The sequence below is a fragment of the Cupriavidus sp. 05N38 genome, assembly GCF_056397345.1.
On sequence record NZ_JBFTNF010000034.1, the window covers coordinates 1 to 56,447 of the forward strand.

The following is a 56,447-nucleotide window of genomic DNA, read 5'->3' on the forward strand; positions in this document are numbered from 1 at the left end:
GGGCGCGCGCCGGCCAACAGCGCGGTGCCGGGCCTGGCCGGCCGCAGCCGCTCCGAACTGGTCCGGCAGATGCAGGACTTCAAGCAGGGCAAGCGCGAAGCCACCGTCATGCAGCAGATCGCCAAGGGCTACACCGACCAGCAGATCGAGGCGATCGCGGCCTGGTTCGCCGCAGTCCGCTAAGAGGCACTGTCAAACATATCCTGGCGTCGCTGCGCGGCCTTGCCGGACCGCTTGCACTGTCTGCGGCCGCGCGCCTGTCCAGGACCGCTTCGCTTCATCTCGACGGCGCCTCCAGGGCGCGCTGAAATCCGGCCAGGCCAGGAGAACTTCCCATGCAAAGACGCGAATTCCTCGGCACGCTCGCCGGCACGGCGCTGCTCGGCGCGCAGGCGATGCAGGCGACGCGGGCGGCCGCCGCCACCCGCGCGGCAAAAGTGGTGGTGGTGGGCGGCGGCTATGGCGGCGCCACGGCGGCGCGCTACCTGCGCGAATGGAGCGGGCACGGCATCGAGGTCACGCTGGTCGAGCCCGATGACCGCTTCGTCTCGTGCCCGCTTTCCAATCTTGTGCTCGGCGGCAGCAAGGCCATTGGCGACATCACCTTGTCCTACGATGCGCTGGCCGGGCGCCACGGCGTGAAGGTGGTGCGCGACCATGTCAGCGCGATCGACGCGGCGCGCCGCGTGGTGCGGCTCGCCGGCGGCGGCACCCTTTCCTATGACCGGCTGGTGCTGTCGCCCGGCGTGGAGGTGCTGTCCGGCGCGATTCCCGGCCTCGGCAAGCCCGGCGGCGAACAGATCCTGCACGCCTGGAAGGCGGGGCCGCAGACCGTCGCCCTGCGCCGCCAGCTCGAAGCCATGCGCGACGGCGGCACCTTCGCCATCACCATCCCCCTCGCACCCTACCGCTGCCCGCCCGGCCCGTACGAGCGCGCCTGCCTGGCGGCGGACTACTTGCTGCGCGCCAAGCCGCGCAGCAAGGTGCTTATCCTCGACGCCAACCCGGATGTCACCTCCAAGGGCGCGCTGTTCAAACAGGTCTGGGCCACGCGCTACAAGAACATGATCGAGTACCGGCCGCAGTACGACACGGTCGACGTCGATCCCGCCACGGGCACGCTCAAGTTCGACGTGCAGGACGACGAGCGCGCCGACGTGATCAACCTGCTGCCGCCGCAGCGCGCCGGCGCGATCGCCGTGGCCAGCGGGCTGGCCACGGCCAACGGCAAGTGGTGCGAGGTGGATTTCCTTACCTTCGAGGCCAAGGCCGCGGCCAATATCCATGTGCTCGGCGACGCCATCCAGATCGCACCGCTGATGCCGAAGTCGGGCCATATGGCCAACCAGCACGGCAAGGTCGCCGCCGCGGCCATCGTCGCGCTGCTGGCGGGGCGGGCGCCCAATCCGCAGCCGCTCTACAACAACACCTGCTACAGCTTCACCTCGGCGCGCGAGGCCATCCACATCGCCAGCGTGCATCGCTACGACGCGCAGGAGCGCACCATGGTCACGGTGCCCGGCGCGGGCGGGCTGTCGCCCGCGCCCAACGCGCTGGAAGGCATCTACGCGCAGGCGTGGGCCGATGCCATCTGGCGCGACATGCTCGGATAAGGCGAGGGTGCGGGTGCGGGCGACCGGCTTGCATTTCGGGCATCACGCAGCGCACACGCGGAAATGCACCACACCGGTGTAAACACTATATGCGCAATCACGCATATACGAATATATTGAACGCCATGGACGAGATGGATCGCGTATTCGAGAAGGTATCCGGGTATTTCAGCCTGCTTGCCGAACCCACCAGGCTGAAGATCCTGCACGCCCTGTGCGACGGCGAGAAGCCGGTCGGCACCGTGGTGGATACGGTGGGCTCGTCGCAGACCAATGTGTCGCGTCATCTCACCGCCATGTACCGCGCCGGCGTGCTGTCGCGGCGCAAGGAAGCGAACCTGGTGTTCTACGCCATCGCCGACGAAAGCGTGGTGGAGCTGTGCCGCACGGTGTGCGTGCAGGTGGCCAGCCGGCTCGAAGACAGCGCCTTGCCCGCGGGCATGGTCGACCGCTTCATGCCGCAGGCCGCGCCCGCGCCGCGCAGGCGGGCCCGCTAGCGCCGCGGCCACGGCGCCAGGCTTGTACCGGCGCCCCGTGCGAGACGGGCGCCGCACGACAACAGGCATGCCGGCGGCACATCCCGTGCCGCACGAGCGGGCCGGAGGAGACCGCAGTGCCGGACCAGATCCGCCCCGGACGCATCGTGCGCGCGCCGGAGCATTTCGTCAGCGCATCGCTACGTCAGGACGTCGCGCAGCACGGCTGGGGAGAGCCCGGCAGCGCGCGCCGCGACTTCCTGCGCACCAGCTTCCTGGGCGCCGCCGCGGCGCTGGCGGCCGGTGTCGGCGGCAAGGCGCGCGCCGCCGGCAGCGCCGGCGACGACGCCATCCTCACCCCGCAGCCGTGGGCCACCTCGCTGGGCCAGCCGGTCGCCGCGCACCCCTACGGCCAGCCTTCGGCCTATGAGAAAAACCTGGTGCGGCGCGAATCGCCGGGGCTCACGCGGGTCTCCGCCGCCTCGGTGGCGTTCGCGCCGCTGCAGGGCTTCTTCGGCATCATCACGCCCAACGGCCTGCACTTCGAGCGCCACCACCAGGGCTGGCAGGACATCGACCCGGCGCGCCACCGCCTGATGCTCAATGGCCTGGTCAGGACGCCGCGCGTCTACACCATGGACGACCTGATGCGCCTGCCGGCCGTGTCGCGCATGCATTTCATCGAGTGCGGCGCCAACACCGGCATGGAGTGGGGCAACGTGGCGGTGCCGACCGTGCAGTACACGCACGGCATGCTGTCGTGCTGCGAGTTCACCGGGGTGCCGCTCAAGGTCCTGCTCGACGATGCCGGCGCGGACTTCAGGCGCGGGCGCTTCCTGCTGGCCGAGGGCGGCGACGGCTCGGGCATGACGCGCACCATCCCGATGGAGCTGGCCGACGAGATCATCGTCGCCTGGGGCATGAACGGCGAGATGCTGCGCCCSGAGAACGGCTACCCGCTGCGCCTGGTGGTGCCGGGCGTGCAGGGCGTGTCGTGGGTCAAGTGGCTGCGCCGGCTCGAGCTGGGCGACCAGCCGTGGAACACCAAGGACGAGACCGTGCACTACGTCGACATGATGCCGGACGGCAAGCTGCGGCAGTACACCTCGGTCCAGGAATGCAAGTCCGTCATCACCACGCCCTCGGGCGGGCAGCAGATGGTGGGGCGGGGCTTCTACAACATCAGCGGGCTGGCATGGTCGGGCCGCGGGCGCGTGCGCCGCGTCGATGTCTCCGTGGACGGCGGGCGCAACTGGCGCAGCGCGCGGCTGGAGACGCCGGTGCTGTCCAAGTGCCTGACGCGCTTCAACCTGGACTGGGTGTGGGACGGCGCGCCCGCCATCCTGCAAAGCCGCGCCGTCGACGAGACGGGCTACGTGCAGCCGCGCCTGGCGCAATTGCGCGCGGTGCGCGGCGCGCGCTCGATCTATCACAACAATGCCATCCAGAGCTGGCAGGTGTCCGATAGCGGCGAGGTCTCCAATGTCCACGTGGATTGAGTCCGCGCGCTTGCGCGCGCTCGCCCTCGCCCTTGCTGCGACGGCCGCGCTGGCGTCCCTGCATGCGATCGCCGCGCCTGCAGCCAGTGCCGCACGTGCCGCGCTCGGCCGCCCCGCCACCGAAGCCGAGGTCAAGGCCTGGGACATCGACGTGCGGCCGGATTTCCGGGGCCTGCCGCACGGCAGCGGCACGGTGGCGCAGGGCCAGGCCATCTGGGACGGCAAGTGCGCCTCCTGCCACGGCGACTTCGGCGAATCCAACGAGGTGTTCTCGCCCATCGTCGGCGGCACCACGGCCGACGACATCAAGCGCGGGCGGGTCGCGTCCCTGACCGGCAACCAGCCTTACCGCACCACCCTGATGAAGGTCAGCACGGTCAGCACGCTGTGGGACTACATCCACCGCGCCATGCCGTGGAACGCGCCGCGCAGCCTGTCGGCGGACGAGGTCTACGCGGTCACCGCCTACCTGCTCAACCTGGGCGATATCGTGCCGGCGGATTTCACGCTGTCGGAGCGCAACATCGGCGAGGTGCAGCAGAAGATGCCGAACCGCGACGGCATGACGCTGCAGCACGGCATGTGGCCCGGGCGCGGCCGGCCCGATACGCGCAACACGGCTTGCATGCGCCATTGCGCGGACGCGGTGAAGGTGGTGTCGTCCATGCCCGCCTATGCGCGCGACGCGCACGGCGATCTCGCCGCCCAGCAGCGCACCGTGGGGCCCACGCGCGGCGTGGCGGCCGGTGGCGCACCGGCGGCGGCAACGGGCGGGACAGCCCTGGCGGCAGGCGCGAAACTGGCCGGGCAGTACCAGTGCACCGCCTGCCATGCGCCGGACCGCAAGCTGGTGGGTCCGAGCTTTGCCGACATCGCGCGCAAGTACCAGGGCCAGGACGCGCTCGACGCGCTGGCCGGCAAGATCAGGGCCGGCGGGCAGGGCGCCTGGGGCAGCATGCCGATGCCGCCCCAGGCGCAGATTCCCGATTCGGACCTGCGCACCGTGGTGGGGTGGATTCTTGAGGCAAAATAGCGCACTRGCCGCTTCCATGCCCCGGTGGTGCGGCCGGCATGCCGCCGCGCAAGCGTGCGGCTCACCGCCGTCCCCACGGCTCTCACGATTCGGAGCAGAAACATGAAGCAGTTTGTCATTGCAACCCTGATGCTGGCCTGCGCGGCCTCGGCCAACGCAGCTGTCGACGCCGCCAAGGCCCAGGAAATCGCCAACAAGAATGCCTGCATGGGTTGCCACCAGGTCGACAAGAAGCTCGTCGGCCCGGCTTACAAGGATGTGGCTGCAAAGTACAAGGGCGACAAGAACGCCCTGGCCACGCTGACCAAGAAGGTCAAGGCCGGTGGTGCGGGGGTCTGGGGTCCGGTCCCGATGCCTGCCAACGCGGGCCTGAGCGATGCCGACCTGAAGACGGTCGTCGAGTGGGTGCTGGCAGGCGCCCCGGCGAAGTAAGGCATCCAGGGCAAGCCCTGCCCGGACCGGCCACGGCTTCGGGACCCCAGGGGGCGCGCAAACGTCCCCGAAGACAGGCGGCGATGCACCGCCCGCTGCCGCGCCGCACGGCGCGGCGGCCATGAAAACCAAGCCGGAACGAAAAACGCAGGAGTACGGGAAACAATGAATTCGAAACGACGAGACGTGCTGCGGGTCACCTCGGTGCTCGCCCTGATGGCCGCCACCGGCCTGATCAGCGAAGCCCAGGCTGCCGAGTGGAACAAGACCGCCTTCGACGGCAAGAGCGTGGCCGACGTGATCAAGGCGCTTGGCGGCAGCAGTACCGAGAAGAGCACCGCCATCGTCTTCACCGCGCCCGATATCGCCGAGAACGGCGCCGTGGTGCCGGTCGCCGTGACCAGCAACATCCCCGGCACCGAGCAGATCGCCATTCTGGTGGAAAAGAACCCCAATACGCTGGCCGCGGATTTCACCATCCCGGCGGGCACCGAGCCCTTCGTCTCCACCCGCGTGAAGATGGGGCAGACCTCGGTGATATACGCCGCCGTCAAGGCTGGCGGCAAATGGTATGTGGCGTCCAAGGAAATCAAGGTGACGCTCGGCGGCTGCGGCGGCTGAAGCCCGCGCCGCCCACCGAACCTACCGCACCCGAACCATCACCGAGAGAGCAGAGAACATGGCAGACCCGATGCGCGTACGCGCCGCCGAGAATGGCGGCGTGGTCGACGTGAAGATCCTGATGAAGCACGACATGGAAACCGGCCAGCGCAAGGACGCGAACGGCAAGACCATCCCGGCCTGGCATATCCAGAGCGTGACGGTCCAGTGCAAGGGCAAGGACGTGTTCCAGGCCCAGTTCGGCCCGGCCGTCTCCAAGGATCCGTTCCTGAACTTCAAGTTCAAGGGCGGCGCCAAGGGCGACAAGGTCACGGTGACGTGGATCGACAACCGCGGCGACAAGCGGACCGACGAAGCCACCATTTCCTGACCCCACCCGGGCAAGCGGCCGGCGGCATCCTCTGCTATGGTTCAGGTCGAATGTCGGGCCCGGGCCGGCGCATGTTGCGCGCGGGGGCGCGACCGGAAGGATAGCGATCATGCGGCGAGCATTCATTCGGGCCACGGCGGCGCTGGCGGCCATCGGCCTGTCGGCCAAGGCGGCGGCCCAGGCGGCCCCGGCGGCGGCACCGGCTGCGGGCAAGGGCAAACGCGTCAAGGTGGTCTATCAGTTGTCAGAAGGCACGGACCAGGCAGTGCGCGCGATGGGCAACCTGCGCAATCACCTGAACGGCGCCCCCGACACCAAGATCGTGGTGGTGGCGCTGGGCTACGGCGTGGATTTCATCATCGACGGCGCGCGCGATGCGCGCGGCAATACCTTCGAGGCGGCGATCGCCTCGCTGGCCAGCTCGGGCGTGGAGTTCCGCGTCTGCCGCAACACGCTGACGGCGCGCAAGATCCCGGAGTCCAGCCTGTCGATGGAAGCCAAGGTCGTGCCGGCCGGCGTGGTCGAAGTGGCGCGCCTGCAGTTCGAGGAAGGCTACGCGTATATCAAGCCCTGAGCGCCGTCTCGCACCTGACGGGCACGGCGCCGGGAAGACGGCAGCGCAAAGACGAGCAATAAGACGGCCCGCGCAGCTGGCGCCACATGGCGGCAGCCTCGCAAGGCCACGAGGAGAGAGCCCCATGAAAACCATCAGACGCCGCCACGCGGGCGCCGCGCTGGCGCTGGCCGGCACCGTGGCGCTGGCCATCACGGCCGCCGCCACCGCACCGGCGGTGCACGCCCAGGGCAGCACCGCGGAGGAAATCGCCAAGTACCGGCAGATGCTGGCCGAAGGCAATCCCGCCGAGCTGTGGGAAGCCGCCGGCGAGGAGCTGTGGAAAAAGCCCGCCGGGCCGAAGAACGCTTCGCTCGAGCAATGCGACCTCGGCAAGGGCCCGGGCGTGACCAAGGGCGCCTACGCCGAGCTGCCGCGCTTCTTCAAGGACACCGGCCGCGTGATGGACCTGGAGCAGCGCCTGGCCTACTGCCGCGTGACGCTGCAGGGCCTGACGCAGGAAGAGGCGCTGAAGAACCCGTTTGGCTCCACCGGCAAGCCGTCCGACATCGAGCGCCTGGCCTCCTTCCTGGCCGGCGAATCGCGCGGCGTGAAGATGAACGTGCAGCTCAGCCACCCCGAGGAAAAGCGCGTCTACGCACTCGGCCAGAAGATGTTCTTCTATCGTGGCGGCGCCTACGACTTCGCCTGCGCCACCTGCCACGCCGTGGACGGCCAGCGCATCCGTCTGCAGGAACTGCCCAACCTGCTGACCCCGCAGGGCGCGCAGGCGGCCTACACCACCTGGCCGGCCTACCGCGTCTCCCAGGGCGAGGTACGCACGATGCAGCACCGCCTCTACGATTGCCTGCGCCAGCAGCGCTTTCCCGAGCCCGCCTATGGTTCCGACGTGATCACCGCGCTGAGCCTGTTCCTGGCGAAGAACGCCAACGGCGGCACCTACGATGGCCCGGCCTTGAAGCGCTGAGCCAGGGAGAGCACAAATGAACCAAGCCAAACAAGCGAAGCGAGCCGCGCTCGCCGCCACCGCCGCCCTCGCCATGCTGGCCTGCGCGGGCACCGCCCATGCCCAGGACAGCGTGAAGCCCGTCAAGGCCAGGGCCACCGCGAAAGCGGCCGCGGCCACCACGACCGCCGCGGTGAGCGATGCCGACATGAAGAAGCTCATCGATGGCTCCTTCTCGTCCAAGGGACCCGCCACGGTGGAAGGCGTGCTCGACCGCGATGCCATGCAGAAGGCGTGCAGCGACTACCCAGACCGCACCAAGGTGCCGGCCGCGGTGGCCAGGAAGATCGAGGCCATCGAGCTCAAGCAGGTCAAGTACCCGGCCGACGGCCAGTACCTCGGCGACTGGAAGGAAGGCGAGAAGACCGCGCAGAACGGGCGCGGCATGCAGTTCTCGGATCCCGTCGGCGGCGTCAACGGCGCCAACTGCTACGCCTGCCACCAGATGACCAAGGCCGAGATCTCCTTCGGCAATATCGGCCCCTCGCTGTACCAGTACGGCAAGCTGCGTGGCAATTCGCAGGAAGTGGTCAGGTACACCTGGGGCAAGATCTGGGATTCCAGCGCGTACACGGCCTGCTCCAACATGCCGCGCTTCGGGCACAAGGRCATCCTCACCGAGCAGCAGATCCGCGACGTGATGGCGCTGCTGCTCGACCCGGCCTCGCCGGTGAACCAGTAAGGACGCCGCCATGAAGCCCACCCGCCTCGCGCGCGGCATCGGCGGCACGCTGCTGCTCGCCGCGCTGGCGTGGAGCGGTGCTGCCGCTGCGCTCGAGGTAGGCGACATCGTGCACCTGCCGGCGGTGCGGCTGCTCGACGGCAGCACCGTGGCGCCGGCGCAGTGGGCCGGCAAGCCGCTGGTGCTGGAGGTGTGGGCGTCGTGGTGCCCGTTCTGCGCCCTGCAGAACCCGCGCCTGCAAAAGCTCTACGACAGCACGGGCGGCGCCAGGGGCGGGCTGCAGGTGCTGGCCGTCAGCATCGACAAGGAGCCGAAGGAGGCCAGTGCCTACATGGCCCGGCACGGCTACACCTTCCCCGCCGCCATGGACACGCCCGCGCTGCGCGCCGTGCTCGGCAAGCGGCGCGGGCTGCCGGAGCTGTACGTGATCGACGCCGGCGGCAAGGTAGTGCAGAAGGAAGTCGGCGAGATGCTGGAAGAAGAAGTCGCGGCGCTGGGCAGGCATGCGCAGCCGGCGATGAAGCCGCAACCGGCACGGTAGCGGCGAGGCGGCAGACCACGACAGACGCCGGGCCGCGCGCTGCTGCACGCTGGCACCGGCGCGCAATCCACAGGAAGAGACAATGAACCGACGCGAGTTCCTGCAGGTGCTGGCCATCGCCGGTGCCGGCGGCATGGCCTTTCCCGCCACCGACGCGCAGGCCGCACAGGCCGCGGGCAAGCTCTATGACGTGCCGCGCTTCGGCAATGTGCACCTGCTGCATTTCACCGACTGCCACGCCCAGCTGCGCCCGCTGTATTTCCGCGAGCCCAACGTCAACCTCGGCGTGGGCGATTACGCCAGCAAGCCGCCGCACCTGGTCGGCCAGGCGCTGCTGCGCCAGTACGGCATCGCCCCCGGCAGCGCCCAGGCGCACGCCTTCACCTATCTCGATTTCACCGAGGCCGCGCGCCGCTACGGCAAGGTAGGCGGCTTTGCCCATCTGGCCACGCTCGTGAAGCAGCTCAAGGCCGGCCGCCCCGGCGCGCTGCTGCTCGACGGCGGCGATACCTGGCAAGGCTCCGCCACCGCGCTGTGGACGCGSGGSCAGGACATGGTCGACGCCGCGCTCGCGCTCGGCGTGGACGTGATGACGCCACACTGGGAAATGACGCTCGGCGCCGAGCGCGTCACCGAGATCGTCGAGCGCGACTTCAAGGGCAAGGTCGCCTTCCTCGCGCAGAACATCAAGACCAACGACTTCGGCGACCCGGTCTTCGATCCCTTCGTGATCCGCGAGATGAACGGCGTGCCGGTCGCCATCATTGGCCAGGCCTTTCCCTACACGCCCATCGCCAACCCGCGCTACTTCGTGCCCGACTGGACCTTCGGCATCCAGGAGGAAAACCTGCAGCAGGTCATCGGGCAGGCGCGCGCCAAGGGCGCGCAGGTGGTCGTGCTGCTCTCGCACAACGGCATGGACGTGGACCTCAAGCTCGCCTCGCGCGTGCGCGGGCTCGACGCCATCCTCGGCGGCCACACCCACGATGGCATGCCCGCGCCGGTGGCGGTCAGGAACGCCGGCGGCACCACGCTGGTCACCAACGCCGGCTCCAACGGCAAGTTCCTCGGCGTGCTCGACTTCGACGTCAGGGGCGGCAAGATCCGCGATTTCCGCTACCGCCTGCTGCCGGTGTTCGCCAACTACCTCGCCGCCGACCCGGCCATGGACGCGCTCATCGCCCGCGTGCGCGCACCGTACGAAAAGCAGCTCGGCGAAGTGCTGGCGCGCAACAGCGGCCTGCTGTACCGGCGCGGCAATTTCAACGGCACCTTCGACCAGCTCATCCTCGACGGCCTGATGGAAGTGCAGGGTGCCGAGATCGCCTTCTCGCCCGGCTTTCGCTGGGGCACCACGCTGCTGCCCGGGCAGGCCATCACGATGGAACACCTGATGGACCAGACCGCCATCACTTATCCGCACACCACCGTCACCAGCATGACGGGCGAGACCATCAAGACCATCCTGGAAGACGTGGCGGACAACCTGTTCAACCCCGATCCGTACTACCAGCAGGGCGGCGACATGGTGCGCGTGGGCGGCCTGCAGTACACCATCGAACCCAACGCAGGCATGGGCCGGCGCATCACCGACATGCGCCTCAAGGGCCAGCCCGTCGATGCCGCGAAGACCTACAAGGTTGCCGGCTGGGCCCCGGTTTCCGAAGAGGCCCGCCAGTCCGGCAGCCCACCGGTCTGGGACCTGATGGCCCAGTGGCTGCGCGCCTCCGGAGAGGTCACGGCCAGGCCGCTGAACCTGCCGATCGTGCGTGGCATGGACGGCAACACCGGCACCGCGGCATGATTGATACGACGAGGAAAACTGCGCTACAATCGTTCGTCATGGGCCGATAGCTCAGCTGGGAGAGCGCTGCGTTCGCAATGCAGAGGTCGGGAGTTCGATCCTCCTTCGGTCCACCAAATTCAAGGGCTTAGCACTGTGCTAGGCCCTTTTTCTTACCCGAAGCCGATTTGTTGTCCAAAATCCGCCCAACTGGCTCCCAGGGCCTGTTCACCCGGAAGTGTCCGGGAAACCGCGCCCGTTGGTGAGTTCGCGTGCGGTAGCGCTCACTGCACAAGTTCCGGCCAGCCTGGTCACGGGGGAGATGGCGACGGCCGCGCCCCTGGCGCTTTCCCCCGCTCCGCTGCGGGCACTCGATATTTTTCCTTGACAAGGCCAGACGCATGTTCCATTATGCATTCCATCGCATGCGATCAAATCGAATACGATACAAACAAACCAGACAAGCAACGGAGATTCAATCCATGAGCAAGATCGAGAAAGTCCTCTTCACCGGCAAGACCCACACCACCCACAGCAACGCCGGCGTTACCTCGCGCGGCCACAATGGCGCGCTGGACATTGCGCTGTCGCCTGGCAACAGCGCCACCCCGGAGCACGTGTTCCCTGCCGTCCAGTCGCATCCGACCGCGGAACAGCTGTTCGCGGGCGCCTGGTCGGCGTGCTACATCGCCGCGGTCGGCCTGGTGGCCAAGGAAATGAAGCTGGAGCTGCCGTCCGACCTGTCCGTGGATATCGAAGTCGACCTGGGCATGACCGGCGCGGAGTACTTCCTGCAGGCACGGCTCAACCTGCGCGTGCCGGGCCTGCCGCAGGATGTCGCGACGGAACTGGCCCACGTCGCCGATGCAATCTGCCCCTACTCGAAGGCGACGCGCGGCAATATCGACGTGGCGCTGAACGTCTTTACGTCGTGATTCCCTGACCGTCTTACCATCACATATACATCGTATGCGATGCAATCGCATACGGTAATAACTCACCCGAAACGAGAATGCATACCATGAGCACGATCACCACCATCGCCCGCTGCGCCACTGTCGCCGTCGCCCTGCTGAACGCTGCCGCCGTGCAAGCCGCGGGTTGGTCCAATGCAGGCGCGCGCGATCCTTTCACGAGTGGCGCCCGCTCGGTCACCGGCGTAGCCGATCCGTACTCCGATGGCGCGCGCAGCCCATACACGGACGGTGCCAGGGTCGGCAGGTTCGACCCTTACACCGATGGCGCCCGTACCTGAGACCGGTGAAATCCACTGACAAGGTGGCCGCCGCGAGCACAGCGCTGTCGTGAAAGATAGCGGACGAACAAGCACACAGGATCCATTGCCATGACCAGCACAGCCGCCCCGTACCGCCCCATCAGCTGCGAGTTCCACGACCGCCTGGAAGACCTCGCCACCGTGCGCAAGCCCGTGCAGATCCACTATCGTGACGCCGATGGCACACCACAGCAGCGCACCGCCACCATCACCGACGTGTACGGCCGCGGTGGCGTTGAATACCTGACGCTCAAGACTGGGGAGACCCTGCGCCTGGATCAGCTCGTAAAAGTCGACGGCGAGACACTGGCGGACTACTGAGCAAAGACAGTGCACAGGAGAAAGACCTGATGCAGTCCCGGTTCCCTATCCGCACAGGTCCGCCGCCGTCGGTGGCGTCATCCGGCCCGGATCGAAGTCGGCTTCGCGCAGCCCCTCCGGCGTCAGCGACACCCAGTGCAGTACCGTCGGTGAGCGGGAGCGCACCAGGCCAAGGCTGCCCTGGATGGTCCACGGAATCGGCGATGCCTGGCTGCCGCGCAGCTCGACGGCATCGGCCGACAGTTTCAGCTGGAGCAGGCGGCCGTCCTGCGCGGGCGTGAACGCCGTATCGCCGACCACCGTGATGCCGGCCTCGCGCACGCTGGCAGGCATGCAGGCGAGCGAGGCGGTCACCTTGCCGCCGGCGTCGAGCAGATGGGCGAAGCCCTTGCCCGCACCGGTCGTGCCCACCACCAGGAAGCGCTTGAGGTCCGGGACGTAGGTCACGCCATAGGTGTAGTACTTCAGGTTGTCGTTCAGCACCTGTGTGCCGGTCAGCGCGCCATCGCTTGGCCGATAGGCCGCCGTCTTCAGCCTGGCGTGCGTCTCGCCGGGGACGAACTCCTGCCAGGCCAGCAAGGCGTGGTCTTCCGAACCGGCGATCAATGGCCACCATTCACGCTTGTCCCGAGCCACGTCGGTGCTGCGCAGCAACTGCCCGTTGGCGTCGTAGGCCTTGAGGTAGACGCCGTTGCCGGTGCCCAGGTTGTCCACGCCGCCGCCGTCGATCCAGTCGTCCGAGTAGAACACCACGAAGCTCTCGCCTACCCGCGCGACGTGCCCGGAGTGCCCGCCGGACCAGACGTCGACCGACTTCGCCTGTTGCGGCTGCAGGTCCGCGGCGTACACGCGGTAACGCTGGCTGACACCGTTGGCGGTATTCGAGCCGTCCTCGAAGGTCAGCATGATGCGGCCCGCGCCATTCTGCGCTACCGAGACCGGCTCCTGGGCTTCCTTCTCCGCCACCAGCAGCCTTGGCTTGCCCAGGTTCGCCTGCGAAGGCCTCCATTCGGCCACATAGATGTCGTGGCTCCAGTTGCGATTACGATCCGGCCCGCGCGGCGGCAGGCCGGAACTGCTGAAGAAGACGTAGGTGACATCCCCGGGGCCGGCCGCCGCGCCGATGCCGTGCATATAGGCGCGCTGATCGACATCGGGGCGGACCTTGGCCGGCGCGCGGGCGTCGTTGCGGCCGGCGCCGCGGCTGTCGTTGCGCGCGCCCGCCGGCGCGCACAACAGCGCGCCGGCGAGCACTAGCGTCGCGCTTCGCATCATGGCGAACGAGCTCATCGCTACTCCACCGTGACGGACTTGGCCAGATTGCGAGGCTTGTCCACATCGGTCCCGCGTGCGCAGGCGGTGTGGTAGGCCAGCATCTGCAGCGGCACCACATGCAGGATCGGCGAGAGCAGCCCGTAGTGCTCCGGCATGCGGATGACGTGCAGCCCGGGCGCACTGACGATCATGCTGTCGGCGTCGGAGAAGACGTAGAGCTCACCGCCGCGTGCGCGCACTTCGTGCAGGTTGGACTTGAGCTTCTCCAGCAGGGCATCGTTGGGCGCGACCGCCACCACCGGCATCTCCTCCGTCACCAGCGCCAGCGGCCCGTGCTTGAGCTCGCCGGCGGCATAGGCCTCGGCATGGATGTAGGAAATCTCCTTGAGCTTCAGCGCGCCCTCCAGCGCGATGGGGTAGTGGATGCCGCGCCCGAGGAACAGCGCATTCTCCTTGCGCGCCAGCGAGCCTGCCCAGGCGATGATCTGCGGCTCCAGCGCCAGCACGCCGTTCAGTGCCGCCGGCAGGTGATGCAGCTGCTGCAGCATGACGGCCTCCTGCCAGGCGCCGAGCAGGCCGCGCTGCTTGGCCAGCGTGGCCGCCAGCACGAACAGCCCGACCAGCTGGGTGGTGAACGCCTTGGTCGAGGCAACCCCGATCTCGGCGCCGGCGCGGGTCAGGAAATGCAGGTTCGCCTGGCGCATGATGGCGCTGCCGGCGACATTGCAGACCGCCAGCGCATGGCGGTGGCCAAGCGCCTGCGCGTGCTTGAGCGCTGCCAGCGTGTCCGCCGTCTCGCCGGACTGCGAGATCACCAGCACCAGCGTGCGCGGGTTCGGCACACTGTCGCGATAACGGTACTCGCTGGCGATTTCCACGCTGGTGGGCATCCGCGCGATCGACTCCAGCCAGTATTTGGCGGTCAGGCCGGAGTGGTAGCTGGTGCCGCATGCGAGGATCAGCACTGAATCGATGTCGGCGAACGCGCCCTCGGCCTGCTCCCCGAACAGGGCAGGCGCGAACCCTTCCAGGTGTTCGGTGGAGTCGGCGATGACGGCCGGCTGCTCGAAGATCTCCTTCTGCATGTAGTGCTGGTACGGACCGAGCTCCACGGCGGAGGCGGTCGCTTCGATCTTGCGGATCTCGCGGCTGACCGCCTCGCCTTCGGCGTCCAGGATATGCACGCCGTCCCGCGACAGCGAGACCAGGTCCCCTTCCTCGAGGTAGATGAAATGCTCGGCGCTGCCGGTCAGCGCCATGGTGTCGGAGGCAAGGTAGTTGCCGTCGTCGCCCAGGCCCACCACCAGTGGCGATCCCGAGCGCGCGCCGATCACCAGGTCCGGCTGGTTGCGCGAGAACACGGCGATGGCGTAGGCGCCATGCAGCTGGGCGAGGGCGAGCCGCACGGCCTTGCACAGGTCGCCGCCGCCTTCGTGGTGAAAGCAGTGGTGCACCAGGTGCGCGATGACCTCGGTGTCGGTCTGCGAATCGAACTCGTAGCCGCGTGCGCGCAGCGATTCACGCAGCGCATCGTGATTCTCGATGATGCCGTTGTGAACCAGGGCGATCTCGCCGCTGGAGAAGATCGGGTGGGCATTGCGGGTAAGCGGCGCGCCATGGGTCGCCCAGCGCGTGTGGGCAATCCCGATGGTGCCTTCGAGCCGGGTCTGCCCGACCTGCTCCGCCAGCTTGGCCACGCGCGACATGCTGCGCGCGCGCCTGGGTTCTCCGTCCTGCAGCACGGCGATGCCGCAGGAGTCGTAGCCGCGATATTCCAGGCGCCGCAATCCTTCCAATAGGACCGGTGCCACATTACGTTGCGCGATAGCGCCGACAATGCCACACATGATGATTCCCCGTGAGAATACAGAAGTTGGTTCGCGCTGGCCTCGCGCGGCAACCTGCTGGCTGCCTGCGCGAGGCCGAACCGCCGATGCTGGTCAGGCCGCCTCCCTCTGCAGTTGTGCCACGTGCGAAACGAGGCCGTCCTCGTCGTGATAGGCCACCAGCCGGCGGCCGGTGCCCACCGACAGCACCACATCCTTGGCCAGGTCGAGCGTGGAGCCGGGCACGGTGCGGGCCTTGCGCATCGGGTCCACCTCGCTCTTCTCCAGGCGTCGCACCAGGGTCCACACCGTGAACACCAGGCCCATGCCAAGGATGGTCAGGGCATCGGGAACGATCTCCTTGAGCGAGAACTCGGTGCTCCCCGCCGAGACCACGCACCAGTAGATGTAGAACGCAGCCGCCACCCAGATCGATGCCAGCACCACGGGCCGTACCAGGCGGTACCAGACATATCGTCGGATTGCCTTGCCTCGCGCATGCTGTTGCAGATACTGCTGCAACGTCGTGCCGGATGCGTCAATGATCGGTTCTTTCATTTCTCACTCCTCCTCAAGAATGCTCTTCAAGCCGGCTGGCATACGCCGGCGCCGGTGACGTAGGCGGCGTGGACGCGGGCGCGCCTTCGCGGATGCCGCGGTCCGGGCTGACCCACCTGGCCCGGGTGCGGCGCTGGTGCAGCAGCACGCTGGGCAAGGCGATCACCGATGCGACCATGCTGATGGTCCAGAACGCGACCGGGTACCAGATCGTGTCCAGGAAGTAGTGCAGCAGCTTGGTGTCGTAGCGGCGATCGATGACGCAGCCCACCAGGATCTGCACGCAGCAGGTCAGAAAGAGGAAGACACCGGCCCCGCGCGGCAGCCCCGCGAAGCGCCACGCCTCGGGCAGGTCGAACAGCGCGGTAGCCGCCGTCATGACCAGGGTGAAGAGCATGCAGTAGGCCCAGATCACGCTGATCGAGTACTCGAGGAAGATCGGCCACATCATCGGCTTGTTCTTGATGACGATGGGCGCCGCGTACTTCTGCAACACCTGGATGCCGCCCCGCGCCCAGCGCAGGCGCTGCTTGAAGAGGCCCTTGAAGGTCTCCGGCATCAGGATCCAGCTGAGCGCGCGCGGCTCGAAGTGCAGGCGCCAGCCGTTGACCTGCAGTTTCCAGCTGATGTCGATGTCCTCGGTCAGCATGTCGGGGCTCCAGTAGCCCACGTTGCGCAGCGCGCTCTTGCGGAACATGCAGACTACGCCGGACACGGTGAGCAGGCGGCCGTACATCTCCTGGGTCCGCTTGATCAGGCCCACGATGGACGAGAACTCGCCGACCTGCATGCGGCCCAGCAGCGAGGTCCGGGTGCGGATGCGCGGATTTCCGGTCACCGCGCCAACCCCGGCGTCGCGCAGGAAATGGCGCAGCATCCARCCAATYGCCTCGCGGTCGAGCAAGGAATCCCCGTCGATGCACAGCAGGTACTCGGCATCGGTCAGCATGGCCGCGGTGGTCAGTCCGATGGCCTTGCCCTCATTGTTGTTCTGGTGGATCACCAGCAATTGCGGGTACTGGTCGATCAGCTCGTCGAGGATCGCCCCGGTGGCATCGCGGCTGCCGTCGTTGACGGCGATGATGTTGAAGTTGGGATAGCGCAGTTGCGCCAGGTTCGCGATCACCTCGCGTACGTTGTCCTCCTCGTTGAAGCACGGCACGATCACCGAGACCTTGGGGCAGTCGAGCGTCGCGTCTGCGCGCTTCTTCATGCGCTCTTTCCTCTCGACCAGGAAGTAGTGGAGCAGTCCGCCGGTCATCCATAGATAGGACATGAACAGCGGATAGTAGAAAACGAAATTCGATATCAGGCTCGCGGTGCTCTTCATCATTTCCCCCACTTGTTCTTCTGTGCTCGTTGGCTAGACCTTCATGCCACTGCGCGGCCGTACCAGGTTCTGCATGGACATGACGTCCCGCAGCACCGCCAGGTCCGGCTGGTTCACCATGAACTGGTCCGGGCAATAGCCGAGGTGCTTCACGCCCGCCATGCGCAACTGCCGCATCTGCTGGAGCAAGTCGGTACTGGCGATGGGGGCCTGCGTGCGGCCGTCGAGCGTCTGCAGCGCGAAGATGGTTTTCGGCAGCGCCCCGGGATGCGCCGCCACCGCGCGCGCCAGGCTTTCCAGCCACGGCGTCGAAGGCGGTCCGCCCGTGTCCGCGAAGGCCATCAGGTTGACGAAGTCGTAGTGCGCGGCGAAGGCATCGATGTCCTGCGCCAGGCGCATGCCCGCGTCGGGACGCAGGACCGCGTTGGCAGGCAGGCTGCGCACGGTCAGCACATTGCCGCCGCCCTGGTAGTCCTTGACGATTTCCCCCAGCTGGCTGGTGAAGTCGATCAGGTACTGGAGCTTGGCGCCCGACCACCTCTGCAGCAGGTCGGGGTTGGCGCGGATCGCCGCGAGTTCGCGCGGCAGGCCCCAGTCGGCGTAGACGGCAAGGGCCGCATCGCTGGCATCCTCGACATCGCTCAGGCTTGCATCCTCGCCGAACACGACGCCGTTCAGCGCGGTGTACCTGCCCAGGTCGTAGTAGATATCGCGAATCACGCCGCGGGCGAGCGGATCGAAGGGGCTGAGCCGCTGCCGCTGGCGCGGATCGAACTGCGTGGGCGGCGAGCCCGGCAACACGCCCACCAGCCGCGACTCGGCCGGGTGGCCCGCCGGCAGCTTGTAGGAAAGCACCGGCAGTGCCGCGTAGACCTGCACCCCCGCGCGGGTGATCAGCTGCCAGGCCGTGCGCGAGAACAGGTCGGCGCGAACCRGCATGTGGCGGTTGGGGAAGTAGAGCGCCTGGGCGGTGCCGCTGCCGTCGGGGTCGTGATAGGCCTGCAGGTAGACCGACTTCGGCTCGAGATCCTTGATCCGGTCGATCAGCCGCGAGAGCCTGGCTTCCTGCCGGTCCGGGTTGGGATCGTACACATCGTCGAGCGAGACGTTGACCACCCGTTCGACCGGCTGGTTGTCGCCGCGGTAGGCCGATTGCTGGCGGAACTGGCCCATCATGACGCCGGCATCCCAGTCGTAGGAAACCAGCAGGCGACGGACCTTGGTCAAGGGCACGTCGGGCGTATTGGGCCCGTCGTCCAGGGTGAAGTGCACGCTCATGCCGAGCTTGTGCGATGCCCCGATCAGCGCGGCGTTGTACATGCCATACGGCCATACCATCGAGCGCACCCGGATGCCGGTGTTGGCCTGGATCAGGTCGGAACACTTCTTCAGGTCGCCTCCGACCCGGCTCTCGTATTCCTGGTCGGTCTCGTAGCGCTTCAGGTCGGCAAAGTAGAGGTGCGCGCTGGCCGCGGGCAATTCATTGCCCTGGGGGTTGGCCACGGCGCCGTGGTGCATGTCGTGGGTGTGCGAGGCGATTTCCACCAGCCCGGATTCCGCCATTTCGCGCAGGTTTTCCCAGCTCATGAAATAGCCCGGCGCCATCACCGACTTGTGGCTGATGCGCACCGGGTCCTCCTGCGGCGTGCCGGTCCAGCGCGACACCACGGCCACCAGGGCAGGATAGTTGTACTGACGCAGCAGCGGGAAGGCCTTGGTGTACTGGCTCTTGTAGGCATCGTCAAAGGTCAGCAGCACCGCGCGCGGCGGCAGCCGCGGGCCACCGTTGCGCGAGGCGACGATCTGCTCGACGCTGACCGGATGGAAGTCGTTGCCCTTGAGCCAGGCGAAGATATTGTTGAGCGTGGCGGTGCTGATGGCACAGGTGTCGGCCACGGTTCCCACATCGGCGCGCAGGTCGTCGCGAATATCGTGGAAGGCCAGCACGCGGAAGGTCAGCCCGTCGTCCCGGTCCGCCGGCGGCAGCAGGGACAGCCCATAGGCGGCATGGACGCTATGGGTGACCGACAGCGCGCCGGCAAGCCCGATGAATTTTCGGCGGTTCAGCTTATTCATGATGGCCTATAGGGGAACGTTGAGGTTGAGGTAGATCAGCTTGGTCGTCTCGCGATTGGAGTCGAAGCGGCGGCTGCCGACGCCGATGCCGTAGGTCAGCGAAGCCTTGCGGCCCAGCCGCCAGTACTGCTCGAGGCGGGCTTCCCACAGCATGCTGTCGCCGAAGCCGTCCTGCCGGTAGCCGCCCGCGGTGACGTACACGCGCTGGCTGAACAACTTCTCGGCGTAGCGCCACGGCGTCCACTGGTACATGGTGCGCAGTTGCGCGACGTAGTCGCGCCGCGGATTGAAGTACGCGGTGCCGTCCAGCGTGTTGCTGCTCGTGCCGACATCCAGCCAGATCGACACCTGGTGGCGCGGCTGGTTCAGCAACCGCTCGTACCAGGTGCCCAGCCATTGCTGGTGCAGGTTGGTGTCGCTGTAGCGGGACGCGCCATACAGCACGTTGAAATAGCGCTGATCGTCCTGCGAAAAGCGCGCGCTTGCGTTGGCCGAGCGGCCGGTGACGCCAGCCTGGTACGCCTTCAGCGGCAGCGTGTTGTCGTCGGAGTCGACCCCGGCGCCGAAGCGCCAGCGGTCCGTGGGCTGGAAGGCCAGCGTGCCCGTGCCGCCGGTCTTGGCCTGGCCGCCGGTGGAGCGATGCACCTCCGCCGAGGCTTCCCAGCCGTCGCGCCGGAATTCGCCGCCCATGCCGTTGCGTATGCGGCTGACACTGAGGCCATCGCCGGTATCGCCGCGCGCGGAGTACTGGTGGGCGAAGACGCGCCAGTAGTCGGCCAGCGGCGACGAGTACAGCCGCGTGTCGACGCCCCAGGCGTGATCCGCCAGCGCCGCGTTGCCGCGTTCGCCAATGGCGTCGATGATCAGTTGCGGGCGCTCGTAGACGTGGTACTCGCGCTGGAAGTTCTTGACGCTGTTGTTGTCGGGGAAATTGCCATCGAACACCTTGGCGACCGCGTTGGCCTGGTCATACTGATGCAGCTCCAGCGCGGTCTTGCCGATGCCCACSAGGCTYTCGATRTCGCCGGGGTGGTCGGCCTGGGCCTGGCGGTAGATGCTCTGCGAGGCGTACGGGCGCTCCAGGACCAGCGAGCCGTCGGCGCGCGCGGTCAGCAAGGAGGGGTCGAACGGCGCGTCCTTGCGCAGCGCATCGAGCGCCTGCACGCCCTCATGCACGTGATTGGTATAGAGCAGGTATTGCGCCTGCAGCTTCTTGACCCGCCCGTATTGCGGATTGGTCTTGTCTGCGTCTTCCGACAATTCGTCGTGCGCCGGCGTGTTGCGCGCCATGTTCGCGACCAGGTCACGCGCCGCTTCGTAGTGCCCCTGGTCAAGGTAGGCGAAGAACAGGCTCTCCTGCACCGTCGGCAGCGATAGCGCGTAGGGCTCGGTGGTTTCCTTGAGCGGCTCGACCGTCGTCTGCAGGGACAGTTCGTAGGCACGCGCGGCGAGGTCGGGCTTGTCGAGATAGGCGTAGGCATCGCCCGCGGCGACGTAGGCCGGGGCCGGCAACGGTTCGTTCGTCTGCGAGAGCTGCTCGTACAGCGCGGCGGCTTCCTTCATGCGCCCGCGCACCGACAAGGCAGTCAGCCGGTCGGCCTGGACGGTGCGCCGCACGCCGTTGAAATCGTCCCCCTTTTGCRCCTCCACCCGGGCCAGCAGCGAATCGGCCGCGGCGAGCGCACCATCGGCCGGAACCAGGCGGTCCTGGTCATTGGAAGCACTGGCCTGCTGTCGTGCCCAACGGATCTGCTGGGCTACGACAAGATGCTCCAGCAGCAGCAGGTCGCGGAGCGCGAATACGTCCGGACGCGCCGTTGCCTGTTCCAGCGCCAGCTTCGGCGAGCCACCCTCGGCCAGGCCGAAGATGCGCTCCCGGGTCTGATCCTTCTCCCCGGCCCCCGCCGGCTGTTCCACCCGGGCTGCCGGCTGCGGACGCGGCGCTGCCTGCCGCACGGCTTCTGCGGCGCAATGTTCGCGGGCGAATAGGGCCAATAGCACGGCTGTGGTCTTGAGCGTGGTTCGCAATCGCTTGCGACTCTGCTGGGATGCGTTCACGGTTACTCCCCCGGATTGCACTGCTAACGACAAGCAAAACGTCTCCCTTGGCGTGCGACATATCCTTGCCGGCGCCATTGCGATGCAACCTGAGAGACGGGCATCACCCAGCCGGCCGGAAGGCACCGTCGCAACGCAACGGGCCAGGCCGGCCGACCGAAACATGTCCTTGCTGAAACTCAACCAGATACCAGGGCGCCACCGGCTCGTCGCGCGCTACGCCCTGTCATTCCCATCCAATACCGTCTCGCCTTGCAATGCCGTGCACTGCGGCGGACTTGTTTCCTGATGCTTATTTGTTCTATCCCGCGGCTGCCGCCAGGGCGGTCTGCCGGGTCATTCGGGTGCTCGCCATGACTTTTCTCGCTCGCTCTTTCCTGCTGTTTTTTCCTATTTGTGCGGAGCATTATTTGGCGAATACGTCCCATAGCGACAGTGACCAGAAGCATTAGACGGCCTAGCCGAAAGTGGGACGAGGTCTAAGCCGCATGGCCATGGCTTTGTCACGTGGATGAAACTAATGCGCGCAGCCGGCAGGCGCGGCAGCGTTGCCGCGCTCGGGATGCGGCGGCGCGCGGCCCTGCGAGGACCTGCCGGGAAGCAGCGCTGGCCGCCCGCTCAGGGCGGGCCGGAAGATGTGTCGGGAAGGTATGAGGACGATGGCCGATACATCCCGTGGCGCGGGGTTGATGTACCGCCGAAGTGTGTTGTTGCGACAGCCGCAGCCGCAGCCGCAGCTGCTGTGTCCTGGCTAGCGGAGTGCCGGTGGCGCGGTCGGCAGCCGGCTGGCCGGGTTGTCGTGGATACGGGGGGGGCGCGCGCCGAGTCCGGTGGCCACGCAGGAAGCGTGTCGGAAATCATCGGCGCCGGGATGATTTATGCGTACGGCTTTTGGCTGAGGGGCAGCGACTCCCTCAACCATCAGATACCGAGGCCAGCCGCGGGCGGCTGGCCTTCTTCAACGGGGGTGCGACCACGCGGCCAGCGGCCGCGTCGCTAGCCGCCTTCGCGGGCCGTCGTGCATCGCGCCCGGTAGTCGGACTCCAGCGCATGGATCGCAGACTCGCGGGCGGCGCTGGGGCTGGTCAGTCCGGGCGTTGCCTCGATGCTGCGCCGGGTGCCGACCAGGGGCTGCTGCGCTTGCGCCGTGCGGATTTTCTGCAACAGCCCGGCGCATGCGACGCGCAGGGACTCGCCATCTTCGCTGGCGACCGTGGGTGGCATGCGGTAAGGCGTCTCGCCTCGCTGCACTGCAGTGGAAATGGCGTCGCTCACCGCTGCACTGGCGGCAGAGGGCATCGTCGGCTGGGCATGGGCCGCGCCGGCCAGCCCCAACAGGGGCAAGGCAAGCAAGGCGGAAACGTAAGGCGCAAGCGTCACATTGTCCTCCACCGGGCAGCTAGGGGCTCTTTCAGTGTAGGCGTTCGCGCACTTCTGAACAGGAGAATCGCGCCGGGCGCGGCCGCGCGTTCGTGCGAGTGCGTACCGACTGCCGGGCATGCGGCGCGGTCCGCGGCGCCATCGTCACTGCGCACGCCTCGGCTTGCCCGGGACGGGCATCACCGGGGTGGCGGCGGGTGCCGGTGCCGGCGGGGACGGCACCGAGGGCGAGCGCGCGTCGGGGGCAACCGCGCGCGGCAAGCGCAAGGCAGCGATGCCCTCGGGCGCGCTGAACGCCCGGCCGTTGCCGTAGCCGGTGGAAACGGCTTCGAGGTAGCCCGGCGGCTGGGCCTGGTCGGGCGTGAGCGCAGGGCCCGCCTGCGCCGCGGGCGGGGCGAAGGCGATGCTTTGCATGCACATTCCGAGCACCCGAACCAGGAGCACCGCGCGCCGCAGTTTACGCAATGCCACGCGCAGCCGCGGGACGGCATGGCTCTCTGGGCGCTCGGGGCATTGGATCTTCATTTGCGGTTCTCCGAAGGGGCCTGGGGCCCCGGGGACGGGAGGGCGGGCATCGGCCCCGCGCCTGATGCTCTGACCGCATGGACCGTGCCATCCCCGCCGCAACGGATCGGAGGCGCGAATGGGGATGCGCCGCCACTTGGCGGCGGCCACATGTTGGAAGTTCGCAGACAGGTGCGCTGCGCAAAGGTTGGCCGGCGGGCAACACAGGCAGGGGCGGGGGCTCAGCCGGCGGCGCCGGTCACGATGCGCCGTCGGTCCCGGTGGGCTGCCAGTGGATTCAGCGTTTTCGGCGGCGGATGTTAGGACTTCAGAAGGCTGCGACTGTGGATAACCACGCCTCGTCCTGGGGATAAGTGGGCCGGAAAGCTGTGGCCTGGCTGGGGGTGGGCTGTGGGACGTATACGTACAACTTCGTGGCGCCAAGAGCACTTCACGTATACGCACAAAGATATCCCGAGTCATAGGGGTATTCCCCTATGACTTATCTTTCCTGCAAGTCACTGAATCGAAAGGGGAAAACCAGCTTATCCACGGGAAATGGGTGCGTTTACCTACTACTACTATTTATGTATACGTAAACAATACTGAAAGACTTAAGGCAACCATTGCGGAGGCGGGCGGGGTGAACGTATACGCGTCAGCCTGCCTCGCGAAACGACGTATACGTCTGTCGCCAGGGCCTCCCCGCGTTTACGTCTGCCTCAGGTCCGCCCGGTGCCCGTTCAGCGCGGTACCTTGAACGTCTTGCGTGCGCGCAGCACCTGCTCGCGCGTGGTGCAGCCGTCCTGGTGGTCGTTGACCAGCCCCATCGCCTGCATCAGCGCATACATCGTGGTGGGGCCGACGAAGCGCCAGCCGCGCTTCTTCAGGTCCTTGGACAGCGCCGTGGATTCCGGCGAGATCGCCATGGTGCGCAGCACTTCGGGTGTCAGCACCTTGGGCCGGCTTGCCGGTTCCGGCTCGAAGCGCCAGAAATAGGCTGCCAGCGAAGACTCGGTCTCGAGCAGCTCGCGGGCGCGCTGCGCGTTGTTGATGGCTGCCTCGATCTTGCCGCGGTGCCGCACGATGCCGGCATCCCCCAGCAGGCGCTGGATATCCTTCTCGCCGAAGCGCGCCACCTTCTCGATATCGAAATTGGCAAAGCCGCGGCGGAACGCCTCGCGCTTGCGCAGGATGGTCAGCCAGCTCAGGCCGGCCTGGAAGCCTTCGAGGCAAAGTTTCTCGAACAGGCGGCGGTCGTCGTCGACGGGGAAACCCCATTCGGTGTCGTGATAGTGGCAGTAGTCTTCCAGCGTCCCGCACCAGCCGCAGCGCTGGCGTTCTGGCGTGGTGGCTTCCTTCTTGGCAGGCATCTTGGCTTTTCTCCTTGGAGGCGTCATCTTAAGGCCGCCGGCGTGGCCTGTCGTGTCCGCGACGCATGCCAGTGATGCACGATGAGGGCATTTGATACGATGTGCCATCGAGGGTGCGAACCCCTAAACCCATCAATGCACGACACCGACATGGAACAACGACTAGCCACTCTGGAAGAAGACGGCTGGCAGCTCGACGATGGCGACGCCATCGCCGCGGCCTATCCCGAAACCTTCTGGCTCCCGCCGCTGGAGCAGCGCCAGGCGCTGCAGCCCGGCCAGATCGTCAAGCTGATCTTCCGCATCCTCACCACCGACGAGCAGGACCGCGAGGAGCAGCACGTAGAGCGCATGTGGGTGGTGGTCACCGGGCGAGAGGGCGGCCTCTACAGCGGCGATCTCGACAACCAGCCCTATTGCACCGAGGAAATGGCACCCGGCATGCCGCTGTGGTTCGAGGCGCGCCACGTCATCAATATCCATAGCGACGACGAGGACTGAACGGCCCTGCCGGCCGCGCCGGGCACCCCAATGGCTCGCTTCGCTTCATCTTGCATCAACCCCTGGTCAACCTGTAAGGCGACACATAACTGATGCGCTGGATCTTCGCGGTGATTGGCATGGTGCTGGGCGCGGTGGCGGCCGGCTTCGGGGGCGCCCTGACGGGCGCCGTGCTGGGCTTCGGCTTTGGCTGGCTGGTGAGCGAGCGGCCGGCGCGGCCGCGCGCGCCGGGCGATGCGTGGGAGATTCCCGCAGGCACTGCGCAGGGCGCCACGCAGGACGCTGCCGGCCAGGCGCCGCTGCCGCTGGCGGCGCGCGTGGCCAACCTCGAGCGCGAACTGGCCGCGCTCAGGGGTGAGCTGGCGCAGCTGCGCGGCGCGGCGGGCGCGCAAGCGCTCCAGGACCCGGCGGTTGCGCAGCCTTCCTCGTCCGCGACCGAGGCAGGCGAGATGCCGGTCCGGGTCCCTGTCCTGGTCCCTGTCCCGGCCGCGGCGGCAGCGCCACCATCCATTGCCATGCCCGCGGCGATCCCGGTGCCGCCGGTGGTCGCACAGCCGCCGGTATCGCCGGCGGTGGTTCCGCCCGCGCCGCCGCTCTCCACGCCGCTCGGCCCGCAGGAGCCGGACTTTGTCCAGCGCGCGCTGTCTGCCGCGCGCGACTGGCTGCTCGGCGGCAACAGCGTGGTGCGGGTCGGCGTGCTGATCCTGTTCTTCGGCGTAGCCTTCCTGCTCAAGTACGCGTCCGACAACGCGATGCTGCCGGTGGAGTTCCGCCTTGCCGGCGTGGCCGCCGGCGCGGTGGCGCTGCTGGCGATGGGCTGGCTCCTGCGCGAGCGCCGCGCCACCTACGCGCTGGTGCTGCAGGGCGGCGGCGTGGGCGTGCTGTACCTCACGGTGTTCGCCGCCACCAAGCTGTATGGCCTGCTGCCGGCGGCGGCGGCCTTCCCGCTGCTGGTGGCGATCTGCGTGCTGGCCGGCGGCCTGGCGGTGCTGCAGAACGCGGCAGTGCTGGCATTCACGGGCAGCGCCGGCGGCTTTCTCGCCCCGGTACTGATCTCCACCGGCGGCGGCAGCCACGTGATGCTGTTCAGCTACTACGCGCTGCTCAACGCCGGCATCTTCGCCATTGCCTGGTTCCGCGCCTGGCGCCAGCTCAACCTGCTCGGCTTTGCCTTCACCTTCGGCATCGGCACGGCATGGGGCGCGTTCAACTACCGCCCCGCGCTGCTGGCCAGCACCGAGCCCTTCCTGATCCTGTTCTTCCTGATGTACACCGGCATCGCGCTGCTCTATGCGCTGCGCCGGCAGGTCAGCCTGAAGGACTACGTGGACGGCACGCTGGTGTTCGGCACGCCGCTGCTGGCGATGGGCCTGCAGGCCGCGCTGGTGCGCAATATCCCGTTTGCCATGGCATGGAGCGCGGTCGCGCTGGCGGCCTTCTACCTCGGCCTGGCCGCATGGCTGTCGGCGCGGCGCGAGCGCCTGGGGCTGCTGTTCGAGGCCATGCTGGCGCTTGGCGTCATCTTTGCCACGCTGGCCGTGCCGCTGGCTTTCGACGGGCGCACCACCAGCGCGGTGTGGGCGGTGGAGGGCGCCGCCGTGGTGTGGCTGGGCGTGCGCCAGCAGCGCCGCCTGGCGCTGGCCAGCGGCTTGCTGCTGCAACTGGCTGGCGGCATGGCCTTCGCCGCGGGCAGCCTGTCCGAGACCGCCCGGCTGGAGTGGCCTGTGCTGAACAGCCGCTATATCGGCACCTTGCTGCTGGCCGGGTCAGGCATCTTCAGCGGCTGGCGCCTGCACGGACGGCCCGAGGCACGCGCCTGGTACGCGCCGTGCGCGCCGCTGGGCCTGGCGGCGGCCGGCTGGGGCTTGCTGTGGTGGCTGGGCGGCGGCGTGGCCGAAATCCTGCACTGGCACATGCAGCGAGGCTGGCAGCCGCGGGCCCTGCTGGAGCTGCTGGCGCTGTTCGTGGCGCTCGGCGGATGGCTGGCGCACCTGGCGCGGCGCGGCCTGGCATGGCCGCTGGCGGGCATGCCGGCGCTGGCCGTGGCACCGCTGCTGGCCGTGCTGGCAGCGCTGAGCTGCGCGGCCCGATTGGCCTCGCCCTTGGCCGGCACGGGCGCGCTGGCCTGGCTGGCGGTCTTCGCTGCGACCTACGTGCTGCTGCGACGCCTGCAGGACGATGTGCCCGATGCGCTGCTGGCGCCACACCATGCGCTGCTGTTCGGGACGCTGTGCATGCTGCTGACCACGGAGGGCTACTGGCGCTTGCGCGCCTACGTGCCGGAAGGCGCGTGGAGCTGGAGCGCGTGGGCCTACGGCTACGGCGCGCTGCTGGCGCTGCTGTCGGCCTGGGGCTGGCGCCTGCGCTGGCCGGTGGCCCGCTTCGCGCGCGCCTACCTGCTGTGGGGCGCCGCGCCACTGGCGGCGCTGTTGTGGCTGTGGAGCGTGGCCAGCGTGGCCAGCGACGGCGATGCCGCCCCGCTGTTCTACCTGCCGCTGCTCAACCCGCTCGACGTGGCGCAGCTGCTCGCCGCGCTGGCGCTGGTGCTGTGGTTGCGCCGCCTTGCCGCGCTGGGGCTGGCCGGCTGCCCGCGCGTGCTGGAGTACGCCGCGTTGGCCACCGCCTTCCTGTGGTTCAACGCGGTCCTGCTGCGCACCCTGCATCATCACTTCGGCATCGGCTATGGCGTGGCGGACGTACTGCGCTCGCTGAACCTGCAACTGGTCTTCCTGGCGGGCTGGAGCGCGTTCGCGCTGGCCGGGATGGTCTGGGCGCGGCGCGACAGCCTGCTGCGCCTGTTTGCCGTGGCCTCGGCGCCCCTGGTGGTGCTGATGTGGCTGTGGACGCTGTACGCCAACCTGACCCAGGCCGGCGCCACCCTCGGCCGCGTGCCGCTGCTCAATCCGCTGGATCTCGTGCAGGTGCTGGTCTACGGCGTGGCAATGTTGTGGCTCGCGCGGGCGCGGCGCATCGGCATGCCGGTGGAGCCGTACGCTGACGGGCTCAGGGGCATCGCCGCGGCCACGCTCTTCGTCTGGCTCAACGCGATGCTGCTGCGCACGCTTCATCACTGGTCCGGCGTGCCCTACACGCTGCAGGAGCTGGGCGCATCCACGCTGGTGCAGGCCTCGCTGTCGGTGTTCTGGACCGTGCTGGCGCTGATCGTGATGGTGGCGGCCACCCGGCGCGGCACGCGCGTGCTGTGGTTCGTGGGCGGGGCGCTGCTCGGCGTGACGGTGATCAAGCTGTTCCTGCTCGACCTGTCCTTCGTCAAGGGCATCGAGCGGATCATCTCGTTTATCGGCGTGGGCGTCCTGCTGTTGCTGATCGGCTATTTCTCGCCCTTGCCGCCGAAGGCGAAGGAGGCCGCATGACACGGTTTTCCCCCGGCCCCGGCAGGCCGGCCAAGGCGCTGCTCCTGGGCGCCGTCGTGGCGCTGCTGGCCCCGGGCCTGGCGTGGGCCGAGCGCTTCGCGCTGGTCACCGAAGGCGCCGCGGCGTACTACGCGGTGACGCTGGATGCCAGCGTCTACGCCCACGCGCGGCAAGGCGGACTCGGCGACCTGCGCGTGCGCAACGGCGCCGGCGAGTTGTTGCCCTATGCGCTGGCGCTGCCGGCCGAGGCGCCCGCCGAAGTGCGCACGCTGCACGAAGTGCCGTGGTTCGCGCTGCCGGCGGCGCGCGCACCGGTCCAGGGCGCGCCCATGGGCGTGGTGATCGGCAGCGACGGCGCGCTGCGCGCGGCCAGCCCGCCGCCGCCCGCCGGCAAGCCGGCGGCCTGGCTGCTGGATCTGAGCCAGCTGCGCGCGGCGGCCAGCGCGGTGGTGATCGGCTTGCCCGAAGGCGACTTCCAGGGCGGCGTGCAAGTGACCACGAGCGACGACTTGCAGCAATGGCAGGGCGCGGGCACGGCGCAACTGCTGCGCCTGACGCGCGACGGCAGCACGCTCACACAGGACCGCGTGACGCTTGCGCGCGTGCGCGCGCGTTACCTGCGGCTGCAGTGGCTGGGCACGCCGCCGGTCCCGCTGCGCGTACAGGTCGAAACCGTGGCGGCAAGCGCGCCGCCGCCGCTGTCGCTGCAATGGCGCGACGGTATCGTCGCCACACAGGCGGGAACCGGCGACGAGTACCTGTTCGACAGCGGCGGCCGCTTTCCCGCCGAGCGCGTGCGCATCCGCCTGCCGCAGGCCAATACCGTGGCGCAGGCCACGCTGTGGTCGCGCCCCGATGCGCAATCGGCCTGGCGCCTGGCCAGCAGCATGCAACTCTTTCGCCTGGCGGGCGCCGGCGGTACCGAGCAGGAAAATGCGCCGCTGGCGATCAGCCGCAATGCCGACCGTTTCTGGCGCCTGAGCGTAGCGGGGCGCAGTGGCGGCCTGGGCAGCGGCATGCCGGAGCTGGCGCTGGGCTGGCGGCCAGCCGTGCTGACCTTTGTTGCGCGCGGCGCGGCGCCGTTTTCGCTGGCGGTGGGCGAGGCGCAGGGGACGGCGCCGGAGCCCGGGCGCGTTGCGCGCGACGAACTGCTCGCCGGTCCCGCGCCGGTAATCGGCAACGCGCATATCGCGGGCATGACGGCCTCGCCGCAGTCCGCGGCGGTGTCCGCCGATACGCGGCGCCTGGTGTTGTGGGGCGCCTTGCTGGTGGCGGTGGGCGTGCTCGGCTTCATGGCCTGGCGGTTGCTGCGCTCGCTCGGGGCGGCGCCGCCCGCCCGCGATCCGCCGCCCTGAAAAAAAAGCCAACCTCGCGGTTGGCTTCTTTTTATCCGTTCATGGCTCGCCGGCGCAATCCGGCGCCGGCGCGGCYGTCATTGCAGCGGCTTGCCGGTGCGGTCGTGCATGAACAGCAGCGCGATGAAGCTCACCACGGCGGCGGCGATCACGTAGTAGGCGGGTGCCAGCTTGCTGCCGCTCGAGGTGATCAGCCAGGTCACGATCAGCGGGGCGAAGCCGCCGAAGATGGTCACCGCGAAGTTATAGGCGAGCGACAGGCCGGTGGAGCGCACTTCGGTCGGGAACTGCTCGGCCAGGACCGCCGGCGCGGGGCCGGTGAAGGCAGCCAGCAGGATGCCCAGGATGACCTGCACCATCAGCAGCGTCTGCGTGGTCGGCGAGACGTTGAGCCAGTGGAACAGCGGGTAGGCCAGCACGCCGATGATGAGCGCCACGGTGCCCAGCATGCGCTTGCGGCCCACGCGGTCGGACAGCATGCCCATCAGCGGGCACAGCACCAGGATGATGGCGCCGCAGATGGCCGTGGACTGGAACGTGGCGCCCAGCGGCAGGCCGAGCTGCTGCTTGGCGTAGGACGGCATGTAGAACACCAGCACATAGGTGCAGACCGTCCACAGGATGGTCACGCCGAGGCCTGCCAGCACTTCGCGCGGGTGGTCGCGCAGCACCTGCGTCAGCGGCGAGAACTTGACCTTGCTGGCCTTGCGCTCGGCGCGGCGCACCTCGAAGGCGGGCGGCTCCTCCAGGTGGGAGCGGATGTACATGCCGACCGGGCCGATCAGCAGGCCGAACAGGAACGGGATGCGCCAGCCCCAGGCGTCGATCTGCTCCGGCTCCAGGCCGTTGATCACCAGTGCGCCCATGGCCGCGCCCAGCATGAAGGAGATGCCCTGGCTGGCCTGCTGCCAGCTGGCGTAGGCGCCGCGCTCTTCGTCGGGCGCGTGCTCGATCAGGAAGGCGGTGGCGCCGCCGACCTCGCCGCCGGCCGAGAACCCCTGGATCAGGCGGGCCAGCACGATCAGCGCCGGTGCCCACAGGCCGATCGACGAATAGGTGGGCGCCAGGCCGATGATGGCGGTGCCGAGCGCCATCATCAGGATGGTCAGCGTCAGCGCCGCCTTGCGGCCAACGCGGTCGGCGTAGACGCCGAGCACGATGGCGCCGACCGGGCGCATGAAGAAGCCCACGCCGAAGGTGGCGACGGTCAGCAGGAAGGAGGTGAGGTCATTGCCGGTGGGGAAGAACAGCTTGGCGATGATGAGCGCGAAGAAGCTGTAGACCGTGAAGTCGAACCATTCGAGGCCGTTGCCGATGGTGGCGGCCAGGATGGCTTTTCGTCGCTGGGCTTTGGAGATATCCGGGATCGGGGATGTTGCTGTGTTGGCTTGCATGATGCGTCTGATGCTTCTGGTGCGATAAGGAACAGGCTTGCGGTCCGCGTGCGCGCAACAGCATGCGGCGGGGACTGAAAGGCAACATGTTAAGGGATCGGGCGGCCGGCCAGGAAAAACGGGCCGGCGCGCGACCGGCCCTTGCGTGTGGCCCCAAGGTTACACCCGTACGGCGCGTGGCGTTCCCGGCGGGCGCGGCAAGGACGGATCGGCGCTGCCCGCCGCGGCGTCAGCCGGCGCGGTGCGGCCTGTGATCGCCGGGCTTGGTGGCATTGTCCTGCGCGACGTGGCGCGGCGCGCTCTCGGCGGGATCGCGCTTGCGCGTCAGCCACAGCCACAGCGCACTGGCCAGCCAGCCGGTCACGAAGAGGGTATCGCCGCAGTGATTGAGCAGCGCGGTGGCAGCGGGGAAGTTGAGGAAGCCGGCCAGCCAGGGAGCCGGGATGCGGGCTGCGATCCACAGGAGCACGGCCGGTCCGCTTGCATACACACCCGGTTGCCACCAGTTCGCATGGGGCAGTCTCGGGCTGCGGGCGGGGCGCTTGACCACGATGTTCTCCAACCGGACGCGCCGGGGCGCGCGTCGTCACCATAGGTTGCGGGTTGCGGGGCTTGCCGGAGCCGTGCCGGACCCCACGCTTGCCATCATAAGCCGATTGCCGGGGAAGTGCCGGGATCTTTAAAGCGTTGTGTGGGGCACCCAACGTTAGCCGGCGCGGTCCATGCACGCTGGCTTCAAGTTTTTTGATGGAGGAGTCCGCAAATGGCCGCTGCCAGCGCCGCCGCGTTTTGTCACACTCGGATGTATCAATGGATCAGAAGGCAGACATCATGCTTCCCGCCATCTACGTTTCCCACGGCTCTCCCATGCTCGCGCTCGAGCCGGGCCCCAGCGGCGCCGCGCTCGACGCGCTCGGCGAGCAGTTGCGCGCGCGCCAGCCGCGCGCGGTGCTGGTGATCTCGGCGCACTGGATCTACAGCACGCTGGTGGTCGGCACGCGCGAGCGGCAGGAGGCCTGGCACGACTTCGGCGGATTCCCGCGCGCGCTCTACGAACTGCGCTACAACGCGCCCGGCTCGCCGGCGCTGGCCGGCCGCGTCAAGGCCCTGGTCGAGGCGGCGCACGTGCCTGGCGCCGCGGTGGTGCTGCAGGACGAGGATCGCCCGCTGGACCACGGCGCATGGATGCCGCTGCGGCATTTCTTCCCCGCGGCCGACGTACCGGTGGTGCAACTGGCGCTCAACCCCTACCTGCCGCCCGCGGCCCAGATCGAGATTGGCCGCGCGCTCGCGCCGTTGCGCGACGAGGGTGTGCTGGTGATGGCCTCGGGCAGCTTTACCCACAACCTGCAGGAAGTGTTCGGCCCCGGCGGGCGGCGCGAGCAGCACGGCGAGGTGGCCGAGTCATATGTGGAGGCGTTCCGCGACTGGATGGGCGAGGCGCTTGCCGAGGCGCTCGCCAGCGGCGACACCACCCGCATTGCCGACTACCGCGCGCAGGCGCCATATGCCCGCCGTGCCCACCCGACCGACGAACACCTGCTGCCGTTCTTCGTGGCGCTGGGCGCGGCGCTGGGGCCGCGTGACGGCGCGCGGCCCGGGCAGCCCGCCGCGGGGGTGGCGCGCGTGGCCGACGATGTCACCTACGGCGTGCTGGCGATGGACACCTTCGTGTTCGAGGGGCAGGGCGCATCCGCCCCGGCCGCGCTCGGGGCGGCGGCCTGACGGGCGGCCGGCTACCTGGCCGGCTGCTTCCTTGCGCCCAGGTAGGGCCGCGCCAGCCGCGCGCCCACCAGCGCGATCCAGCCCATGGTGATGGCGACCACGCCCAGCCCGTAGCGAAGGCTGCTGACGTGGGCCACGCCACCGATGATGACCGGCCCCAGCAACAGGCCCACGTAGGCGAAGCGCGCGACCCGCGCGATCGCCTCGGCCGGTGCCACGCCCGGCAGGCGCGAGGCCGCCACGAAGAACACCGGCACCATGTTCGCCGCCCCCAGCCCCATCAGCGCAAAGCCGGCCAGCGCCGCCCGCGGCGACGGCCACAGCAGCGCCAGCGCGATCCCGGCGAAGGCGACCCAGGCACTGATCTTCAGCGTGCGCGCGTCCGACCAGCGCGCGCGCAGGCGGTCGCCGCCGAAGCGGCCGCACGCCATGCCGCCCGAGAAGGCGGCGTAGCCGGCGCTGATCCATGCTTGCGGTGCCTGCGCCACTTCGCGCATATAGACGCTGGTCCAGTCGTACATCGCACCTTCGCCAACCAGCCCGAGGAAGGCCATCAGGCCCAGCAGCCAGAGCGCGCGCACCGCATGGTCGCGGTGGTGGGCGGACGGCGGCGGCATCGGGTGATCCTCCAGCAACCGGGGCGCCACGCCGGCCGTGACCGCTGCCGTCAGCAGCGCCATGCCGGCGGCATGCGCCAGCGGCGGCACGCCCAGGCCCATCAGCAGGCCGCCGGCCGCGGCGCCGGCCATGCCCCCCAGGCTGAACATGCCGTGCAGTGCCGACATGATGGGCCGCGCGCGGCTGTTCTCCACCGTGGCGGCCTGCGCGTTCATGCCGACATCGAAGGCCGCGTTGGCCATGCCGAAGGCGATCAGCGCGGGGATCAGCAGGGCGAATGCCGGCATGGCCAGGATGGCCACCGTGGCCGCCGCGTAGACCAGCCCGCTCGCGCGGCTGGCGCGGGCGCTGCCGGCGCGCGCTACCCAGCGGCCCACCGGGCCCATCGCCGCGATGGCGCCGCCGGCTACCGCCAGCATGGCCAGCGAGAGCACCGCGTCGGACAGGCCGAAGCGGGCCTTGATGGTCGGGATATGCACGCCCCAGGTGGCGAAGGTGGCGCCGTTGACGAAGAACAGCGCCATGGTGGCGCGCGCGGCGTGCTCCACGCGGCGCGCGCCGGGCACGGCAGGAGACGGGTCGGGAGCGGACGGCCGGGTCAGTTCGGCAGGGGAGGAATCGGGCATATTGGCGAAGGGCACGCACCGCCGCGCCGGCATGGCGCGCCGTGCCCCGGCGGGCGCAGCGAAGTGTTCGAGCCCCGCATCGTCGCACATCGGTGCGTCGGCCGCATGACGTGCGCGCCATGCGGCGCTCGCCGGCGCTATGCCAGCGCGGTCGTGGCCGGGCGCAGCAGGCCGCGCTGGTGCAGCGCGAAGGCGAAGGCCCCCAGCGCCGACAGCGCCAGCGCCACCATCACCCACAGCATCAGCCAGTAGCCGCCGGCCGCGCGCCACAGCAGCGCGCCCAGCCAGGGCGCGGCGGCCTGCATCAGCAGCACCGGCGTCATCATCAGGCCGTTGAGCGTGGCGTAGTGATGGCGCGAGATCAGCTCCGGCATGGCCATGGCGCGCAGCATGGTGTTGATGCCGTTGGCGCAGCCGTAGAGCACGGCCGCCGCCATCAGCCACTTGCCGTAGCCGAGCGCGAAGCACACCAGGCCCACGCTCATCACCGCGTAGACCGGCAGCGACAGGCGCAGCGGATGGCGCGCCGGGAAGCGCATCATGACCAGCCGGCCCACCACCTGGGCCGGGCCGATCAGCGCCGCCACGATCAACTGCTCGCCCAGCGGCAGTCCCTTCTCGGTCAGCATCGGGATCAGGTGGGCGCCCAGCAGCGAGGCAATCACCGCCAGCGCCGTGAAGGCCAGCACCACCGCCCAGAACACCGGCTGGCGCAGCGCGAGGCGCGCGATGCCGGGCTGTGCCGGGTCGGCCAGCGGCATGGCCGGTGCCGGGGCGGCGGCGTAGCTGGCGTGCGCCAGGTAGCGCAGGCGCGCGTGCAGCGGCGCGCAGACCAGCAGGTTGAGCGCGGCGAAGCACAGCAGCGTCTCGCGCCAGCCCAGATGCAGCACCAGCCATTGCGCCAGCGGCACGAAGATCGTGCTGGCGAAGCCGGCCATCAGCGTCACCGTCATGATGGACTTCTGGTAGCCGTCGCCGAAGGCCTGGCGCAGCACCACGAAGGCCGGCTCGTACAGCGTGGTGGACATGGCCAGGCCCAGCGGTATCCACATCAGCAGGAAAGCCGCCTGGCTCGGACTCCAGGCCCATAGCATTAGCCCGCAGCCGGCCAGCGCGGAGCCGGTGGTCATGACGATGCGCGCCGGCACGCGGTCCAGCAGCCGGCCCACGGCGAACGAGCACATTGCCCACACCAGCAGGCCCAGCGAATAGCCGCCGGCGAGGAAGGGCTTGGAATAGCCCAGCGCGGCGCTCATCGGCCCGATAAAGACGGTGAAAGCGAAATAGAGGGTGCCCCAGGAAATGGTCTCGGTGATGCCGAGGGTCCAGACCAGCTGGCGCGGGGAAATGGGAGGCCGGCCGGCAGGTGGTGCGGAAGCAGCGTCTTGTGCGGTCATGGCGCGCCCGGAGCGGCGGCGGAGGGAAGCGGGAATTGTAGGGCTATCCGGCCCGCATGCCTAGTTCGCCGCACAGGCTACGCAACCGTATCCGTTGGCGGCCCCTTCAGCTCGACGACATTGCCATCGGGATCGCGCACGTAGATCGACGGCCCCTTGCCCTCGGCGCCGAAGCGCATCTCCACCGGACCCGGCTCCACCCCATGCGCGCGCAGGTGGGTGCCCAGGGCATCGGCGTCGAAGGGATCGACGCGCAGGCAGAAATGGTCCAGGTTGTGCCCCTGCGCACCGGGCCCGGCGCCACCCGCGCGGCCGAGCGGGCCGTCCAGCGTGACCAGGTCGATCAGGCCGCTGCCGGCGCGCAGCTGGGTCAGGCCGAAGGCCGGCTGCTCGCGCTCCACGCTGCAGCCCAGCACCTCCACGTAGAAACGCAGCAGCGCGGGCACATCGGCGCTGCGCAGGACCAGGTGATCGATGGCGAGGATGCGGAACATGGCTGCCTGCCGGTGGCGTGGTGTGGCTACAGGTCCGGGATCAGCCGCTTGCCCAGGCTGACCGCCTCGTCCTGGGCGTACCCGAGGCTGCGGTAGAAATCGATCACCTGGTGGTTGCCGGTGCGCACCAGCAGGTTGATCTTGGGGCAGCCGCGCTCGATCAGCAGCTGCTCGGCGTGCGCCATCAGGCGGCGGCCGTGGTCGCGGCGCCGGTGGTCCGGATGCACGGCCAGGTAGTACACCCAGCCGCGGTGGCCGTCGAAGCCGACCATGGCGGAGGCCACGGCGCGGCCATCCACTTCCCCGACCAGGAACAGCTCGGGCTGCTCGGTGAGCTTGCGGGCGATGTCCTTCTTCGGGTCGTTCCAGGGCCGGGTCAGGCCGCAGGCCTGCCACAGGGCGATGATGTCGTGCTCGTCGGAGGCCAGGTAAGGGCGGATCTGCATGCTGGGTCGAGGCGCCGCGCGGCGGCGGTAATGTCGAGTCCTTGACAGTGTAGCCGCGAAAGCTGTGCCAGAATCGGCTTCGCCAATATCAAGACAAGCGGGGACAACCCGCCACAGGAGACCACCCCCATGAGCGAAACCACAAAGCACGCCCGCGCCACCTTCAGCCATATGGAAAACGGCACACGCGAGGACTGGGCCGCCATTTCCGCCGAGTTCATGCCCTTCGCGCAAAACCTGGCCGACCGCGTGCTGGCCCACCTCAAGCTGCTCGACGGCGACTGCGGCGGCTTTCCCATCGACCGCCTGGCCCACAGCCTGCAGACCGCCACGCTGGCGCACCGTGACGGCCGCGACGAGGAATACGTGGTGTGCGCGCTGTTGCACGACATCGGCGACACGCTCGGCAGCTTCAACCATCCCGACATCGCCGCGGCCATCCTCAAGCCCTTCGTCAGCCCCGAGAACCTGTGGATGGTGGAGAAGCACGGCGTGTTCCAGGGCTACTACTTCTTTCACCACCTGGGCCTTGACCGCAACCTGCGCGAGCAATTCCGCGGCCAGCCCGAGCTGTTCGCGCGCACCGCCGAGTTCTGCGCCAAGTACGACGGCGCCGCCTTCATGCAGGACTACGACAACCTGCCGCTGTCGTTCTTCGAACCGATGGTGCGGCGCGTGTTCGCGCGGCCGCGCAACTCGATGTACGTGAAGGAAAACGAGACGACGCTGGCGCAGCCGGCGTGAGGGCGTGCGCGCTGGCGGGCGGGCCGACCGGAACGGATCGGAACATGGCGCCGCCAAAAAAAACCCCGCGCTACGAATAACGCGGGGTTTGACGACAACCGGGGCGCCGCCGCAAGGCTGCGCCCGAGCTTCACCTCATGCCACCTGCTGCGCCGTCTCCGGATGGCGGAACTGTTCCAGCAGCGCCGACCAGCGCGAGCGCACCTTGACCAGGTTGTCATCCTTGATGTGGCCGAAGCCGCGGATGTCGTCGGGCAGGTTTGCCAGCGCGACAGCGGTCGCGTGGTTGGCCGGGCTCAGGTCCCGTGTCAGCTCGTCGAGCAGCGCGCGGTACTCGCCGATCAGCGCGCGTTCGGTGCGGCGCTCGGCGGTCCTGCCGAACACGTCGAGCGGGCCGCCGCGCAGGCCCTTGAGTTTCGCCAGCAGGCGGAACAGGGTCATGGTGGACGGGCCGAAAGCGCGCTTGACCAGGTGGCCCTTTTCGTCGCGCTTGGCCAGCAGCGGCGGTGCCAGCCAGAACTTCAGCTGGTAGTCGCGCCCGGGCTCGCCCTCGAACTGGCTGCGCAGCTTGTCGAGGAAGACCGGATCGGTGTAGAGGCGGGCGACCTCGTACTCGTCCTTGTAGGCCATCAGCTTGGACAGGTTGCGTGCCACTGCCTCGGTCAGCGGCAGCGGCTTGGCGCTGCCGACCAGTTCGATTTCCTTCGCGCGCACGTTGTTCACGGCAGCGCGGAAGGTCTGCGCGTAGGCGGCGTCCTGGTAGGCGGCGAGATGCTCGGCGCGGCGCGTGATGAGCTTCTCCAGCAGCGCACCGGAGGAGGTGGGCAGCTTGACCACGTCGGCGCCCTCGGCGGTGCTCTTGAGCTTGCCGGTGAGCGACAGCACGTGTTCCGGGTCGTGCGCCATGTGGCGGCCCCAGTCGAAGGCGGCCTTGTTCTTCTCCACCGCGACGCCGTTGAGTTCGATCGCGCGCACCATGGCGTCGAGCGACAGCGGCAGCCAGCCTTTTTGCCAGGCATAGCCCAGCACCAGCGGGTTGGTGTAGATGGTGTCGCCCAGCAGTGCCACGGCCAGGGCGCCGGCATTGATGAAGTCGCAGGACTCGCCGACCGCGTTGCGCACATCCTGCTCGGCCGACACGCCGGGGAACTGCCACTTCGGGTTCTTGATGAACTCGGCCGTGGGTGTCTGCGCGGTGTTGATGATGGCGCGCGTGCGGCCGACCTGGGTCTTGGAGATGACATCGTCGGTGGCGCTGACGATGGCGTCGCAGCCGATCACCAGGTCCGCCTCGCCCATGGCGATGCGGGTGGCGTGCAGTTGCTCGGGCCGCGCGGCGATCTGCACGTGCGAGAGCACGGCGCCGCCTTTCTGCGCGAGGCCCGCCATATCGAGCACGGTGACGCCCTTGTCCTCCAGGTGCGCAGCCATGCCGAGCAGGCCGCCGATGGTGACCACGCCGGTGCCGCCGACACCGGTGACCAGCACGCCGTACGGATGATCGAGGCCGGGTAGTTCAGGCAACGGCAGCGCAGGCAGGCTCTCCATCGATATGCCGTGGCGCTCGGGTTTCTTCACCTGCGCGCCTTCGGCCGTGACGAAGCTCGGGCAGAAGCCGTTGACGCAGGAGAAGTCCTTGTTGCACGACGACTGGTTGATCTGCCGCTTGGTGCCGAACTCGGTCTCCAGCGGTTCCACCGACAGGCAGTTGGACTTGACCGAGCAGTCGCCGCAGCCTTCGCAGACCGCATCGTTGATGAAGGCGCGCCTGGCCGGGTCCGGATAGGTGCCGCGCTTGCGGCGGCGGCGCTTCTCGGTGGCGCAGGTCTGGTCGTAGATCAGGATCGTGCAGCCCGGCACTTCGCGCAGCTCGCGCTGGATCTTGTCCAGCTCGTCGCGGTGATGCACTTCCACGCCTTGCGGCAGCTTGATGGCGGCGCTGTACTTGTCCGGCTCGTCGGTGACGATGACGATCTGCTTCGCGCCTTCGGCCGCGACCTGGTTGGCCACGTCCTGCACCGACAGCTTGCCGTCGATGGGCTGGCCGCCGGTCATGGCGACCGCGTCGTTGTAGAGGATCTTGTAGGTGATGTTGACGTTGGCCGCGATCGAGGCGCGGATCGCCAGCAGGCCGGAGTGGAAGTAGGTGCCGTCGCCCAGGTTGGCGAACACGTGCTTGGCGCCGGCGAACGGCATCTGCCCGATCCACGCCACGCCTTCGCCGCCCATCTGGCTGAAGGTGCTGGTGTTGCGGTCCATCCACACCGTCATGTAGTGGCAGCCGATGCCGGCCATCGCGCGCGAGCCCTCGGGCACGTTGGTCGACGTGTTGTGCGGGCAGCCCGAGCAGAACCAGGGCTTGCGCTCGGCCGTCACGCGCGGCACCGCCAGGCTCTTCTCCTTGGCGTCGATCACCGCGATGCGCGCGGCGATGCGTGCGCGCACGTCGGACGGCAGTTCGAACTTCTCCAGGCGCGTGGCGATGGCGCGCGCGATGATGGCCGGCGACAGCTCATAGTGCGCCGGCAGCAGCCAGTTGCTTTGCGGGATCGACCACTCGCCGCCGGCGTTGTCCTTCTCGTCGAACTTGCCGTAGACCTTGGGGCGCACGTCGTCGCGCCAGTTGTACAGCTCTTCCTTGAGCGCGTACTCCATGATCTGGCGCTTTTCCTCGACCACCAGGATTTCCTGCAGGCCTTCGGCGAACGCGCGCGCGCCGTGCGCCTCCAGCGGCCACACGCAGCCCACCTTGTACAGGCGGATGCCGATGCGCGCGCAGGTCTCTTCGTCCAGGCCCAGGTCGCACAGGGCCTGGCGGGTGTCGAGATACGCCTTGCCGGCGGTCATGATGCCGAAGCGCGCCTGTGGCGAATCGATCTCGATGCGGTCGATCTTGTTGGCGCGCACATAGGCCAGGCCGGCGTACCACTTGAAGTCCAGCAGGCGGGCTTCCTGTTCGAGCGGCGGGTCCGGCCAGCGGATATTGAGGCCACCCGGCGGCACCGCGAAATCCTCGGGTAGCACGATCTCCACGCGATGCGGATCGAGTTCGACCGAGGCCGACGATTCCACCACGTCGGTTACGCACTTCATCGCCGCCCACAGTCCGGAATAGCGGCTCATGGCCCAGCCGTGCAGGCCGAAGTCGAGGTACTCCTGCACATTGGACGGAAACAGTACCGGCAGCCCGCAGGCCTTGAAGATGTGCTCGGACTGGTGCGCCAGCGTGGAGGACTTGGCGGCGTGATCGTCGCCCGCCAGCACCAGCACGCCGCCATGCTTCGAGGAGCCGGACGAATTGGCGTGCTTGAAGACATCGGCGGTGCGGTCCACGCCGGGGCCCTTGCCGTACCACATGCCGAACACGCCGTCGAACTTCGCGTCCGGGTACATATTGACCTGCTGCGATCCCCATACCGACGTGGCGGCGAGGTCTTCGTTCAGGCCCGGCTGGAACACGATGTCGTGGGCGGCCAGGTGCTTCTTGGCCTTCCACAGCGACTGGTCCAGCCCGCCCAGCGGCGAGCCGCGGTAGCCGGAAATGAAGCCCGCGGTGTTGAGCCCGGCGGCGCGGTCGCGTTCGCGCTGGAGCATCGGCAGGCGCACCAGGGCCTGCATGCCGCTGATATAGATGCGGCCGCGTTCGAGCGTGTATTTGTCGTCCAGGGAAACGTTTTCGAGCGCGCGGCGGATGGCGTCGCTGACCGGCGGAGTCAAGGGGGCATTCATAGGTGCTCCTCTATGGGGAATGCAGTCGGGATCGCCGACTCACTTCAGTTGTGGGCGGCCGTGCGCAGCCTCTCGTGAAGGCATAGGACGACCGTGTCTCTTTGCAGCATGGTAGCACCGGCCCCGGAGAGGCGGCACCTTGCGATGCAGCAATAAATGCGCCAGCCGCGGGCGCGCTTTCCCATGTTGTCACGGCTTCGCGTGTACACTGCGCTGCAAACAGTTTGCACAACGAACGGGCAGATGCGGACCGTGCGCCATATCCCGAGGGAGCGCGCCACGGTGCAACCCGCCCTACCCGAGGCCGACCGGCCTCCAGGATCCTAAATGACCATTTCCTCCCGCCAGGGCACCGCCACCCTGGCCGTGCTGATCGACGCCGACAATGCGGCGCCCGCCATCGTCGAAGGCTTGCTGGCCGAAGTCGCCAAGTACGGCGTGGCCGCCGTCAAGCGCATCTACGGCGACTGGACCAAGCCCAATCTCGCCAGCTGGAAGGAGCGCCTGCTCTCGCACTCGATCCAGCCGATCCAGCAGTTCCGCTACACGGTGGGCAAGAACGCCACCGACAGCGCGATGATCATCGACGCGATGGACCTGCTGTACACGGGCCGCTTCGACGGCTTCTGCATCGTCTCCAGCGACAGCGATTTCACGCGCCTGGCCTCGCGCATCCGCGAGCAGGGCCTGACCGTGTATGGCTTCGGCGAGCGCAAGACGCCCAAGCCGTTCGTCACCGCCTGCGACAAATTCATCTACGCCGACGTGCTGCGCGCCGCCGACAGCGATGCCGATACCGACACGGAGGCGGATGGCACCGCCGCGCCCGCGCGCAAGCGCAACAGCGGCGAGCTGCGCCAGGATTCGCGCCTGGTGCGCTTGCTGCAGAACGCTTCGCAGGCCGTGTCCGACGAAGAGGGCTGGTCCACGCTGGGCGGCATGGGTACCCATATCGCCAAGCAGGCGCCGGAATTCGACTCGCGCAACTACGGTTACGGCAAGCTCTCCGAGCTGGTGGCCGCCACTGGCCTGTTCGAAGTCGAGACGCGTAACGGCGGCAACAACAAGACGCTGTGGGTGCGCCTCAAGCGCCGTTCGAAGCAAGGCGAAGGCGAGAGCCGCCCGGCCGAAGGCCGCCAGGGCGACAGCCGCGACAATCGCCCGGCCGAGAGCCGCCCGGCAGAAAGCCGGCCGACCGAAAGCCGCCAGGTGGAGAGCCGCGACAATCGTGACGCCCGCCAGGGCGAGAACCGCGACAACCGCGACAACCGCGACAACCGCCAAGGCGAAGGCCGTCAGCCCGACAATCGCCAGACCGACAACCGCGAAGGCCGTCAGCCSGACAATCGCCAGRCCGACACCCGCGAAGGCCGTCAGCCCGACAATCGCCAGGCCGACACCCGCGAAGGCCGTCAGCCCGACAATCGCCAGACCGACAACCGCGAAGGCCGCCAGCCGGACAATCGCCAGGGCGACAACCGCGAAAGCCGCCAGCCCGACAACCGCGAAAACCGCGACAACCGTGAAAACCGCGACAGCCGTCGCGGCGACAACCGCCGCGGCGACGGCCGCCAGGGCGGCGATCGCCATGCTTCCCAGCAGGCGCACGGTGCGCGTCCCGCGCCGGCGCAGCAGCCTGCGCTGCCGATCCAGCCCGCGCCGCTGCCCGAGCACGCTGCGCAGGCGGACGAGAGCGATGACGTGCCTTCGTTCGTGGTCGATCCGCTGGACGCCCTCGCGCTGGCGCAGGACGGCTTCGATGATGCCGAGTCGATGGAAGGCGAACTGACGGAAGGCGATGCCGGTGCGACGAACGCCGCGCGCCGCCGCAAGCCGCCCAAGCCCGAAGTCACGCTGAGCGAGACCCCGTGGCCGATGGACCGGTCGCTCTTCGTAGCGCCTTCCGCGACCGTGATCGCGCCGGTGGTAGAGCGGGTCGAGGTGACCAGGCCGGTCAAGCCGGCCAGGCCGGTCGAAGCGGTCGAGCCGGCCGAAGCGCGCAAGGCGGACGAAGTGGTCGAGACGGTCGAGACGGTCGAGACGGTTGAGGCGACCCCGGTGGCCGAAGCTGCTGAAGTAGCCGAAGCCGCCGAAGCCGCCGAAGCCGCGCAAGGCGCCGAGCCCCTGGTCGAGGCAAAACCGAAGGCCAAGGCGAAAGCCAAGCCGAAGGCTCCGGCCAAGAAGGCCGCGGCACCTGCCAAGAAGGCCGCGGCGGTGAAAAAGGCCGCGCCCGCCAAAAAGGCCGCACCCGCCAAAAAGGCTGCGCCCGCGAAGAAGGCTGCCGAGCCGGCCGCCAAGAAGGCACCGGCCAAGCGCGCCCCGAAGAAGACGGCCAAGGCTGCCGAATAGGCCAGGGACCGCGGGTAACAGGCGTGCCATGTGTGGCGCGCCGCGGCCCGCACGCCGTCAAGGGCAGAAGAGAAGCAAGGAGAAACGGCGCCGGTCATTCCGGCGCCGTTTTCATTTCTGCCTGCCTCAGCCGGCCTCGGGCGCTACCGCACCAGCTGGTTGATCTCGATGATCGGCATCAGCACCGCCAGCACGATCAGCAATACCACCACACCCATGCTCAGGATCAGCAGCGGCTCCAGCAGGCTGGTGAGGAACAGCGTGCGCCGCTCCAGTTCCTGGCCTTCGCCCTGGGCGGCGCGCTCCAGCATCACCGGCAGGTTGCCGGTGGCCTCGCCCGAGCGGATCAGGTGCACCAGCACCGGCGGGAACTGGTTCTGCGCGGCCAGCGCGCGCGCCAGCGAGGCGCCTTCGCGCACACGCGTGGTGGCGTCGTCCACGTTGTCCTTGAGCGCTTCGTTGGTCAGGGTCTCGCCGGCTGCCTGCAGGCTGCGCAGGATGGGCACGCCGGCCGACACCAGGATGGCCAGCGTGCTGGCGAAGCGCGCGGTGTTGTAGCCGCGGATCAGCTTGCCCAGCAGCGGCGCGGTCAGCAGCCAGCGGTGCCACGACAGCCGCACCCCGGGCTGGCGCAGCAGGCTGCGGATGCCGAACGCCACCGCGACGATGAAGGCCAGCGCGGCCCACCACCAGTTGCGCACGAAATCCGACAGCGCCAGCATGATGATGGTCAGCGTGGGCAGCTTCTGCTTGGTGTTGGCGAACACGCTCACCACCTGCGGCACCACGTAGGAAAGCAGGAAGATCACGATGGCGAAGGCCACCACGGTGACGATGGCCGGGTAGGTGAAGGCCAGCCTGATCTTGGCGGTGAGCGTGTTGCGCGTCTCGATGTAGTCGGCCAGCTTTTCCAGCACCAGGCCGAGGTGGCCGGAGTGCTCGCCGGCCGAGACCAGCGCGCGGTAGATGTCGGGGAAATCGCGCGGATGCTGCTGCAGCGCCAGCGACAGCGAGCTGCCGCCCATCACCTCGGCGCGGATGCCCGCCAGCAGCTCGTGCACGTAGCGGCGCTCGGCCTGGTCGGCCAGCGCGGCCAGCGCTTCGTCCAGCGGCAGGCCGGCCACGATCAGGCTGGCGAGCTGGCGCGTGAACAGCGCCTGCTCCTGGGTGGACAGGCGCCGCACGAAGGACGCCGTGCTGCTCTTCTGCACGCCGCCGACGCCGGCCAGCGGGTCTACGTTGAGCGGGGTCAGGCCGCGTGCGCGCAACTGGCCGCGGGCCTGCTTGGGGCTGTCGGCCTCGATCACCCCGCGGTCGGTCTTGCCGGCGGCGTCAACGGCCTCGTAACGATAGGCGGGCATGGTTTTGCTCGGGTGTCCTGCTAGTCGCGCGTCACGCGCAGCACTTCTTCCAGCGCGGTGGCGCCGCTGTCGATCCAGCGCTGCGCATCGCCGCGCATGGTGTGCGTGCCATGCGCGAGTGCCACCTTCTTGATCTCGGACTCGGGCGACTGCCGGTGGATCATGGTGCGGATCTCATCGTCGACGCTCAGCAGCTCGTACACGCCCATGCGGCCCTGGTAGCCGGAATGTCCGCACTTGTCGCAGCCCACCGCGTGCCACACGCGCTGCAACGGCTTGCCCTGGGCGAGCAGGGCATCGGCTTCCTCGGGCGTGACTTCGATCACTTCCTCGCGCTTGCAGTGCGGGCAGAGCCGGCGTACCAGCCGCTGCGCCAGCACGCCGAGCAGCGACGACGACAGCAGGAAGGGCTCGATGCCCATGTCGACCAGCCGCGTCACCGCCGAGGCGGAATCGTTGGTGTGCAGCGTGGCCAGCACCAGGTGGCCGGTGAGCGAGGCCTGCACCGCGATCTGCGCGGTTTCGAGGTCGCGGATTTCGCCGATCATCACCACGTCCGGGTCCTGGCGCAGGATGGCCCGCAGCGCCTTGCCGAAGGTCATGTCGATGCGCGGGTTGACCTGGGTCTGGCCGATGCCGTCGAGGTCGTACTCGATCGGGTCTTCCACCGTCATGATGTTGGTGGTGCGCGAATCGAGGCGCGACAGCGCGGCGTACAGCGTGGTGGTCTTGCCCGAGCCGGTCGGCCCGGTCACCAGCACGATGCCGTGCGGCTGGCGGATCAGGTGATCGAAGCCGCCCAGCGTGCCGGGCGCCATGCCGAGCTTGGCCAGGTCGAGGCGGCCGGCTTCCTTGTCGAGCAGGCGCAGCACCGCGCGTTCGCCGTGGCCGGTGGGCAGGGTCGAGACGCGTACGTCCACCGGACGCCCGCCCACGCGCAGCGTGATGCGGCCGTCCTGCGGCAGGCGCTTCTCGGCGATGTCGAGCTGCGCCATGATCTTGATGCGCGAGATCAGCGCGCCGTGCAGCGCCTTCTTCGGGCGCACCACGTCGCGCAGCGTGCCGTCCACGCGAAAGCGCACCACCGAGGACGACTCGAACGGCTCGATATGGATATCCGAGGCGCCTTCGCGCGCGGCCTGCGTGAGCAGCGCATTGATCATGCGGATGATGGGCGCGTCGTCCTCGGATTCGAGCAGGTCTTCCACGGCGGGAATGTCCTGCATCAGGCGCGACAGGTCGACTTCGCCCTCCACCTCGCCCACCACCTGCGCGGCGCTGCCGCTGTCCTGGCGGTTGTAGGCCTCGGACATGGCCAGTTCGAGCGCATCCGGTTCCAGCACGCGCAGGTGCAGCGGCCCGTGCACGCGCGTCAGCTCGGCCAGCGCCGCGGGCGAGGTGGCGCGGCTGACCCAGACCTCCAGCCCGTCCGCGTGCTGGTGCGCGATCAGCAGGCGCGCCTCGCGCGCGAAGCCGTAGGGGACCAGGCGCGCGGCCATGGTCGAAGGCGGCTCCAGCGCCGCCTCGGGCGTTGCGGCCGGCGCGCCGGCAGGGGCGATGCTAGTTGCCATGGCGTGTCTCAGTTCCCGCCGCGGGCGGCGTCCACGGTGCCGCTGCCGGCGCCCGGCGCGCCCGGCGCCGGCTGCTGGCGCGACTGCGGCAGCGTCTGCTCCAGCGGCAGCGGGCCCGGCACCGGCCCGCGCGAACGCGGGTCGACGAAGGGCGTCATCGGCGCATCGGCCGGCGGCAGCACCGGCGTGTTGGTGTCGCGCGTCATGATGTTGGGCGAGACGTAGCTTTGCTGCAGGCCGCGCATGTAGTCGTAGCGGTCCTGCGTGAGGCGGTCGGTGGCACCGGCGGTGCGCATCACGTAGGGTCGCAGGAACACCAGCAGGTTGGTCTTGCCGCGGTTCTTGTTCTCGTAGCGGAACAGGCCGCCAATCAGCGGCAGGTCGCCCAGGCCCGGCACCTTCTGCACGCCGTCGCCGTAGGTGTCTTCGATCAGGCCGCCGAGCACGATGATCTGGCCGTCGTCCACCAGCACGTTGGTCTCGATCGAGCGAACATTGGTGGTGGGGCCCTGCGTGAGCGAGGCGGTGCCTGCGACCACGGAGGACGACTCCTGGTAGATCTGCATCTTCACCAGGCCGCCGTCGGTGATCTGCGGCTTGACCCGCAGCGTGATGCCGACGTCCTTGCGGTCGAAGGTCTGGAACGGCGTGACGGTGGCGGCGCTGCCGGTCTGCGCATAGGAGCCGGTGGTGATCGGGATGTTCTGGCCGATCAGGATCTTGGCTTCTTCGTTCTCCAGCGTGATCAGGTTCGGCGTGGACAGCAGGTTGACACTGCCGTCGGCGCCCAGCGCGTGCAGCAGCGCCCCCAGGCCCATGGCCTTGTTGACGAGGCCGAGGTTCAGGCCGGCCAGGTCCGGGATCAGGCCCGACACCGCAGGAATGGCCGCGACGCCACCGGCATTGATCGCGGCGGCGGCGCCCGTCAGGTTGATGATGTTCTGGCCGCCGGTGCCGAAGTTGGTGCCGGCAAAGACGTTGGTATTGCTGCCGCGCGAGTTGATCAGGCCTTGCCACTGGATGCCGAGCTGGCCGGTCTGGGTGGAGGAGACCTCCACGATCATCGACTCGATGTAGACCTGCGCGCGGCGCGCGTCGAGGTCGTCGATCACGGCGCGCAGGTTGCGGTAGACCGGTTCGCTGGCGGTGATGATCAGCGAGTTGGTGGCGGGGTCGGCCTGGATGATGCCGCCCGTGGTGGGCAGGTTGGTGGTGGCGAACGAGGCCGAGAAGGCCGAGCCGCCGCCGGCGCCGAAGCCCGAGCCCGAACCGCTGCGCATGCTGCCCGTGGTGCCGCCGGTGTACTGGCCGCTGGCGGGCGTGGAGGTGTTGAGCAGGCCGCCGGTACCGGTGGAGCCCACGCCGGCGGCGCCGGACGTGCCAGGCTGGCCGGTGCTGAACGAGCTGTCGGCGGCCACGATGGCGCGCAAGGTCTGCGCCAGCTTGGTGGCCTCTGCGTTCTTCAGCGGCACCACCCAGATGTTGCCCGCCCGCGCGTAGGGCTGGTCGAGCTTCTCGATCAGCTGGCGCGCCTGCTGCAGGCGCGCGCGGCTGGACGCGCGGATCATCAGCGCATTGCTGCGCGGCTCGGCCACCACGGTGGTGCGCAGGGAGACGTCGCCGCCGGGCACCGCGCCGCCGGCACCGCCCGCCGCGCCCGGGTCCAGCAGTTTCTGCAGGACCAGCGCGGCGTCGCTGGCGATGGCGTTCCTGAGCGGCACCAGTTCGACCTCGCCGGAGGCCGGCGCGTCGATGGCGGCGATGATGCGGGCCAGGCGCTGCAGGTTCTCGGCGTAGTCGGTGATGACCAGCGTGTTGTTGCCCGGGTAGGCGGTGATGGTGTTGTTGGGGGCGATCATGGGCCGCAGCACCGGCACCAGGTTGTTGGCCGACTCATAGTTGAGGCGGAACACCTGGGTCACGACCTGGTCGCCGCGCGAGCGGCCGCCGCCGACCACGATCGGCGAACCCTGCAGCTTGGCGTCGGCTTCCGGCACCACCTTGGTGAAGCCATTGCTCTCGACCATCGCATAGCCCTGCATGCGCAGCACCGAACCCAGCGTTTCCAGCGCCTGCGAGCGCGATACCGGCTGTTCGGTCACCAGGTTCACCGAGCCCTTGACGCGCGGGTCGATGACGAAATTCTTGCCGGTGGCCTGCCCCACCGCCTTCACCACCGATTCCAGGTCGGCGTTGACGAAGTTGAGCACGACCTGGTCGCGGTTGCGCGGGGTCAGGTCGGGTGGCTGGCCGGGCTGGGCCGGCGGCTGCGCCGGTTGCGGGGCCGGTTGCTGGGCCCACAGCGGCGCCGGCGCCAGCAGGGAGAGGCCGCACACCAGCGCGGTGGCGCGGGCGCAGCGGGTCTTGAACGAGAGTCGTAGAGCTTGGGTTTTCATAATCGGTTCCGGGCTGCGGGCGGCAGGAGCGCGCGGGGCGCGCCTGCCGCCGGGTCAGAAGCGCAGCCGTGTCACATTGTCCTCACGTCGTCCCAGCAGGCTCAACAGGCCCACCAATTGCGCGGCGGCGTCGGGGTCGGCGCTGGCCGTGCCCTCGAAGCGTGCCTGGCGGCCCAGGATGCCGCTGCCTTGCAGGCGCAGCGGCCCGGCAAGGGTTGTCAGCTCTATCTTGCCGTCGGCGCCGCCCCAGTCGATCTCCGCGCGGTAGCTGCCCAGCGGGCGCACCCGGCTGACAGCCGATGATACTTGCTCGAGGCGCAGCGTCAGGTGGCCGGTCATGCCACCGCCGCCGCTGTCGCCCGCGCGGCGGAAGAAGCGGCCCTGCAGCATGGACCAGTCGATGCGCATCAGGCCGTCCGGGCGCAGGGTGTTGAACGGCGCGCCAACGCCTTCGAGCAGCGCAGCCGGCAGCCGGATGGCGCCCGCCTGCGCGGTCCAGCCCAGCGGCGTGACTGCCACGCCCACCGGGCCGCTCATCGCTTCCGAATGCGTGACCACCAGGCGCAGGGTGCCGGTGAGCAGCGGCCAGAACGCCACCGACCAGTGCAGCCGCCCGGGCAGCACGGTGGCGGTCTCGCTGCCGGCGCCGGCGGACAGCGCCAGCGTCGCGCTGCCGTTCCACAGCGAGCCCTCGGCGTCGGCCAGCAGCACGCGGCGCTGGCTCCGGGTGGCGATGCCGTCGGCGATCCAGGCCGCGGGAAAGGCCGCCAGCACCGTCAGCGCGACCGTCGCCAGGCCCAGCGCAAGCCAGCCCAGGCGGCGCCAGCCGCGCGGGCTGCGCATGCCGCGGCGGGCCAGCCGGAGCGCCTCCAGGCGCGCCATCAGCCTCGCCCGCCCGGATTGGCGGCCGGGCCTTGCAGGGTAGCGGTGACGTTCACCATGGCGGTGGCGCCCACGTAGACGATGCGCGTGTCGGTTACCTTGAGCCGCTGTTGCTGGCGCACGTCCTGCAGCCAGCTGGCCACGGCGCCGAACGGGACCTTGTCGAGCTGGAGCTGCACGCCGTTGTCGCCGGTGCTGGCCAGGCGCGTGGCCTTCAGGCCGTGCTGGGCCAGGCTGTCCTGCAGCGCCTGCGTCAGCGCCTCGCCGCGCAGCGATGGCGCCGGGCTGGCGGCCAGGCCGCGCGCTTCCTGCGCGAGCGTTTCCATCTCGGCCAGGTCGCCGCGCAGCTGCGGCAGGCTGCGCGCCAGCCTGGCGCGGCCGTCGGCGGCGGGCTCCCACAGCACGCTGTAGCCGATCACGAGCGCCAGCACGGTGCCGCCGCCGGCCAGGATGGCCTGCTCGCGCGGGTTGCGTGCCGACCAGAAGGCCTGGAAACGCTCCTGCCAGCGCTGCGGCACGCGCGGGCGCAGGCGCGCCAGCCGCTCGGCGGCGCGCGGGCGGGCGGCGGAGCCGGGCTTGGATGCGGTGTCTTTCATCGGGTTCACTTGGCGCTCCGCGCTCACAGGCTGGGCTTGATCGACCAGCGCGTGCCGGCCGGCGTATTGCCGCGCGTGGCGTCCGGCGGGCTGTTGTCCGGCTCCATGGCCAGGCCGGACTGGCGCGCCGCGCTGCGCAGGGCCTCGGCATTGGCGCCGGGCTTGAGCGTGGCGTAGAGCGTGTGCCCGCGGTACTCGAGCGCCAGCAGCGCGTCGGGCGCGAGCTGGCGGGCGGCCTGGCCGAAGCGGTCGGCCAGCGGCAGGAAATCGTCGGGCGTGCTGCGCCCGGAGGCCAGGCGCAACTGGTCGACCTGGCGGCGCATCTGCAGCGGCGCGTCGATCACTACCGGGATCTGCGGGAAGGCACTGCGCAAGACCTGCTCCTGGCCGGCCTGCAGGCGCTTTTCTTCCTGGCTCATCATCAGCCACTGCACATTCATGCCGATCAGCTGCACCAGCAGCAGGCCAGCGGCCAGCGCCAGCGGCAGGCGCCAGGCCTTCAGGTTCCAGCGGTCGGCACGGCCCTGGGCGAATTCGAACTGGGCCAGGTCGAGCGCGGGATCGAGCAGGCTGGCCCGCGCGCCCTCGATCCACACGCGCCAGCCGAGCGCGCGCGCGCCTTGCGGGGCGCCCTGCGCCAGCGCCTGCGGCGCGGCATACCAGTCGCCGGGCGGGGCCAGGCCTTGCCAGGCGCCGAGGGCGTCGTTGCCCAGCAGCAGGCCGTAGCCGGCGTACTCGCCGCTGCGCACGGTCAGCTGCCAGAAGCGGGGGGGCTGCTCGGCCGCGGGCACGCCCGCTGTGTCGAACAGGGGCGAGGCGCTGGTCAGCGTGGCGGCCTCGAGCGCCAGGGCCGCCATCGGCGTGCTGTCTTCGGCGGCTGCGCCGTCGTCCTGCGGGGCCTGCGCGGCACCCTGCGCCGGCAAGGGCAGGCACAGCTGCGCCGGCAGCACGTGCCGGCGGCGATGGCGGTGCTCGGCGAAAGCGTCCAGCACGGCGCGCAGCCAGGCGCGGTCGGTCACCATCAGCAGGCGCTTGCGGGCGCCGGCCACAGGCTTGCCGGCCGGCGCATCCAGCGCGGGGCCGACGGCGATATGGCTGAGCTGGGCGTCGGTGGCGAGCACATCTTCCACCAGGTTGGGCAGCGCCAGCTTGAGGCGCGCCGGCGCCAGCGGCGGCACCGATGCCTGGGTGAGCAGTACGTCGCTGGCGGCCAGGATCAGGACCAGCCGTTCGGCCGCGGGCAGTTCGGCAATGGGAGCGTGGCCTTCGCGCAACAGCTGCGGGGCCGCCTGGGGCCCCTGGCGACGGCCGCGTCCGGCCACGGCCGCACGCACCAGCGCGAACGGCAAGGCGCCGAAGTGCCAGGGTTGCGGCTGGTCGTGCGGCCTGTGCGGCAGGCGGACGTACAGGGTGGTGCTCAAGATTTCCTTGCTACTGCGCCAGCAATGGCGTCGATGAACGATGGCGGGGGACGGGCGGCCCGCGCGGCGGACCGCTCCGCTACGCGAAAGACGCCGGCTGCGTTGCCGCCGGCGGCACTGCACTGATGGAAGCGCAAGAGCTGGACTACCGCTCGGACTACGCTTGCGCCGGGCCGGAGCATACCTTGCCTGTGTGACGAATTGGCGTCAATACGTATCTGTGTGACAGCTGCCCTCGAGCGCCCGCAAGGCTTGCAGGCAAGCGCCTTTGGCGGCAGCCGGCGGGGTCGCCGGAGGTATCCGGGGCGCCACCCGGAAGGGGGGAAACAAAGGGCGCGCCGGGGCCTCAGCGTGGCTCGGGCATGCGCTCCAGATCGCGTACCCAGACCACCCGGGTGGTGTTGGCATTGCCCATCACCTCGCCGCGATAGACCAGCGAGACCTGCATGCGGGTGGCGCGCTCGTGGCGGATCAGGCCGTAGACCAGGAAATAGTGGGTGCGCACATCGAGCGTGCTGGTGGCGGTGTTGGGGTCGGCCTGCGGTGCCAGCGTGCGCAGCTGGGACTGCACGTCGGCCACGTTGTTGAAGTAGGCGCGGTCGCGCTGGCGTACCAGCTCGCGCGCGCGATCCAGCGGCAGCTTGTCGATGACCGCGGCCAGCACTTCGGCCTCGGCGGTGTTGGCGTTGACCAGCGTGCGCTCGGGCAGCAGGTCGACGAAGGGCTCCAGCGTCGCCACGATGTCGGGCGTGTAGCCGGGAATGGCGAGCAGGTCGTCGGCGCCGTCGGGCGCGCGCAGGCCTTGCCGGCCGCCGTTGCCATCGCCGCCCATGGCTGCGTTGACCAGGTAGCGCGCCGTGGGCTCGGCCAGCGCCGCGTTCAGGCCCAGCGTCTGCAGCAGGCGGCGGTAGATCGCCAGGCTGGACGGGTCGACGCTGGCAACGCGGCCCTGCGCTTCGCTGGCGCTCCACAGCACCAGGTTGCTGAGGTTGAAGCGGGCCTGCGCATCCTGGATACGTCCCGAGAGGAAGGAGGTCTCGCCTTCCTGGTCGGTGCGCAGCGCGGCGCCGAGGAAGTCGGACAGCCGGGTCTCGGCGATGGGCACGGCCCAGGGCTCGCCGAGCTGGTCCACATTGGTGCGGCGCTGGTCGTCGCGCAGGATCAGGCGGGCCCAGTCGACCGCCGCGCGCTCGATCCAGGTGGCCTGGGCCAGCAGGCGCTGGTTCTCGATGGAGCGGATCTGCACCTGCTGGCGCCACAGCATGCCGGACACCACCACCACCGCCAGCGTCACCACCAGCAGCGCCGTCACCACGGCGGCGCCGCGCTGGCGGCGGCGCGAGGGCAGGCCCGGGGCGCGGGCGAAGGATGCGGTGCGCTTGCTCATAGCCCGGTCATGCAGATCTTCTGGAACTGCCGGGGCGCGTCGCCGTCGCCCATGCGCGCCGTGAGGCTGAGCTCGATGGCGCGCACCGCCGTGGTGGCCACGCCGAGGCTCGCGCCCGCGCCCGATGCGGCCACGGCGCTGGCGCTGGCGTTGCCGCTGAGCAGGGCCGCCGCGATGCGGCCGTTCTCGGACTGCCAGCCACCCGGCTCGGTCCACACGCGTGCGGACAGGCCGGCGGCATCGCCCACCAGCGCGCGCGCCAGGTTGCCGCCGCCGCCCGCCTGGCGCTGCGTCTGCAGCGCCGACTGTACAGCGTTGCGGTTGTCCGCCGGGGGGCTGGCCGAGCGCACCACGGTATTGCCGTCGAGGCGGTAGGCAACCACCTGCCACTGCGTGGGACGGCCTTCGTCGCGGCGGTCGCGCACCATCAGCAGCTGGCCGTTGCCCAGTTCGACGGGGCTGCGCTGCAGCAGCGCGGGGCTGGCGAGGTGCTCGCAGTCGGACTGGAACTGTCCATACAGCAGCTTGAGCGAATTGAGGCGCTCGTCGTGGTCGGTCAGGCGCTCGCGGCTGCGCGTCATCGCGTCCAGCCCGCGCCAGGCGATGACCGCGATCACCGCCAGCAGGGTGATGGCCACCAGCATCTCCAGCAGCGTGAAGCCACGCGCGCCGGCGGCGCGGCGCACGGGGCGCACGGGGCGCCTAGAGCAGGTTGCGCGTTTCATTGGGAATGATGGTGACGAGCCAGGCCAGGCGCACGGATTTGTCGGCGCCGGACGGGTAGACCGCGATCTCGACGCGGCGAAACGAGGGGTTGGGCGTGGCCGAGACGGTTTCCTCGCAGTACAGCGCGACGCCGCCCTGCGGGCAGGCGTAGCCGCGCGTGCCGGGCTCGGGCCAGGTCTTGGACAGGCGCAGCGTGGCGAAGTGGTTCTCGGCGCTCCATTCGGCCAGCATGCGCGTCTGCAGCGAGGCGCTGGCCTCGATCATCGAGCCCATCGCGCGCATGGCGGCGGTCAGCGCCACGGCCAGGATGGTCAGCGCGACCAGCACTTCGATCAGGGTGAAGCCGCGCCCGGGCGGGGCCGCGCGGCGTGCGTCGGCGCGGCGCGTCATGGCGTGCTGGCGAAATAGCGGCCGGTGCCGTCGCCGGCCACGTCCACGCGGATGTCGCCACGCACCAGCACCACGTGCTGGGGGCCGTCGATCAGCTCGCGCCCGAACACAAGGCGCGTGCCGTTGTTGCCGCGCCCGCCTTCGGTCACGGCGACATTGTCGAGCTGGAGGCGCCATTTGGCGGGCGCGAAGACGTCGCTGGCGAGCGGGCTCCAGCCGGCCGGGGTGGCCTGCAGGAAACGCCAGCCGGACGTACTGGCTTCCCAGGCGATCGGGCGGGCGCGCAGCTGGGCTTCTTCCTGAGCCAGCTCGAACAGGCGCGCGATGCGCTGTCCGTCGTCGAGCACGCGCCCGCGCTCGTTGGGTGTGGCATTGACGGCCACCAGCGAGATCACGATGCCGGCGATCACCATCACGACCAGCAGCTCCAGCAGGGTAAAGCCGTGGCTGCCGGGCTGGCGCCGGCGGCCGTGCGGCCGGAGGTTCATGGCTGCATGCCCGCCGCGGTCATTGGCGACGGATCCCTATTCCCAGTTGCCGATATCGGCGTCATTGCCGCTGCCGCCAGCCTGGCCGTCGGCGCCGAAGCTGAACACGTCGATCTCGCCGCGCACGCCCGGGTTCAGGTACTGGTAGGGATGGCCCCAGGGGTCCTTGGGCAGCTTTTCCAGRTAGCCGCCGCCCTTCCAGTTGTTGGGGATGGGCTCGGTGGCGGGCTTGACCACCAGCGCCGCCAGGCCTTGCTCGGTGGTGGGGTAGCGGCTGTTGTCGAGGCGGTACAGCTTGAGCGCCTGCATGATCGAGGAGATGTCCTGGCGCGCGGCGACGATGCGGGCTTCGTCGGGGCGGCTCATGATCTTGGGCACCACCAGCGCGGCCAGCACGCCGAGGATCACGATCACGACCATGATCTCGATCAGGGTGAAGCCGCGCGACTGGCGGCGGGACTGGCAACGGGCGGGACGGCGGGAAGAATCGGCGAAGCTGGCAGCGAACCTACGCATCATGGATAGCCTTTTGGAATATCTGGTGCAGCGCAGGGACCTCGAACGCGGGCGGCGCTGCGGCTCGCCAGACAGTATAACCGCCACTTCATGACGGCTTTGCGGACGTGCGCCCGCATGTTCACCCGCGGCCGGTCGTGCGGGCAAGCGGCATCTCGCTGCATCCCGGCCGCGCGCGGCCTGCCAGGTCCCGGCGCGGGGAAGACAGTTGTCATGCGGCTCTGGTAGGCTTGGCGTTTTCCACGCCTTGCAGCCTGCTGCAGCCCTGATCCCCGTGCAACTCTCCATGCGGCCCGCCTTTCGCCTCGACCCTGCCGGCCTCTGGCTGCCGCGCCTGGCGGGGCTCGTCCTGTTCGTCGCGCTGTGTGCGCTGGCCACGCGCTGGGCGCTGACGTTCAGCGCGATGAAGACGATCCCGGTGCCGCGCACCGCCCGCGTGGCGCAGACCGAGGCGGTCGAGACCGGCGCCGCCGGCACGCTGTTCGGCGGCGCCGCGCAGTCGGGCGTGCGCGACGTGCAGCTGATCGGCGTGGTGGCCGATCTCGGCAGCGGCGCTGGCGCGGCCATTCTCTCGCTCGACGGCGGCCCGCCCAAGGCGGTGCGCGCGGGCACGGCGCTGTCTGCGCAGTTGCGCCTGGTGGAGATCCGCGACCGCGGCGTGGTGATCGAGCGCAACGGCGTGCGCCAGGAAATCGCGCTGCCGGTGCCGGCCATCGTCACGCGCGGTCCGGCCGCGGCGGGCCAGCCGTCGCTGCCGGCCGGCGCCGCGGCACCGCTGTCGACGCCAATGCCCGCGGCCGTGCCGCCGCAGGCGCAGCCGGTCATGCAACCGGCGCCGGCGCAGCCCACCGGGGCCCCGGGCGAACCCATTTCCGCGAAGGACTGATTGCCGCCCCGAGGGCAGGGTTTGCCGCGGTGACTCTTTGTAACCGCCATCGGCCGGATATTTACCAATACTTTCAGCGGTTTACGCAGGAGCGCCCTAACTGTGAGCCGCGTAACAACGTATTAGAGAGACCAACTTTCCTGCCTGCCGTGCGTTCTAATCCTTACCAGTCCACCGAGACGAAAAAGGAGCAAAGACATGCAAGGCAATCTCAAGACGCGTTCGATCCGGAATTTCATGGCCGCTTCGGCGGTGATCCTGGCGATGGGCGGCACGGCTTTCGCGCAGACCGCGGCACCCGCGCCGGCAGCTCCCGCCCCCGGCGCGCAACAGGCGCAACAGGGCGGCATGCATCACCATATGGGGCACGGCGACGGCATGTGGATGAAGTCGATCGACACCGACGGCGACGGCACCATCTCCAAGGCCGAAGCCGACGCGCTGTTCAACAAGATCGACACCAACCAC

Annotated in this window: 51 protein-coding genes and 1 tRNA gene (1 of these 52 running past the window's edge); 25 read left to right on the plus strand and 27 right to left on the minus strand. The window is 69.1% G+C overall.

Features of this window, described 5'->3' with window-relative positions; translation table 11 throughout:
• From AC1DK4_RS23700 to AC1DK4_RS23780, 17 genes are all read left to right on the plus strand, one after another.
• Positions 1-183: c-type cytochrome (locus AC1DK4_RS23700; RefSeq protein ID WP_477131814.1), on the plus strand; the 183-nt coding region annotated here is incomplete at its 5' end.
• Positions 184-335: 152 nt separating this feature from the next.
• Positions 336-1,613 carry an FCSD flavin-binding domain-containing protein gene (locus AC1DK4_RS23705; RefSeq protein WP_441612978.1) on the plus strand — a complete coding sequence of 426 codons (1,278 nt, stop codon included), beginning with the start codon at positions 336-338 and terminating at the stop codon, positions 1,611-1,613.
• Between the two features lie 89 nt (positions 1,614-1,702).
• Positions 1,703-2,110: an ArsR/SmtB family transcription factor gene (locus AC1DK4_RS23710; RefSeq protein WP_441612979.1), complete on the plus strand. Its 408-nt coding sequence runs from the start codon at positions 1,703-1,705 to the stop codon at positions 2,108-2,110.
• Positions 2,111-2,226: 116 nt separating this feature from the next.
• Positions 2,227-3,588: a sulfite dehydrogenase gene (gene soxC, locus AC1DK4_RS23715; RefSeq protein WP_441612980.1), complete on the plus strand. Its 1,362-nt coding sequence runs from the start codon at positions 2,227-2,229 to the stop codon at positions 3,586-3,588.
• A complete protein-coding gene (locus AC1DK4_RS23720; RefSeq protein ID WP_441612981.1) occupies positions 3,572-4,621 on the plus strand; it encodes a c-type cytochrome in 1,050 nt (349 codons plus the stop codon). The genes soxC and AC1DK4_RS23720 overlap by 17 nt, the downstream gene beginning before the upstream one ends.
• 102 nt (positions 4,622-4,723) lie before the next feature.
• Positions 4,724-5,053 (plus strand): c-type cytochrome, encoded by a 330-nt coding sequence (locus AC1DK4_RS23725; RefSeq protein ID WP_441612982.1) that lies wholly within the window; start codon positions 4,724-4,726, stop codon positions 5,051-5,053.
• Between the two features lie 165 nt (positions 5,054-5,218).
• Entirely contained in the window at positions 5,219-5,674 is a 456-nt protein-coding gene (gene soxY, locus AC1DK4_RS23730) for a thiosulfate oxidation carrier protein SoxY (RefSeq protein WP_441612983.1), read from the plus strand.
• Between the two features lie 58 nt (positions 5,675-5,732).
• Positions 5,733-6,044, plus strand: coding sequence for a thiosulfate oxidation carrier complex protein SoxZ (soxZ, locus tag AC1DK4_RS23735; RefSeq protein ID WP_441612984.1), 312 nt, complete (start codon positions 5,733-5,735; stop codon positions 6,042-6,044).
• A gap of 109 nt (positions 6,045-6,153) precedes the next feature.
• Entirely contained in the window at positions 6,154-6,618 is a 465-nt protein-coding gene (locus AC1DK4_RS23740; RefSeq protein WP_441612985.1) for a DsrE family protein, read from the plus strand.
• A gap of 124 nt (positions 6,619-6,742) precedes the next feature.
• Positions 6,743-7,585: a sulfur oxidation c-type cytochrome SoxA gene (gene soxA, locus AC1DK4_RS23745; protein ID WP_441612986.1), complete on the plus strand. Its 843-nt coding sequence runs from the start codon at positions 6,743-6,745 to the stop codon at positions 7,583-7,585.
• Between the two features lie 16 nt (positions 7,586-7,601).
• Positions 7,602-8,306, plus strand: a complete 705-nt coding sequence (gene soxX, locus AC1DK4_RS23750) for a sulfur oxidation c-type cytochrome SoxX (protein ID WP_477131815.1) — start codon at positions 7,602-7,604, stop codon at positions 8,304-8,306.
• A gap of 10 nt (positions 8,307-8,316) precedes the next feature.
• Positions 8,317-8,847: a TlpA family protein disulfide reductase gene (locus AC1DK4_RS23755; protein ID WP_441612988.1), complete on the plus strand. Its 531-nt coding sequence runs from the start codon at positions 8,317-8,319 to the stop codon at positions 8,845-8,847.
• An 82-nt stretch (positions 8,848-8,929) separates the two neighbouring features.
• Entirely contained in the window at positions 8,930-10,651 is a 1,722-nt protein-coding gene (soxB, locus tag AC1DK4_RS23760; protein WP_441612989.1) for a thiosulfohydrolase SoxB, read from the plus strand.
• Positions 10,652-10,691: 40 nt separating this feature from the next.
• Positions 10,692-10,767 (plus strand) — tRNA-Ala (locus AC1DK4_RS23765).
• Positions 10,768-11,112: 345 nt separating this feature from the next.
• Entirely contained in the window at positions 11,113-11,565 is a 453-nt protein-coding gene (locus AC1DK4_RS23770) for an Ohr family peroxiredoxin (protein ID WP_441612990.1), read from the plus strand.
• 86 nt (positions 11,566-11,651) lie between these two features.
• On the plus strand, positions 11,652-11,885 hold the full coding sequence (locus AC1DK4_RS23775) for a hypothetical protein (RefSeq protein ID WP_441612991.1): 234 nt from the start codon (positions 11,652-11,654) through the stop codon (positions 11,883-11,885).
• A 90-nt stretch (positions 11,886-11,975) separates the two neighbouring features.
• Positions 11,976-12,227: a hypothetical protein gene (locus AC1DK4_RS23780; protein ID WP_441612992.1), complete on the plus strand. Its 252-nt coding sequence runs from the start codon at positions 11,976-11,978 to the stop codon at positions 12,225-12,227.
• 45 nt (positions 12,228-12,272) lie between these two features.
• Here the strand turns inward: AC1DK4_RS23780 and AC1DK4_RS23785 are convergent, their stop codons facing one another.
• From AC1DK4_RS23785 to AC1DK4_RS23825, 9 genes are all read right to left on the minus strand, one after another.
• Positions 12,273-13,517, minus strand: coding sequence for a hypothetical protein (locus AC1DK4_RS23785; protein ID WP_441612993.1), 1,245 nt, complete (start codon positions 13,515-13,517; stop codon positions 12,273-12,275).
• 2 nt (positions 13,518-13,519) lie between these two features.
• A complete protein-coding gene (gene glmS, locus AC1DK4_RS23790; RefSeq protein WP_441612994.1) occupies positions 13,520-15,349 on the minus strand; it encodes a glutamine--fructose-6-phosphate transaminase (isomerizing) in 1,830 nt (609 codons plus the stop codon).
• Positions 15,350-15,442: 93 nt separating this feature from the next.
• A complete protein-coding gene (locus tag AC1DK4_RS23795; protein WP_441612995.1) occupies positions 15,443-15,886 on the minus strand; it encodes a hypothetical protein in 444 nt (147 codons plus the stop codon).
• A gap of 13 nt (positions 15,887-15,899) precedes the next feature.
• On the minus strand, positions 15,900-17,216 hold the full coding sequence (pgaC, locus tag AC1DK4_RS23800; RefSeq protein ID WP_441613055.1) for a poly-beta-1,6-N-acetyl-D-glucosamine synthase: 1,317 nt from the start codon (positions 17,214-17,216) through the stop codon (positions 15,900-15,902).
• A 33-nt stretch (positions 17,217-17,249) separates the two neighbouring features.
• Positions 17,250-19,292 carry a poly-beta-1,6-N-acetyl-D-glucosamine N-deacetylase PgaB gene (gene pgaB, locus AC1DK4_RS23805; RefSeq protein ID WP_477131816.1) on the minus strand — a complete coding sequence of 681 codons (2,043 nt, stop codon included), beginning with the start codon at positions 19,290-19,292 and terminating at the stop codon, positions 17,250-17,252.
• Positions 19,293-19,298: 6 nt separating this feature from the next.
• Positions 19,299-21,350 carry a poly-beta-1,6 N-acetyl-D-glucosamine export porin PgaA gene (pgaA, locus tag AC1DK4_RS23810; protein WP_477131817.1) on the minus strand — a complete coding sequence of 684 codons (2,052 nt, stop codon included), beginning with the start codon at positions 21,348-21,350 and terminating at the stop codon, positions 19,299-19,301.
• A 996-nt stretch (positions 21,351-22,346) separates the two neighbouring features.
• Positions 22,347-22,730, minus strand: coding sequence for a hypothetical protein (locus tag AC1DK4_RS23815; RefSeq protein ID WP_441612998.1), 384 nt, complete (start codon positions 22,728-22,730; stop codon positions 22,347-22,349).
• 144 nt (positions 22,731-22,874) lie between these two features.
• On the minus strand, positions 22,875-23,144 hold the full coding sequence (locus AC1DK4_RS23820) for a hypothetical protein (protein ID WP_441612999.1): 270 nt from the start codon (positions 23,142-23,144) through the stop codon (positions 22,875-22,877).
• Between the two features lie 833 nt (positions 23,145-23,977).
• Positions 23,978-24,607 (minus strand): DNA-3-methyladenine glycosylase I, encoded by a 630-nt coding sequence (locus AC1DK4_RS23825; RefSeq protein WP_441613001.1) that lies wholly within the window; start codon positions 24,605-24,607, stop codon positions 23,978-23,980.
• Between the two features lie 150 nt (positions 24,608-24,757).
• On the opposite strand from AC1DK4_RS23825, the gene AC1DK4_RS23830 reads away from it, so the two are divergent.
• From AC1DK4_RS23830 to AC1DK4_RS23840, 3 genes are all read left to right on the plus strand, one after another.
• Entirely contained in the window at positions 24,758-25,108 is a 351-nt protein-coding gene (locus tag AC1DK4_RS23830) for a DUF2314 domain-containing protein (RefSeq protein WP_441613002.1), read from the plus strand.
• A 92-nt stretch (positions 25,109-25,200) separates the two neighbouring features.
• Entirely contained in the window at positions 25,201-28,482 is a 3,282-nt protein-coding gene (locus tag AC1DK4_RS23835) for a DUF2339 domain-containing protein (protein ID WP_441613003.1), read from the plus strand.
• Complete coding sequence (locus tag AC1DK4_RS23840; protein ID WP_441613005.1) at positions 28,479-29,837, plus strand: DUF3999 domain-containing protein; 1,359 nt, start codon at positions 28,479-28,481, stop codon at positions 29,835-29,837. Before AC1DK4_RS23835 ends, AC1DK4_RS23840 begins: the two co-directional genes overlap by 4 nt.
• A 77-nt stretch (positions 29,838-29,914) precedes the next feature.
• On the opposite strand, the gene AC1DK4_RS23845 is transcribed toward AC1DK4_RS23840, so the two are convergent.
• Together AC1DK4_RS23845 and AC1DK4_RS23850 are read right to left on the minus strand one after the other, a co-directional pair.
• Positions 29,915-31,231 (minus strand): MFS transporter, encoded by a 1,317-nt coding sequence (locus AC1DK4_RS23845; protein WP_441613006.1) that lies wholly within the window; start codon positions 31,229-31,231, stop codon positions 29,915-29,917.
• 229 nt (positions 31,232-31,460) lie between these two features.
• On the minus strand, positions 31,461-31,781 hold the full coding sequence (locus AC1DK4_RS23850; RefSeq protein WP_441613007.1) for a hypothetical protein: 321 nt from the start codon (positions 31,779-31,781) through the stop codon (positions 31,461-31,463).
• A gap of 281 nt (positions 31,782-32,062) precedes the next feature.
• Between AC1DK4_RS23850 and AC1DK4_RS23855 the strand changes: the two genes are divergently transcribed.
• On the plus strand, positions 32,063-32,956 hold the full coding sequence (locus AC1DK4_RS23855; protein WP_441613056.1) for a dioxygenase family protein: 894 nt from the start codon (positions 32,063-32,065) through the stop codon (positions 32,954-32,956).
• An 11-nt stretch (positions 32,957-32,967) separates the two neighbouring features.
• Here the strand turns inward: AC1DK4_RS23855 and AC1DK4_RS23860 are convergent, their stop codons facing one another.
• The 4 genes from AC1DK4_RS23860 to AC1DK4_RS23875 all read right to left on the minus strand — a co-directional run bounded on the left by AC1DK4_RS23860 (position 32,968) and on the right by AC1DK4_RS23875 (position 36,537).
• Positions 32,968-34,098 carry an MFS transporter gene (locus AC1DK4_RS23860; RefSeq protein ID WP_441613057.1) on the minus strand — a complete coding sequence of 377 codons (1,131 nt, stop codon included), beginning with the start codon at positions 34,096-34,098 and terminating at the stop codon, positions 32,968-32,970.
• Positions 34,099-34,337: 239 nt separating this feature from the next.
• Positions 34,338-35,597 carry an MFS transporter gene (locus tag AC1DK4_RS23865; RefSeq protein WP_441613008.1) on the minus strand — a complete coding sequence of 420 codons (1,260 nt, stop codon included), beginning with the start codon at positions 35,595-35,597 and terminating at the stop codon, positions 34,338-34,340.
• 77 nt (positions 35,598-35,674) lie between these two features.
• Positions 35,675-36,091, minus strand: a complete 417-nt coding sequence (locus AC1DK4_RS23870) for a VOC family protein (protein ID WP_441613009.1) — start codon at positions 36,089-36,091, stop codon at positions 35,675-35,677.
• 26 nt (positions 36,092-36,117) lie between these two features.
• The gene (locus AC1DK4_RS23875; RefSeq protein ID WP_441613010.1) at positions 36,118-36,537 is read right to left on the minus strand and encodes a GNAT family acetyltransferase; all 420 of its coding nucleotides are present in this window, start codon (positions 36,535-36,537) and stop codon (positions 36,118-36,120) included.
• A 129-nt stretch (positions 36,538-36,666) separates the two neighbouring features.
• On the opposite strand from AC1DK4_RS23875, the gene AC1DK4_RS23880 reads away from it, so the two are divergent.
• Positions 36,667-37,281, plus strand: coding sequence for an HD domain-containing protein (locus AC1DK4_RS23880; RefSeq protein ID WP_441613011.1), 615 nt, complete (start codon positions 36,667-36,669; stop codon positions 37,279-37,281).
• A 135-nt stretch (positions 37,282-37,416) separates the two neighbouring features.
• Here AC1DK4_RS23880 and AC1DK4_RS23885 read toward each other — a convergent pair whose 3' ends face one another.
• Positions 37,417-41,010 carry an indolepyruvate ferredoxin oxidoreductase family protein gene (locus AC1DK4_RS23885; RefSeq protein WP_441649950.1) on the minus strand — a complete coding sequence of 1,198 codons (3,594 nt, stop codon included), beginning with the start codon at positions 41,008-41,010 and terminating at the stop codon, positions 37,417-37,419.
• A 327-nt stretch (positions 41,011-41,337) separates the two neighbouring features.
• On the opposite strand from AC1DK4_RS23885, the gene AC1DK4_RS23890 reads away from it, so the two are divergent.
• The gene (locus tag AC1DK4_RS23890; RefSeq protein ID WP_477131818.1) at positions 41,338-43,359 is read left to right on the plus strand and encodes an NYN domain-containing protein; all 2,022 of its coding nucleotides are present in this window, start codon (positions 41,338-41,340) and stop codon (positions 43,357-43,359) included.
• A 143-nt stretch (positions 43,360-43,502) separates the two neighbouring features.
• On the opposite strand, the gene gspF is transcribed toward AC1DK4_RS23890, so the two are convergent.
• The 11 genes from gspF to gspG all read right to left on the minus strand — a co-directional run bounded on the left by gspF (position 43,503) and on the right by gspG (position 55,093).
• Positions 43,503-44,720 (minus strand): type II secretion system inner membrane protein GspF, encoded by a 1,218-nt coding sequence (gene gspF, locus AC1DK4_RS23895; RefSeq protein ID WP_441613014.1) that lies wholly within the window; start codon positions 44,718-44,720, stop codon positions 43,503-43,505.
• Between the two features lie 20 nt (positions 44,721-44,740).
• A complete protein-coding gene (gene gspE / locus AC1DK4_RS23900) occupies positions 44,741-46,291 on the minus strand; it encodes a type II secretion system ATPase GspE (protein WP_441613015.1) in 1,551 nt (516 codons plus the stop codon).
• Between the two features lie 8 nt (positions 46,292-46,299).
• On the minus strand, positions 46,300-48,687 hold the full coding sequence (gspD, locus tag AC1DK4_RS23905) for a type II secretion system secretin GspD (protein WP_441613016.1): 2,388 nt from the start codon (positions 48,685-48,687) through the stop codon (positions 46,300-46,302).
• A 54-nt stretch (positions 48,688-48,741) separates the two neighbouring features.
• On the minus strand, positions 48,742-49,569 hold the full coding sequence (gene gspN / locus AC1DK4_RS23910; protein WP_441613017.1) for a type II secretion system protein N: 828 nt from the start codon (positions 49,567-49,569) through the stop codon (positions 48,742-48,744).
• Positions 49,569-50,165: a type II secretion system protein M gene (locus tag AC1DK4_RS23915; protein ID WP_441613058.1), complete on the minus strand. Its 597-nt coding sequence runs from the start codon at positions 50,163-50,165 to the stop codon at positions 49,569-49,571. The genes gspN and AC1DK4_RS23915 overlap by 1 nt, the downstream gene beginning before the upstream one ends.
• A 23-nt stretch (positions 50,166-50,188) precedes the next feature.
• A complete protein-coding gene (gspL, locus tag AC1DK4_RS23920; protein WP_441613018.1) occupies positions 50,189-51,586 on the minus strand; it encodes a type II secretion system protein GspL in 1,398 nt (465 codons plus the stop codon).
• Between the two features lie 346 nt (positions 51,587-51,932).
• Positions 51,933-52,973 carry a type II secretion system minor pseudopilin GspK gene (gene gspK, locus AC1DK4_RS23925; protein ID WP_441613019.1) on the minus strand — a complete coding sequence of 347 codons (1,041 nt, stop codon included), beginning with the start codon at positions 52,971-52,973 and terminating at the stop codon, positions 51,933-51,935.
• Positions 52,970-53,698 (minus strand): PulJ/GspJ family protein, encoded by a 729-nt coding sequence (locus tag AC1DK4_RS23930; RefSeq protein ID WP_441613020.1) that lies wholly within the window; start codon positions 53,696-53,698, stop codon positions 52,970-52,972. The genes gspK and AC1DK4_RS23930 overlap by 4 nt, the downstream gene beginning before the upstream one ends.
• The gene (gene gspI, locus AC1DK4_RS23935) at positions 53,676-54,089 is read right to left on the minus strand and encodes a type II secretion system minor pseudopilin GspI (RefSeq protein WP_441613021.1); all 414 of its coding nucleotides are present in this window, start codon (positions 54,087-54,089) and stop codon (positions 53,676-53,678) included. Before gspI ends, AC1DK4_RS23930 begins: the two co-directional genes overlap by 23 nt.
• The gene (locus tag AC1DK4_RS23940) at positions 54,086-54,577 is read right to left on the minus strand and encodes a GspH/FimT family pseudopilin (RefSeq protein WP_441613022.1); all 492 of its coding nucleotides are present in this window, start codon (positions 54,575-54,577) and stop codon (positions 54,086-54,088) included. Before AC1DK4_RS23940 ends, gspI begins: the two co-directional genes overlap by 4 nt.
• 36 nt (positions 54,578-54,613) lie before the next feature.
• Complete coding sequence (gene gspG / locus AC1DK4_RS23945; RefSeq protein ID WP_441613059.1) at positions 54,614-55,093, minus strand: type II secretion system major pseudopilin GspG; 480 nt, start codon at positions 55,091-55,093, stop codon at positions 54,614-54,616.
• A 286-nt stretch (positions 55,094-55,379) separates the two neighbouring features.
• On the opposite strand from gspG, the gene AC1DK4_RS23950 reads away from it, so the two are divergent.
• Both AC1DK4_RS23950 and AC1DK4_RS23955 read left to right on the plus strand, forming a co-directional pair.
• Positions 55,380-55,979 carry a hypothetical protein gene (locus tag AC1DK4_RS23950; RefSeq protein ID WP_441613023.1) on the plus strand — a complete coding sequence of 200 codons (600 nt, stop codon included), beginning with the start codon at positions 55,380-55,382 and terminating at the stop codon, positions 55,977-55,979.
• A 198-nt stretch (positions 55,980-56,177) separates the two neighbouring features.
• Positions 56,178-56,447: the 5' end (the start) of an EF-hand domain-containing protein gene (locus AC1DK4_RS23955; protein WP_441613024.1), read on the plus strand. Its footprint extends 312 nt past the window's final position; only the first 270 of its 582 coding nucleotides appear in the window; its start codon is at positions 56,178-56,180; its stop codon lies beyond the right edge, outside the window.

What these genes read in the sequence shown, in the direction of transcription:
- AC1DK4_RS23705 (WP_441612978.1), top strand. Translation starts at nt 336, where the DNA reads ATGCAAAGACGCGAATTCCTCGGCACGCTCGCCGGCACGGCGCTGCTC.
- AC1DK4_RS23710 (WP_441612979.1), top strand. Translation starts at nt 1,703, where the DNA reads ATGCGCAATCACGCATATACGAATATATTGAACGCCATGGACGAGATG.
- AC1DK4_RS23720 (WP_441612981.1), top strand. Translation starts at nt 3,572, where the DNA reads ATGTCCACGTGGATTGAGTCCGCGCGCTTGCGCGCGCTCGCCCTCGCC.
- AC1DK4_RS23725 (WP_441612982.1), top strand. Translation starts at nt 4,724, where the DNA reads ATGAAGCAGTTTGTCATTGCAACCCTGATGCTGGCCTGCGCGGCCTCG.
- soxY (WP_441612983.1), top strand. Translation starts at nt 5,219, where the DNA reads ATGAATTCGAAACGACGAGACGTGCTGCGGGTCACCTCGGTGCTCGCC.
- soxZ (WP_441612984.1), top strand. Translation starts at nt 5,733, where the DNA reads ATGGCAGACCCGATGCGCGTACGCGCCGCCGAGAATGGCGGCGTGGTC.
- AC1DK4_RS23740 (WP_441612985.1), top strand. Translation starts at nt 6,154, where the DNA reads ATGCGGCGAGCATTCATTCGGGCCACGGCGGCGCTGGCGGCCATCGGC.
- soxA (WP_441612986.1), top strand. Translation starts at nt 6,743, where the DNA reads ATGAAAACCATCAGACGCCGCCACGCGGGCGCCGCGCTGGCGCTGGCC.
- AC1DK4_RS23755 (WP_441612988.1), top strand. Translation starts at nt 8,317, where the DNA reads ATGAAGCCCACCCGCCTCGCGCGCGGCATCGGCGGCACGCTGCTGCTC.
- AC1DK4_RS23770 (WP_441612990.1), top strand. Translation starts at nt 11,113, where the DNA reads ATGAGCAAGATCGAGAAAGTCCTCTTCACCGGCAAGACCCACACCACC.
- AC1DK4_RS23775 (WP_441612991.1), top strand. Translation starts at nt 11,652, where the DNA reads ATGAGCACGATCACCACCATCGCCCGCTGCGCCACTGTCGCCGTCGCC.
- AC1DK4_RS23780 (WP_441612992.1), top strand. Translation starts at nt 11,976, where the DNA reads ATGACCAGCACAGCCGCCCCGTACCGCCCCATCAGCTGCGAGTTCCAC.
- AC1DK4_RS23785 (WP_441612993.1), bottom strand. Translation starts at nt 13,517, where the DNA reads ATGAGCTCGTTCGCCATGATGCGAAGCGCGACGCTAGTGCTCGCCGGC.
- glmS (WP_441612994.1), bottom strand. Translation starts at nt 15,349, where the DNA reads ATGTGTGGCATTGTCGGCGCTATCGCGCAACGTAATGTGGCACCGGTC.
- AC1DK4_RS23795 (WP_441612995.1), bottom strand. Translation starts at nt 15,886, where the DNA reads ATGAAAGAACCGATCATTGACGCATCCGGCACGACGTTGCAGCAGTAT.
- AC1DK4_RS23820 (WP_441612999.1), bottom strand. Translation starts at nt 23,144, where the DNA reads ATGCAAAGCATCGCCTTCGCCCCGCCCGCGGCGCAGGCGGGCCCTGCG.
- AC1DK4_RS23825 (WP_441613001.1), bottom strand. Translation starts at nt 24,607, where the DNA reads ATGCCTGCCAAGAAGGAAGCCACCACGCCAGAACGCCAGCGCTGCGGC.
- AC1DK4_RS23830 (WP_441613002.1), top strand. Translation starts at nt 24,758, where the DNA reads ATGGAACAACGACTAGCCACTCTGGAAGAAGACGGCTGGCAGCTCGAC.
- AC1DK4_RS23835 (WP_441613003.1), top strand. Translation starts at nt 25,201, where the DNA reads ATGCGCTGGATCTTCGCGGTGATTGGCATGGTGCTGGGCGCGGTGGCG.
- AC1DK4_RS23840 (WP_441613005.1), top strand. Translation starts at nt 28,479, where the DNA reads ATGACACGGTTTTCCCCCGGCCCCGGCAGGCCGGCCAAGGCGCTGCTC.
- AC1DK4_RS23845 (WP_441613006.1), bottom strand. Translation starts at nt 31,231, where the DNA reads ATGCAAGCCAACACAGCAACATCCCCGATCCCGGATATCTCCAAAGCC.
- AC1DK4_RS23855 (WP_441613056.1), top strand. Translation starts at nt 32,063, where the DNA reads ATGCTTCCCGCCATCTACGTTTCCCACGGCTCTCCCATGCTCGCGCTC.
- AC1DK4_RS23860 (WP_441613057.1), bottom strand. Translation starts at nt 34,098, where the DNA reads ATGGCGCTGTTCTTCGTCAACGGCGCCACCTTCGCCACCTGGGGCGTG.
- AC1DK4_RS23865 (WP_441613008.1), bottom strand. Translation starts at nt 35,597, where the DNA reads ATGACCGCACAAGACGCTGCTTCCGCACCACCTGCCGGCCGGCCTCCC.
- AC1DK4_RS23870 (WP_441613009.1), bottom strand. Translation starts at nt 36,091, where the DNA reads ATGTTCCGCATCCTCGCCATCGATCACCTGGTCCTGCGCAGCGCCGAT.
- AC1DK4_RS23875 (WP_441613010.1), bottom strand. Translation starts at nt 36,537, where the DNA reads ATGCAGATCCGCCCTTACCTGGCCTCCGACGAGCACGACATCATCGCC.
- AC1DK4_RS23880 (WP_441613011.1), top strand. Translation starts at nt 36,667, where the DNA reads ATGAGCGAAACCACAAAGCACGCCCGCGCCACCTTCAGCCATATGGAA.
- AC1DK4_RS23885 (WP_441649950.1), bottom strand. Translation starts at nt 41,010, where the DNA reads ATGAATGCCCCCTTGACTCCGCCGGTCAGCGACGCCATCCGCCGCGCG.
- gspF (WP_441613014.1), bottom strand. Translation starts at nt 44,720, where the DNA reads ATGCCCGCCTATCGTTACGAGGCCGTTGACGCCGCCGGCAAGACCGAC.
- gspE (WP_441613015.1), bottom strand. Translation starts at nt 46,291, where the DNA reads ATGGCAACTAGCATCGCCCCTGCCGGCGCGCCGGCCGCAACGCCCGAG.
- gspD (WP_441613016.1), bottom strand. Translation starts at nt 48,687, where the DNA reads ATGAAAACCCAAGCTCTACGACTCTCGTTCAAGACCCGCTGCGCCCGC.
- gspN (WP_441613017.1), bottom strand. Translation starts at nt 49,569, where the DNA reads ATGGCGCGCCTGGAGGCGCTCCGGCTGGCCCGCCGCGGCATGCGCAGC.
- AC1DK4_RS23915 (WP_441613058.1), bottom strand. Translation starts at nt 50,165, where the DNA reads ATGAAAGACACCGCATCCAAGCCCGGCTCCGCCGCCCGCCCGCGCGCC.
- gspK (WP_441613019.1), bottom strand. Translation starts at nt 52,973, where the DNA reads ATGAGCAAGCGCACCGCATCCTTCGCCCGCGCCCCGGGCCTGCCCTCG.
- AC1DK4_RS23930 (WP_441613020.1), bottom strand. Translation starts at nt 53,698, where the DNA reads ATGAAACGCGCAACCTGCTCTAGGCGCCCCGTGCGCCCCGTGCGCCGC.
- gspI (WP_441613021.1), bottom strand. Translation starts at nt 54,089, where the DNA reads ATGACGCGCCGCGCCGACGCACGCCGCGCGGCCCCGCCCGGGCGCGGC.
- AC1DK4_RS23940 (WP_441613022.1), bottom strand. Translation starts at nt 54,577, where the DNA reads ATGAACCTCCGGCCGCACGGCCGCCGGCGCCAGCCCGGCAGCCACGGC.
- AC1DK4_RS23950 (WP_441613023.1), top strand. Translation starts at nt 55,380, where the DNA reads ATGCGGCCCGCCTTTCGCCTCGACCCTGCCGGCCTCTGGCTGCCGCGC.